Origin of the sequence: Streptococcus sp. HMSC062D07 (assembly GCF_001814215.1) — a bacterium.
In the GTDB taxonomy this organism is placed as follows: domain Bacteria; phylum Bacillota; class Bacilli; order Lactobacillales; family Streptococcaceae; genus Streptococcus; species Streptococcus infantis_I.
Window position 1 is genome coordinate 14684 of the sequence record NZ_KV815333.1, and the last position, 42201, is coordinate 56884.

Genomic DNA, 42201 nt, shown 5'->3' on the forward strand with positions numbered 1-42201 from the left:
CTGGAACGAATGTTACTGTTCCATCTGCTGCAACTGTAAATTTACCAACACCTTCAACAGTCTTAGTTGTTGAACCATCGTCAAATGTTGCTGGAACATCTTCGTTGATTGGAACAGTCTTTTCAACACCGTTAACTTCAACTGTACCACCCTTGAATTCAGGCTTACCTGTTTGAGTTGCACCTTGGATGTCTTTTGTTTCTGCTGGTGTTGCGGTTGGTGTTACTCCTACTACAGTTGGTGTGTACTTAGCTGTAGCAGTCTTAATGTACTCTTTTTGAATCTGACCGTCTTTATTTCGTCCAACTGGCGCTGACAATGTAACTTCCACACCTTTGGCTGTACCAGTAAAGCTTGGTTCTGGAGTGAAGGTTACTTCACCAGTTGTAGGATTAATAGTGTAAGTCCCTTCTCCTGCTACTGTTACAGATGTCGCATCAGTAGTAAGACCTGTTGCTGGATCTACCAACTTAGCAGGATAGTCCGTGCTTGGAGCAATAACAATCTTATCACCAGCTGAGTTAGAAGCTGTTGTATTAAAGGTAGGTGTTTCTTTTTGAGTTGCACCTTGAATATCTTTAGATGTTTTGTCAACCCCTTCGATTTCAATCGGAGTAACTGTTGGGATGTAAAGACCATCCATGGTATTCAACTGACCATTAACGTTTGCTTCTTGGTCTGGGAATTTTGTTGACCAACCAGTATCATAACCATTATTATCTGAACGACGGATAGAGATACCATCAGCTGTTCCTAGGAAGTTGTCCTCAGGAATAAACTCAACATCTACATCTTTACCTTTAGCAGTAATCTTGTACTTACCTTGTCCTTGAACGACATAGTAACCGTCTGCGTCAAGGGTTGCTCGGTTGCCATCTTTGTCAACAATGTATGGTTCTACAGTTTCATCAATAATAGCAGTAGAATCACGTTCAAACTTATGTTCTCCACGTGCTGTAAAGGTTACAGTTGCTGATTGTTTCGTACCTTGAGGGCCACTTGTTTCCTTAAATTCTCCTTTTGGTGGGTGGGTGATTTGAGTCTTGAAGTCTTCTACTTCACCTGAGAAGGCCATGCCAGTTGGGCTTTCGATCTCGTTCGCTTTCTTAGCGATACGAACACGAGCACCTAACTCTTTAACGCTTGGGTCGACGTAAGTCTTGCTGTTTGCAAAGGTCAACTCAACAGTGCCATCTTGTGTGATTGTAGCGAGATTTGAGCGTTCATCCTCATCGAATTTACCATTTTGGTTAAAGTCTACCCAACCATAGATATGTGCTTCTGAAGCTCCATCCGTATGAGCTTGAATTGACATCTTATAGTTGCCTGGTTTGGTACGATCCATCTTAATCATCTCATTGGTTGTACCTTTGAGTTCATCTGGAAGCAATTGGTTAATTCCTTCATCGGCCGTAGTTGCCTTATCATCACCGAACCAGTCTTGAGTAGTGTTTTCATCCATATCTGGGCTCACATTACCAAGATACGGTTGATTTACTTTAGCTCCAGTAACACCGTCAACAGTTGCAATGGTATGAACTGCCTTACCGTATGACTCAGGAGCATCCCCTTCATCAAGTGGGAAGAACCCTAGCATAGCAGACTGTTTACCACCCGAAGCGATGTAAAGTCCCACTTCAGATGCTCCACGCGTCATAACAAGGGGAACAGAGGAATCGCCTGCAGAAATATTTGGCCCAAAGACACCAGTCCCAAGACCACCAGTTACTTGGTCAGGGTTCCCAAAATACTTCCAAGCGACTGGTTTCTTATCTGGGCCAACTTGATTAGACCCGCGAAGTTGGTTAAGGTTAATTCCGTAGAATGATTTACCATTAATAGTAGTCGTAGGGTTAGGGCCAAAAAGATTATCCGTATCTTGTATCATGTACGGTACACTATATCTTCTATAATCTTTTTTCCATTCTCCAAGATGTTGCCAACCTTGTCCGTTGGTAGTGAACATAACAAATTCACCAGGGTTGGCAGACTCACCATCAGCCATTACAATAGCCGGTTTAACAACTTTACCACGGAAGGTGGCAGAAATTTCAAATTGCACACCAATATTTCCACCATTTATCGCTGAAGCAATGGTTGTCTTCTTGGCTTTGGTATCAATTCCTTCATGTTTAACTTCGGTATAACCATTTTGAGGCTCTGCGGTAATCATGGCCTCATCACCGTTATTGAAATGTAACTTAGAAGTAGGTGAACTTGAATTATTGACAAAACCGTTTCGAGCATTTGGATCATAGGTTGCTTTTTCTGCGTCAGTAGCTCCTTGGCTTTCTAGTCGCTTCTTATAGATTTCAGTTGCTTGGAAGGGTTTCAAAGACTTAACTTTGATGGTCACCACATATCCAGGCATGATTTCCTTAGTATAGGTAGCTCCAACTTGAAGAGCCATTTTCTCTTGTAAGTTTTCAGTTGGTTTAGTTTCGGCGGCAGGTACTAATGTCGTAGTGGTTCCTGTCCAGTTGGCTACATCTCCAAAGTCCAACCATGTAATCTGGCTAGTCAAAGATTTTGCGTCAAGGTCTGTTGTATATCCTGGTTTTTCAACCTTTGGAGTTGAAGTTGCATCGACAACGTCTGCTCCTACACCAGTAGCTGTCGCTGTATCTGCACGGAAGGCTGTGTTTTTGTCAATCTCTTTACCATTACGAGGGTCGTTTTTCCCTGTATTTGCGATTGCGTTAGTACCTTCAGCTGGCTTAGTGTTTTCTGCAGGCTTACCTGTAGTGGCTTCTGTCTTTTCAGTAGCTGCTACTTTTTCTTCGGCTACAGCTTTTTCTTTGTTTTTAAGCTTAGAATTGACAATAGTTACAAGTGATTGGTAAGCTGCGTCAAGTTCAGCTTGGCTTGTAGCAGAAGTAAGTGCATTTTTAGCATTAGCAAGACCTACCTTAAGAATTTCAACGCTCTCGTCTGTCTTGTTGCTGTATTTACCATTTGCCACGTTTGCTTCAATTTCAGCAACGTAAGCTGCCAATTTGTCGCTATTTAGCTCCGGTTTTACTTCAGTAGAAACTGCAGGTGCTGCTTCTGCTTTATAAGTTACTTCTTTAGCAGGTGCTGCTTCTGTAGTTACAGGAGCTTCAGTTTTCTCTACTTCTGTTGTAGCTGCAACTCCGTCAGCTTGTTTTTCTTCAGTTACTTCATCAGCTCCGACACCTGTAGCAGTTCCGAGCATTACCAACGTTCCGAGTAAGACCGAGCAAACTCCTACATGAAGCTTACGGATCGAGAATCGACTAATTCGGTCGTTAAACAGATCATTTTTCATGATTTACCTCCATTACCCTTTCGGGAGTGTATATATTGTTATAATTTATGCATTGTTTTTTACAAAATCCCAAACATGCAACGCTCCTATTTTAGCACTATTGTACTTAAAAACCAAGCATTATGCTCATTGTTTTGAAAGTTGAAATCAATATACATTTATTCCATTTTTTTACTATTATTTCAAGAAAATATACATTACGATTTCATTTCCTATACACACCAAAAGAGGGAATTGCCCCTCTTTTGGATAAATAGGTTTATTCACTTGTTTCAACAGTCTCGACTTGGGCATCTACTTGCTCTTCTTGTGAATCTGCAAGGAGGGATTCTTCGTTGACTGCTTGTGGTTCAAGGTTACGGTAGCGAGCCATACCAGTACCAGCTGGGATGATCTTACCGATGATAACATTTTCCTTGAGACCAAGGAGATGGTCTTTCTTACCACGGATAGCTGCGTCTGTAAGGACACGAGTTGTTTCCTGGAAGGAAGCTGCTGACAAGAAACTATTTGTTTCAAGTGAGGCTTTGGTAATTCCCATAAGGACTGGGCGACCAGTTGCTGGAACACCACCTGCGATAAGAACATCTTTGTTGGCATCTGTAAAGTCGTTGATATCCATGAGAGTACCCATAAGAAGGTCTGTATCCCCTGGATCCATGACACGAACTTTGCGGATCATTTGACGAACCATTACCTCGATGTGTTTGTCACCGATTTCTACCCCTTGGCTACGGTAAACTTTTTGTACTTCACCGAGGAGGTAAGTTTCAACTGACAAGACATCACGTACAGCAAGGAGACGTTTTGGTTGGATAGAACCTTCTGTCAATGCTGCACCACGAGAGATTTGATCGCCAACCTCTACACGCATACGTGCTGTGAATGGTACCACGTATTCGCCTTCGCCAGTTTCACCTTTAACGAAGACTTTCTTAGTACGAGTTGAAGCATCTTCTTCGATTGCTGTAACTTCCCCTTTGACTTCTGTGATGACCGCTTCCCCTTTAGGATTGCGGGCTTCAAAGATTTCTTGGACACGAGGAAGACCCTGAGTGATATCGGTATTTGAGGCAACACCACCCGTGTGGAAGGTACGCATTGTAAGCTGTGTACCAGGTTCCCCGATAGATTGGGCAGCGATTGTACCAACTGCTTCACCAACTTCAACCGCATCACCAGTCGCTAAGTTGATACCGTAACAGTGACGGCAAACACCATGACGAGTGTTACATGTAAATACTGAGCGGATAGTCACTTCTTCAACACCAGCATTGACGATTTCACGCGCCTTGTCTTCTGTAATCAATTCATTTGGACCGATAATAACTGCACCAGTTTCTGGATGTTTAACAGTTTTCTTAGTGTAACGACCATTGAGACGTTCTTCTAGAGACTCAATCATCTCTTTACCTTCAGTAATAGAACGGATCAAGAGACCACGGTCAGTTCCACAGTCATCCTCACGAATGATAACGTCTTGGGCAACGTCAACCAAACGACGAGTCAAGTAACCTGAGTCGGCTGTCTTAAGGGCCGTATCGGTCATACCTTTACGGGCACCGTGAGTTGAGAAGAACATCTCAAGTACTGACAAACCTTCGCGGAAGTTTGAAAGGATTGGCAATTCCATGATACGTCCGTTCGGAGCAGCCATCAGACCACGCATACCGGCAAGCTGTGAGAAGTTTGAGATGTTACCACGGGCTCCAGAGTCCATCATCATAACGATAGGGTTCTTAGGATCTTGGTTGGCAACCAAACGTTTCTCGAGTTTTTCACGGGCAGCACGCCATTCAGCTGTAACAGCATTGTAGCGCTCATCGTCTGTGATCATACCACGACGGAATTGTTTTGTGATTTGTTCTACACGTTTGTGTGATTCTTCGATGATTTCAGCCTTGTCTTCAACGACTGGAATATCAGCAATACCCACTGTCAAACCTGCAAGAGTTGAATGGTGGTAACCGAGGTTCTTCATACGGTCAAGTAGGGCAGATGTTTCTGTCGTACGGAAACGTTTGAAGATTTCAGCGATGATATTTCCAAGGTTTTTCTTCTTGAATGGTGGGTTGAGTTCAAGCCCTTCAATAGCTTCCTTGATATTTCCACCTAATGGCAAGAAGTACTTAGCCGGGACACCTTCTGTCAAGTTAGCGTTTGTTGGCTCTTGCAAGTAAGGTAGTCCTTCTGGCATGATATCGTTGAAGAGGATTTTACCTACAGTTGTAAGCAAGATTTTGTGTTTTTGCTCTTCTGTCCATGGTTTGTTAAGGCTATCTGTTGCGATACCAACACGTGAGTGGAGGTGAACATAACCATTACGGTAAGCCATGACAGCTTCGTCACGATCCTTGAAGACCATACCTTCGCCTTCACGACCAGCTTCTTCCATAGTCAAGTAGTAGTTACCCAAAACCATGTCCTGAGATGGAGTAACAACTGGTTTACCATCTTTAGGGTTCAAGATATGCTCAGCAGCAAGCATCAAGATACGAGCTTCTGCTTGGGCTTCTTCTGAAAGAGGTACGTGGATGGCCATTTGGTCCCCGTCAAAGTCGGCATTGTAGGCTTCACAGACAAGTGGGTGCAAACGAAGGGCTTTACCGTCAATCAAGACTGGCTCAAAGGCTTGGATACCCAAACGGTGAAGGGTAGGTGCGCGGTTCAAAAGCACTGGGTGTTCTTTGATAACTTCTTCGAGGATATCCCAGATACGTTCATCTCCACGTTCTACCAAGCGTTTAGCCGCTTTAACGTTTTGAACGATATCGCGCGCAACGATTTCACGCATGACAAATGGTTTAAAGAGCTCGATTGCCATTTCACGTGGCACACCACATTGGTACATCTTAAGAGTTGGACCAACGGCAATAACGGAACGTCCTGAGAAGTCAACACGTTTACCGAGCAAGTTTTGACGGAAGCGTCCTTGTTTCCCCTTGAGCATATGGCTCAATGATTTAAGCGGACGGCTACCTGGCCCTGTGATCGGACGACCACGACGGCCATTGTCAATCAAAGCGTCAACCGCTTCTTGAAGCATACGCTTCTCATTTTGAACGATGATACCTGGCGCGTTCAACTCAAGCAAACGAGCCAAACGATTGTTACGGTTAATAACACGACGGTAAAGGTCGTTCAAGTCAGATGAGGCAAAACGGCCACCATCCAACTGCAACATTGGACGAAGATCTGGTGGAATAACTGGAAGGATGTTAAGAACCATCCATTCAGGCTTGTTTCCAGACTTGTGGAAAGCATCCAAAACATCCAAACGACGGATAGCTTTCACACGTTTTTGTCCAGTAGCTGTTTTCAACTCTTCTTTGAGTTCAGCAATTTCTTTTTCAAGATCTACTTGTTTCAAGAGGTCTTGGATCGCTTCGGCACCCATTTTGGCAACGAATGAACCATGACCAAATTCACGCAAGCGTTCACGGTATTCACGCTCTGTCATAATAGATTTGTGCTCAAGTGGTGTATCTTTTGGATCAATCACCACGTAAGCAGCAAAGTAGATAACTTCCTCGAGGGCACGAGGACTCATGTCAAGGGTCAAGCCCATACGGCTTGGAATCCCCTTGAAATACCAGATATGAGATACAGGAGCTTTTAACTCGATGTGCCCCATACGTTCACGACGAACTTTTGTACGCGTTACTTCAACACCACAACGGTCACAAACAATCCCTCTGTAACGAATGCGTTTGTATTTACCACAAGCACATTCCCAGTCTTTTGTAGGACCAAAGATCACTTCGTCAAAGAGTCCTTCACGTTCTGGTTTCAACGTACGGTAATTGATTGTTTCAGGTTTTTTGACTTCTCCATAAGACCATGAACGGACTTTACTTGGAGAAGCTAGTGTGATTTGCATACTTTTAAAACGATTTACATCAACCACTATTTCTTCCCTTTCTATTATAAGTGAACTGCTTATTCTTATTCAGCAGCTTCTTCTGTTGCTTCCGCTTTTGCATTTTCTTCTGCTTCAAAGGCTGCTTTAGCCTCTTGAGCTGCTCTTTCGCGGGCTTTTTCAAGGTCATCTACGTGGATGACATCTTCGTCCATTCCTTCATCAAGGTCACGAAGTTCCACTTCTTGATTGTCTTCGTCAAGGACACGCATGTCAAGACCAAGAGATTGCAATTCTTTTACAAGAACTCGGAACGATTCTGGAACACCTGGTTTTGGAATTGGTTTTCCTTTTGTAATAGCTTCATAAGCTTTCAAACGTCCGTTGATATCGTCAGACTTGTAAGTCAAGATTTCTTGAAGAACATTTGATGCACCATAGGCTTCAAGCGCCCAAACCTCCATCTCACCGAAACGTTGTCCACCAAACTGAGCTTTACCTCCGAGTGGTTGTTGTGTAACGGTTGAGTATGGTCCGACTGAACGAGCGTGCAATTTATCATCAACCATGTGGTGAAGTTTGATCATGTACATGACACCAACTGACACACGGTTATCAAATGGTTCACCAGTACGACCATCGTATAGGATAGTCTTAGCGTCGCTATCCATACCTGCTTCTTTGACAGTGTCCCAAAGATCTTCAGAACTTGCTCCGTCAAAGACTGGCGTTGCGATGTGGATACCAAGAGTACGAGCCGCCATACCAAGGTGAAGTTCCATAACCTGACCGATATTCATACGTGATGGCACCCCAAGTGGGTTCAACATGATATCGACTGGAGTTCCGTCTGGAAGGTAAGGCATGTCTTCTACAGGAACGATACGAGAGACAACCCCTTTGTTTCCGTGACGTCCGGCCATCTTATCTCCGACCTTAATCTTACGTTTTTGTGCGATGTATACGCGAACTAGCATGTTAACACCAGATTGCAATTCATCACCGTTTGCACGTGTAAAGATTTTAACATCACGAACGACACCATCGGCACCGTGTGGTACACGAAGGGAAGTATCACGAACTTCGCGAGATTTGTCACCGAAGATAGCGTGCAAGAGACGCTCTTCAGCAGAAAGGTCTTTTTCACCCTTAGGTGTGACTTTACCTACAAGGATATCCCCTTCTTTAACCTCAGCACCGATACGGATGATACCCATTTCGTCGAGGTCTTTAAGGGCATCTTCACCAACGTTTGGAATTTCACGAGTGATTTCTTCAGGCCCAAGCTTTGTATCGCGTGTTTCTGATTCATATTCTTCGAGGTGAACTGATGTGTAAACATCGTCTTTCACCAAGCGTTCGCTCATGATAACGGCATCCTCGAAGTTGTACCCTTCCCATGTCATGTAGGCAACGATTGGGTTTTGTCCAAGCGCCATTTCACCTTTTTCCATAGAAGGTCCATCAGCGATAAAGTCACCTTTTTCGATGACATCGCCAACTCGAACAAGGGTACGTTGGTTATAAGCAGTACCTGAGTTTGAACGACGGAATTTTTGGATGTGGTAAACATCAAGGGAACCATCTTCACGGCGAACTTCTACTTTGTCCGCATCCGCATAGGTAACCTTACCACCATGTTGTGCAATAACTGCAGCTCCTGAGTCATGGGCTGCTTGGTATTCCATACCAGTACCAACGAAAGGCGCTTTAGGATCGATCAACGGAACAGCCTGACGTTGCATGTTGGCACCCATGAGGGCACGGTTGGAGTCATCGTTTTCCAAGAAAGGAATACATGCTGTCGCAACGGCAACTACCTGTTTAGGAGAAACGTCCATGTAGTCAACGCTTGATGCTGGATATTCTTGGTTAACCCCTTGGTGACGTCCCATGACAACTTTTTCAGCAAAAGTTCCATCTGCGTTCAATTTAGAGTTAGCCTGAGCTACTGTGTATTCATCTTCTTCATCGGCAGTCAACCAAACAATTTCGTTGGTAACTTTACCAGTTGCACGGTCAACCTTACGGTATGGTGTTTGAATGAAACCATACTTGTTGAGGTGTCCATATGAAGACAAGTTGTTGATCAAACCGATGTTTGGTCCTTCAGGTGTTTCGATTGGACACATACGACCATAGTGAGTGTAGTGCACGTCACGCACTTCATATCCAGCGCGGTCACGTGTCAAACCACCAGGCCCTAAGGCAGACAAACGACGTTTGTGAGACAGCTCAGAAAGTGGGTTGTGTTGGTCCATGAACTGTGACAATTGTGAAGAACCAAAGAATTCTTTGATCGCCGCAGTCACTGGACGGATGTTAATGATTTGTTGAGGTGTCAATACTTCGTTATCTTGAACAGACATACGTTCACGAACATTACGTTCCATACGTGAAAGTCCAAGACGTACTTGGTTAGCAAGCAATTCACCAACGGCACGAATACGACGGTTTCCGAGGTGGTCGATATCATCGATACGACCGATACCTTCAGCCAAGTTAAGGAAGTAGCTCATCTCAGCAAGGATATCTGCCGGAGTGATAGTGCGAACCTTATCATCTGGATTTGCATTTCCGATGATTGTTACAACACGGTCTGGATCAGTTGGTGCCACAACCTTGAATTTTTGAAGAACAACTGGTTCTGTCAAAACAGCTGAGTCATTTGGAGTGTAGACAATCTTGTTCAAATCGCCATCTAAATGGCTTTCGATGCTCTCGATGACATCGCGAGTCATAACAGTACCCTTTTCAACTAAGATTTCACCAGTTTCAGGGTCCACCAATGGTTCAGCGATTGTTTGGTTGAGCAAACGAGTTTTAATATTTAATTTCTTGTTAATCTTGTAGCGTCCAACAGCTGCCAAGTCATAACGACGTGGGTCGAAGAAACGAGCCACAAGCAAGGTACGTGAACTCTCAGCAGTTTTTGGTTCACCTGGACGAAGACGCTCATAAATTTCTTTCAAAGCTTCGTCTGTACGAGAGTCCATTGGGTTTTTATGGATATCTTTTTCAACAGTGTTGCGAACCAACTCGCTGTCCCCAAAGATATCAAAGATTTCGTCATCGCCTGAGAAACCAAGAGCACGAACCAAAGTCGTAAATGGAATTTTACGTGTACGGTCGATACGAGTGTAGGCGATGTCTTTTGAGTCACTTTCCAGTTCCAACCAAGCTCCACGGTTAGGGATTACAGTTGAACCGTAGCCCACTTTACCGTTTTTGTCTACTTTATCATTAAAGTAAACACCTGGAGAACGCACCAACTGTGATACGATAATACGTTCACCACCGTTAATGATGAAAGTACCCATCTCAGTCATGATTGGGAAATCACCAAAGAAGACTTCTTGAGTTTTGATTTCGCCAGTTTCTTTGTTAATCAAGCGGAAAGTTACAAAGATTGGTGCTGAATAGCTAGCATCATGGATGCGAGCTTCTTCAAGCGTATATTTAGGTTCTTTGATTTCGTAGCCAACAAATTCCAACTCCATTGTTTCTGTGAAGTTTGAAATTGGCAATACATCTTCAAACACTTCCTTCAGACCATAGTCTAGGAAATCTTTAAATGAATCAGTTTGAATTTCAATCAAATTTGGTAAGTCAAGAACTTCTTTGATTCTTGAAAAACTACGACGGGTACGATGTTTCCCGTATTGAACGTCATGTCCTGCCAAGATGATTCTCCTTTGTAAATAAAGTTCCAAGCTTAGTCACCTAAGCTAATAATTATCGTTTAATGGTTCTAAAACCCCTATCAACTTATCCCCCTTGACTAATTTTTCAGAATCTTTAAATCTCTGTTACAGATGCAAAAAATACCGAAAAAAAGCACAAAAAGAGCAGTTAAATCCGACTTTTTTGAGGAGATTTAACTGCTGTGAGCCTTGTCCGGACAATATTTCAGACAAAACCTACGACAAATGATTACTCATATTATACCCGATTTTCTCTAATTTTTCAAGTCCTTTGAAGGATTTTTCTTGCTTTAGTATAGCTGTGGATTGTTTTCAGAAAAGGTAATTTTCATAATTTTGTAATTTTTCTTATAGTTTCTTCATCTCATAGTTACATAAATCCCTTAATTGCTAGCTATGAAAAATTAGGATATACGGACAGTAAGTACATAACAAAAGAGCTTTTCATCCTCGAAAAACCTGAATAAAAAAGAGAGCAGTTCAAACTACTTCTAAAGTAGACTGAACCGCTCTTTTTTAATTTCCCACTCTAACTCGCGTCACAATGCCATCGCTATCAGTTATACTAAATTCTGCAGAAGAAAGCCACTGAATTATCACCTCATTACCTTGAGATTGAGCAAAAACCTTCAACAACTCCTCTTTGTTCTCAACTTCAACCACATAGTAGGCTAGCCCCACCATTCCATGCTTACGTCGAACTAAGTTTTTGCCACCCCATTCATTTACAGCTAAATGATGGTGATAAGCCCCTGATGCGATCCAACTGGCATGTGGAATCGTGAATTTATCCTCCAGACCTAGAGACTCTTGATAGAATGTACTCGCTTCTCGGCTATTCTTAACAGATAGGTGAACATGGCCCATACGAGTGCCTTCTGCAATCACAAAAGGCTCGATTTCTTTTCCTAGTTGGTAGATATCTTGAGCAGAGAGTTCTTCTGTCACACCAATAATACGGCCATCCTCACGAATATCCCATACTGTTACAGGTTTATCTCTGTAGAGTTCAATGCCATTGCCCTCTATATCTTCCAAATAGATAGCCTCGCTATAACCATGGTCCGCTCCACCCACTAGAGGTATCTTTAAACCGAGCAAGTGTTTAAAAACATTAGCCAAGTCTTCTCGGCTCGGTAAGAGCAAGGCCATATGATAAAGTCCGTAGCTCTGCTTAGGATTGCTAGTATCATCTGTCTTAATTAGCCGAACTAGTGGTTTCCCACCGGCACCTAAAAGAACTTTATTTTCCGATTGATTCAAAATCTCCAACCCAAGCAACTGATGATAAAATGCTGTCTGACTTTCTAAGTCCTTGACATTTAAAGCTACTTCAGCCAAATAAATCTGACTATTATATTCGTAAACCATAGAAAACCTCTCTTTGTTGTAACTGTTTTAATTACATCTATTGTACTCCCTTCTCAGCCAATGTCAATCCAGATGCTCAACGCTGATAACACAAGAAAAACCCTCCCCGTGTAGGAAGGATTGTTTGGATTTAATGAGCCAACATTTCTTGAGCAATCTCTTGACCTGATAAGCCATCTGGATAGTAGGTTGGCCAGTTGTCCATCTCTTCAAAGAGGGCTTCTTGGCTAGTGCCTCCAAAGAAGATATGGAAATGTTCTGCCTTGACCGGAGCAATATTGTGGTCGCTAAACTGAACATACTTGAATTGTCCGGCGTCTGCATCAGTCGCTTCAAAGAGGAAGCGTACTCCACGATTCCCTTTCTTATAAGTCAAGATTTTCTTGCCGACATACTTATAAGTATATTGCTTACTTTGGCCTCCTTGGATAAATTCCATAGTATTATCTGCAATATTAATCTTGTTTACATCTGTTTGGTAACCTTTTTGATAGTAGGCTTTGTATTCATCCTTGGTCATCTTACCAGTCAATTTAGCCTTGTAGTCAAATACTTGATCAAGAGTCCCATCCTCAAGGAAAGGATAGACTGACTGCCAGTTGCCAGCATAATCACTCAGGGTACGGTCCTTAACATCTGCATCCTCAAAGTAGCCATTTTGAACGGTTTTAGTTTCCTCTGCCTTTTCTGGTTCAATCTCTGCTCCTGCCTGATCAGTTGTTTGCTTGAGTGCCTTGAGGTTTTTCTCCATGATAGAGATATAGGTTTCTCCAACCTTCATGTCCTCTTCGGTCAAGCTTTCAAGAGGATTCAGAACATCTAACTTCACTCCTGTTTCTTTTGAGAGGGTATTCGCTAGGGCTTGAGAAGCATTTTCTTCAAAGTAGATATAAGAGATTTTGTTTTTCTTGATGTACTCGGTCAATTCTGCCAAGCGGCTTGCTGAGGGTTCCGCATCTGGCGAAAGCCCAGAGATAGAGACTTGAGTGAGTCCGTAGTCCAAGGCAAGATAACGAAAGGCAGCGTGCTGAGTCACAAAACTCTTTTGTTTTGCACTAGAAAGTCCTTCAGTATAGGCCTTGTCCAGAGCTTGCAATTTCTCGATATAGGCAGCTGCATTTTGCTCAAAGGTTGCTTTTTTATCAGGATAGTCAGCTGATAAACTGTCACGGATGTGCTCTACAAGCTTAATGGCACGCGCAGGAGACAACCATACATGAGGGTCATACTCGTGATGATGACCTTCTTCACCATGGTCATGGTCTTCCTCTTCTTCACTTCCTGGAAGAAGCAACATATCTCCAGTAGCTTTAATGGTTTTTACTTTTTTTGCATCTAGAGATTCTAAAAGTTTAGGAACCCAAGTTTCCATATTTTCATTCTCATAAACAAAGGCATCAGCATCTTGGATTTTAGCGACTGCCTTAGGTGATGGTTCATATTCATGTGGCTCTGTTCCAGCCCCGATTAAAAGTTCGACATTGGCTGTATCCCCTGCTACTTGCTTGGTAAATTCGTAGACAGGGTAGAAAGTTGTCACGATATTTAATTTCCCGTCTGCTTGTTTTTGATTAGAGCAAGCGACTAAGAATAAGGTCACAAGACTTGCCAAAAGTAGGCTTAGTTTTTTCATTTTCTTCTCCTATTTGATAAAACGTTTGAGTAAGCTGACTACTAAAAAGACAACTACAAAGATAATGGTGATACTTGCACTTGGTGGTGTCTCTGCATAATAGGAAATATAAAGCCCCGCAACCATGCCTAGAAAACCAATGACGCTAGCAAGTATCATCACAGAACTAAAGTTTTTACCTAGACGCAAAGCAATACTTGCTGGTAAGACCATGATAGTCGATACCAAAAGCGCTCCCGCTGCTGGGATCATGAGTGCAATAGCCACACCCGTTACCATGTTAAAGAGAATAGACATGGTACGCACTGGAAGACCATCGACAAAAGCTGTATCCTCATCAAAAGTTAGAATATACATAGGTCTTAAAAAGAGGAAGGTCAGGATTAAAACAACCGCTGCAATAACAAAGAGACCAATGACCTGCTCTTGACTAATAGTCACAATAGAACCAAAAAGGTATTGGTCCAGACTCATAGAGCTAGAGCTCTTACCCTTACTCATAACAATAAGTGAAACTGCAAGGCCTGTAGACATGAGAATGGCTGTCCCAATCTCCATAAAGCTTTTATAAACCGTACGTAGGTATTCAAGGAAGACCGCTGCAATCAAGACAATCACAATGGTTGAAATGGTCGGAGAAATTCCTAAAACCAAGCCAAAGGCAACCCCTGAAAGCGAGACGTGACTCAAAGTATCACTCATAAGACTTTGACGACGCAAGATTAGGAAGGTCCCAAGAACTGGTGAAAAGAGACTCATGGCAATAACAGCCAAAAAGGCTCGCTGCATAAAATCATAAGACAATAGATTAAACATGCTCCACCTCCTGGTCACTTTCATGGACATTGAAGCAACGCCATGGGGAATCTTGGTCTCGGACCAGGTGAATATTACGATCTGCGTAGTCCTTAACTTCTTCAGGATCGTGAGTAATCATCAAAACAGCCTTGCCATGATGGTGGGCACTGTGGTGCATGAGTTCATAAAACTCATCCTTGGTTCCCGCATCCATCCCTGTCGTCGGCTCATCCAAGATAAAGATATCAGGATCTGAAGCAAACATACGTGCGATAACAGCCCTTTGCTTTTGCCCGCCAGAAAGGGAGCCAATGCGTTTATCCCGATGTTCCCACATACCAACAGAGTTTAAACTAGCCTTGATATGTTCCTCATCGTGAGCATTTAGACGACGGAACCAACCTTTTCTTGGATAGCGACCTGATTTGACAAATTCATAAACGGTACTTGGAAAGCCTGCATTAAAACTGGCAATCTGTTGAGGAAGGTAGGCGATTCTTAGTTTTGTCCCACGAGTATTGGTCTTTGAAATGGTAACTTTTCCAAATCTTGGTTGTAGAATACCAAGACTAGCCTTGATAAGAGTCGTCTTGGCGGCTCCATTTTCTCCAGTGAGGGTGACAAATTCCCCACTATCAACACTGTAATTGATATGCTCAAGCACAGGTTCCTTGTCATAATAGAAGGACAAATCCTCTACTGTGATGTATCTCATTACTTGATTTCTCCTACTAAAGCAGTTAAAAACCGCTGGATAATTTTTTGCTCCTCAGCCGAGAATTGACTAGCAACTTGTTCATAAGTCGAGAGGGTGTGCTCATGATGATGATGGTGCTCTTCAGCGATTGGTCGTGCCAAGTCTGTCAATTGATAGAAGATCACTCTTGCATCCTTAGGATCCTTGGATGTCTCCAACATCCCCTCTTTAATCAAGGACTTAATGGCCTTGGTGACAGCTGCTTGACTGACATTGAGACGGCGAGCCAACTCCGAATTCGTTAATGACTCCTCTGATAAGAGCATAAGAATATGCTCCTGGGTATTCGTCAAGGCCACTTCACTCGTGCAATGACCAATCAAAATTTCATGCTGATTTTCAGCTTTCAGGATTACTTCATTTAAAAAATGATCAATTTCTGTTGCTAATTGTCTCATGATTTGCCCCTTTCTTCAAACAATTTTTCTATTATTACAGTACTTTCAGTCTGTTTGTTTACTAGTTAAGTATATCACATCCAAGTATAGAGTCAAGAAAAAAGATGAAAACAATTTTTTATGTTTTCATTTTCTTGATCTCTTTTTACTTACCCTTATTCAAATGAAGAGGCCGCTACAACACTGTCCATTACCAAAAATCTTTCATTACAAAGAGCCCAAAACAAGGTTCGGGCTCTTTTGCTATTTATTGAAAATCTTTAATATTCCCATCGTAATTTGCCCAATCCTGGCTAAAGAATCGATCATTCATTTGGTAACTAGGTGCTGTTGTTGGATTGCTCAAAAAAGGATTTACAACCTTGTCAAACGCCAACCAACCTAACCAACCGATATGAATCGTATCCTTGACAAAGTATGGATCTCCTCCGTTTTTTGAAAAGTCAGCAATATTGGTAAAACCTTGACTTTCCAACTGGTAACGGATCTTTTCAACAGAGTGTTGATACATTTCCTCACTTAATCCGGTATAATTCATCCATTTTTTATTGACAGGTTGAAAGACAAAGAGTACATTCACCTTAGATTTGGCAAATTGATTGAGCACTAACTGCAAATCATTGTATTCCCTTGACTGGAGGAAGTTGTAATTTTTTTGATACCCTTCCCACTTTTTTAAATCTTTCTTAAGTTGAGTATTGTAAAAGTGGTTATCCATCCCCAAATCATTATTGGTCGTATTTTCCTCTGCATCCTTACGTGCAATATTTTCCAATTCTTCATACGAAAACTGATCTGGGAGACTGCTCAAATATTTTTCAATATGATCTTTATACTTTAATTGGCCTCGAATAGAGAATTGACCAAAAAGGGCAGCTTGTCTCTCATTGAACTCGGCAGAGATATTAACCATCGTTTGATCAAAGTCTGACAACTGTTCATTCTTAGCTATCTTCTCAACAATTCCTTTCATCGGAACTCTTGGATTTTGCTTTAAGAGTCTATTAGCCGCATATTGAGAAGCTACGTCTCCAGATTGATTCTCCAAGAAGGCAGTCAACTGATCATTGTTAAAATAAGTTTGAAAAATAGTCGGGTCATGATCCTCTTTTGTAAACCACTGTGGAGAGATTACAAATACCGCTTGTTTGTTTTCAAGTTCAGATGTGATTTGTTGCATCCCAAAATATTGACTAAGAGAAGCGGCTCCTGCCTGCCCCATAAAATACGGACGGTAGGAGCGATTATACTTTTCAGCCAACACTCCTGGATGCATGCTATCAAAACGAATCCATTCACTCGAACCCAAAAAGGGTATAAAACGCATATTAGGATCCGTGAGAGCTCTCACTTTTTGACTTCTCTCTTTGAAACTTTCTGCACTTACTGAGGCTGCAGAGTATTTTTCCTCCATTAGATTATGACTCTTACTACTAGGATAGAAAAAAATGAGTAGAAGAACCAATAAACCTGCAATAAGAATCGGCCCGAAGATTAACCACAGGCGTTTAAGCATTCTTTAACTCCGTAATCCCTGCCACGATTTTATTGGCTGTATTCCAATCATCACGGCCAAATTCTGTAACCGGGACACGTATATCAAAGCGATTTTCGATTTCTACAATCAATTCAACCGTTCCCATACTATCCAAGACACCTGCATCGAAAAGATCTTCATCCATCATGTCAGAAACATCTTCCATAAATAATTCATCGATAATTTCAATAACTTCTGATTTGATATCCATTTTTTAATTTCCTTCTATTTTTTAAACCATAAATCATTCAAAAATCCAGAAAAGATTAAGAATGAAACCATTACGACATGGAAGGTTATCACCATGCCAAGCAACTGAGCCCAACGATTTTCAAGCAAGGGAGGTCGTCCTGCTTTCTTACGTTCTTTATTGAGCGTTTTTTTCTTTCGAACCCAGACATCATTAATGACTAAGCCCACTCCATGAAAGAGCCCGTAAACGATATAAAACCATGTTATCCCATGCCAGAACCCCATAATCAGCATATTTACAATATAAGCGACACTTGAGGTCACATTTCGATTCTTAAAAAGCTTCTTTCTCGTCATCACCATGACCATGCGCATAAAGACAAAGTCACGAAACCAGAAGGATAAACTCATGTGCCAACGATTCCAAAACTCTTTCAAATCTCTTGACAAAAAGGGTTTGTTGAAGTTGATCGGACTACGAATCCCCATCAGATTTGAAATAGCTATAGCAAACATAGAGTAACCTGCAAAATCAAAGAAGAGTTCCAAACCAAATGTGTACATGATGGCCACTACATAATAGTTAAAGACGCCACCTGTTTGTAAAGCTAAATTCTTTAGCGGTGGTAATAAAATCTCGCCTAAAATATGGGCTAGGATAAATTTATACAGAAATCCCCACATGATATACCGAACGGACTCGGCTAGCATATCTAGCAACTCATCGCGCTCTGGTATCGTCTTATAATTTTCATTAAAACGTTTGAAACGATCAATAGGACCACTTGAAAATGTCGGCATAAAGAGAAGAAAACGCAAATACTCCCACATTTTCAAATCCTTAATGACTCCATCTCTAAGTTCGATGATGATTCCCACTGAACGAAAGGTCAAATAAGAGATTCCTACGAATCCCAGCAGAGACTGTGTACCGTTAATAGCTGGTTGCACCTTGACAAAGATGATGGGAAGGAGGGACAGAAAACTAACGAGGTAGAATACCCACTTGCCATCCTTGCTTTTTCGATAGTGCTTGTAGAAAAGCAGGAGCAATATTTCCCAGCACAGATAAATACCCAAGGCAGCCAATTGATTGGTCTTGCCTCCCGTCAACATAGTGACTATAAAGAAGAGACTAACCAATATTTCATACCAGCCAAAACGTTTTTTGAAAAAAAGACCGATAAAGATTGGCAAAATAGCAGTAATCACATACAAAAAGTACTGCGGATTCCCATAAGGCTCAATATGAGGAAGCTGTTTAAGAAGCTCCATCATCTATTGTTAACCTCACTAATCAACCCTTTGATGTCGATTTTCCCATTTGGAGTTAACGGCAAGCTGTCACGGTAGAGGAATTTCGAAGGCATCATATAAGACATCATAATATCTTCCAAGTCTTCCTTGATCGCTTTGGTAATATCAATCTCGCGCTCAAATTGTTCTTTGACCCCATCTTTTAAGATAACATAGGCCAAGAGATTTTGAACCTTGTGATCTTTATTATAGCGCGGTACCGCAACAGCCGAGTCAATGTACTGAGATTTGTTCAAGTTTTGAGAAACATCTTCTAGCTCAATACGGTAGCCGTTAAACTTGATTTGGAAATCCATCCGTCCACCGTAGAGAAGAAGGCCTTCATCCGTCATGGTTCCAACATCTCCTGTATGGTAGGCTGGCAGACCTTCAAATTCGAAGAAAGCTTCTGCTGTTTTCTCAGGATTATTCATATAACCTTTTGAAACAGCCGGTCCAGACACGATGATTTCTCCTTGCTCTCCATTTGGCAATTTGTTTCCTTCCTCATCAATGATGAAGGTTGGAGAATCTTCTTTGGTATAACCAATTGGCAAGCGTTTAAGTGTCGCTAACATCTCATCTGTGATAGCAACCGCCGACAAAGCAACGGTTGCTTCTGTTGGTCCATAGGCATTGATGATGCGCGCATTCGGGAAACGTTCACGCAGTTTTTGAGCCGTTTTAACAGTTAACTCTTCCCCATCAAAGTAGAAATGGGTAATGCCTGGCATCTTTTCAGCATTGAAATCTTCAGACAGCATGGCCATATCTGCAAAAGATGGTGTCGAAGTCCAGATAGCAATCGGAAGAGAAAAGATAGTTGCAAAGAGTTGTTTGAAGTCTTGAGTAATGGCTGATGGGAGGGCAAAAAGCGTTCCTCCAAGAGCCAAGGTTGGTGCCCAATACATGACAGACAAGTCAAAGGAATAGGGCGGTTGCGCCAACATTTGCGGACGTTCTGGCGTTGCAAACTCCTTGTCTGTAATCATCCAGTTGGTGAAGCTGAGCAAGTTATCATGTGAAATCTGCACCCCTTTTGGCTTCCCGGTCGTCCCCGAAGTAAAGATGATGTAGTAGTTATCATCCCCTTTGACCGGATGTTGCAAATCATAGGCATGCTGAACCGCACAAGCTTCACGCACTTGCTCCAAGGGCATGATTGGAGCAGCTGGGTTTCCCAATGGAAATTCATTGATAGCGATGATTAAGCTTGGTTCTGCTACTTCAAGAATGGCAGACACGCGCTCCAAAGCAGAATGGCTATCAATTGGGATATAGGCATGGCCAGATTTGGTCAAGGCCACAAAGGTTGCTAACATTTCATATTCTTGGCCACCAAAGACCACAACAGGTGACTTTTCAGGAAGTCCCATTTGGTCAATATGGGCTGCTAAGCTATCTGAATCAGCCTTCAATTGGCCATAGGTATGCTCTTCTCCAAGGACATTGTAGACCGGAAAATTAGGCTGCTTTTGAGCATAATGCTCAATGGTTTCAATCATATCTACTATTGGTTTATTTGACACAATAGGGTTTCTCCTTTAAGTTAAAATTCATTATAGATAAAGCTACCTTGAACCTGACCGAGATAACTAAAAAAGTAAAGCAGGCCCAAGAAAATGATAAAATACAAGGCTGTTCGACCAAGAAAGAGATAGAGTTCATTTCTCTGTTTCATCAAGAAAAACCTTTCATTCCTGTAATTTTCAACTAAAATAAAATCAATTTCTTACTAACTTATTTTCTGCTATTATACCACTTTATAAACTATTTTTTCAATTGTTTTCCGTCCATTTCCACTACATTTCAACATCATTAAATCGTTCCATATGATACCTTCTACTGATAGCTTTAATGTTTCCCAGTATAGATTATATTGGGAGCTACAACAAAGTAGGCTCTATACTACCTATAGAGGACTTCCCCACTATAAATATTATAGAGCCTTATCTTATGTCTCACTTTATCGGTAGAATTCCCTTTATCTAGAGATTTTTATAATATGTAATCTTAAAATTCACTATAGATGAAATCTTGAATGTTCGAAAAATCAGTCACAAAACAGTAGATTACGATGCTTAAAATAACTGTGTAGAAAAACAAGGTCCACAATAGTAAACGATGTGTGTCAGTTAGTTTCATTTGCAAATTTGTAAAGTTCTTTTTCAACTTCCATCCATCCTTTCACCCCAACGTGCATCACGTCGAATAAAAAGTAATCTTCATACTCTTTATTTCCATAGTTTAACACCGTAGCACCGTGGTTTTTGGCAATATTTTCTATTTTTTTGTAAGTTTCTTCACGCATTTCTCGTGAAACACCTGTGTAATCATTCCATTTACCATTTACAGGAAAGATAATGACTTCAACTTCAATTCCCAATTCCTTAGCAACTGTCAAGAAGAGTTCCATATCTGAATACTCTGGTGACTCTATGTAACTCAAGTCTTTGTTAGAATCTTTCAACGAAGCATAGCGGTCTCTCAAGTAGGTATTGTAGTAGTTATTATCCACAGCATAATCATTGTTATCTGTTTTCTTTTTAACTTCTTCTACAAACTGATCTGTCATCTGCTCCCAATTATAATCCGGAGTTTCATCCCCTAGTGCAGGATAGTCTGATTTGGCATGATTTTCATAGAATTTTCGTTTAAGCTTAAAGGAATAAACGGCATTGTCAAACTCCAACAGTTTTTTATCAATGATTGTTCCTTTTCCTTCTATGAAATAGCTTTTATACTTTTTATAGATATCATTTTGTTGTTTGTTTCCTTTGGTAATCTCAATAATGCGATTAATCAGTTTTTCTTTCGTTTCCTTACTGATTTTCTCGTTATCTAGCATGTGAAAAATATGTTCCTGAGAGGCCTTGTTTAAGAAGGCGTCTTGATGAGTCCCATCCTTTTCGAACCATTGAACAGACTCTACGATGGCTACTTTTCGCTTGCTCATAGCCCCCTCAATCGAGCTCAAGGTCGTAGCTTGAATGATATTTTGAGAGTAACTGGTTCCTATCTGCATAATGTTAAAATCATTGTAGTTAAAAATTTTATTGGGATGGTAATCTTCATTTATCGTCGCAACTAACTCTGAGGAACCCATTAGAACTAGTGTATTGGGAGTGATATTATTTGTTAGAATATCTCTACTTTTATACTTTTCATAAGAAGTGCTGTAGCGAATACTATTGTCCTTGACTTTATAATAGTCGTCAATCTTCTTGACATATGTCACATTTAAAAGAGCAAGAGTCGCAATTACGAGCACAAGCGATAGTAAAAATGCTTTTAACTTAATCATCTTGTTTTTCCAATCTCCTTGTTTTAGCAAATCTCTTTATCTACTTAGAATTGCCATAATTATCTTATAAGGTTCACCTGAAAAGATAAAGAAGCCAACCATAACTAAATTCATGGTCACAAACCAACTTATTAGCTTGTACCAAGTTTTATTTTTATGTTTCTTATAAAAATTGCTTTTCTTTTGATAAATTTCAAATCCAGACATCAAGATTCCATGGTAAAATCCATAAGCGATGTAGCTGACACTAATTCCATGCCAAAATCCCATAACCAACATGTTGACCATATAGGCATAGGCTGCATTGTGTAATCTATTCTTAAACCACTTCTTTCTGATAACCTGCATCAAAACTCTTGAAAATACGAAATCTCTCAACCATGTTGACAAGGTGATGTGCCATCTAGTCCAGAAATCCTTGATATCAATACTCAAGAAAGGTTTATTGAAATTCATCGGTGTCTGAATACCCAAAACATTGCTGCTTCCAACAGCCATCAAACTATACCCCGCAAAGTCAAAGAACAGATAGAGAGTATACAGGTACATATATTTGATTGAGTAGACAACTGTACCAGTATTGCTTAGAGCAAGTAGTATCTGGTAAACATAGGTTGATAAAACAACCTTGTAGAGAAGACCTAAAACGATGCGATAAATACCATCACCTGCTAACTCTAGGTAGTCTTTTCTAGGCATGACTTCATTGATCTCTTTTAGAAATCTTCTGCTACGATCGATTGGCCCAGAACTAACTGTAGGGAAAAAGAGTAGAAACTGCAGATAATCTTTTACAGTGATTTTTTCTTTGATTAAACCATCCGATATTTCTAGCATGATCTGAATGGTCTTAAAGGACATGTAGGAAATCCCAATAAAAGCCAACAAATGTAGCTGGGTTATGGCAAAGACTTTATTGACCACTAAAGGTAAAATGGATAACATAACTAGAGGTTTTAACTGTTTTGAATCCATTCTTTGTGCTATGAAAACTAGGACATATTGGTAGATGATGAAAGCCAATAGATAAACAACCATGGATTTACTCTTACCATAGATGGCTCCTGCAAATAAAATTGACAGACTTAAAATATAATAATCCTTACGCTTGCCAAAATAGTTTAAAACAAAGCCAATCAGTAAAACCACAAGTAATAGAAGGAAAAACTCATTCCCCTCAAAATAATTCATACCAAATGGACTCCTTTTCTCTTTTTCTCATCTCCTGATTTGTCATTTTAGGATTAGTCCCTATCATATTATCAAGGATAATTAACTTTATTCATTATATCATAATTTAAAAACTATATACTTCTATTATCCAATTTCCTAAAATAAAAAAACAAATGACTCTTACCACTAAAATCCCAATAACGAGACAAAATTATTTACAAAATAAATAAAATCTAATAGTAAATAATTAACTTGACTCAGCTTTTCCCATCAAGTCTCCTAAATATATTCGTTACCCCTTTCATTTTCTCCTTCAATCGGAACATAATATAAAAAATACCAGAATAATCCTCAGAACTAGCAAACACACCACTCCCCCTTTAAGCATTTTTATGCTAAAATAGTAGCTATGGATAAAATTATTAAAACAATATCAGAAAGTGGTTCTTTTCGTGCTTTTGTTCTAGATAGCACGGAAACGGTCCGTACTGCTCAAGAAAAACATCAAACCCAAGCTAGTTCAACTGTAGCGCTTGGTCGTACTTTAATCGCCAGTCAGATTCTCGCTGCCAATGAAAAAGGGAATACCAAGCTAACCGTCAAGGTTCTTGGGACTAGCTCCCTCGGTGCCATTATCACAGTTGCAGATACCAAGGGCAACGTCAAAGGTTATGTGCAAAATCCAGGTGTTGACATCAAAAAGACTGCAACTGGCGAAGTCCTTGTCGGACCTTTTGTCGGCAATGGTCAATTTCTAGTCATTACAGACTATGGCACTGGAAATCCCTACAACTCCATGACTCCTCTCATCTCTGGAGAAATCGGTGAAGACCTAGCTTTCTATCTTACAGAAAGTCAACAAACGCCTTCAGCAGTTGGCCTCAATGTTCTTTTAGACAAAGACGACAAGGTCGAAGTTGCAGGTGGCTTTTTGCTCCAAGTATTGCCAAATGCCAAAGAGGAAGAAATCGCTCGTTTTGAAAAACGAATCCAAGAGATGCCAGCCATTTCAACTCTTCTAGAAAGTGACGACCATATCGAAGCCCTTCTCAAGGCTATCTATGGTGACGAGCCCTACAAACGTCTGTCCGAAGAAGAAATTCGTTTCCAATGTGACTGTAGCAAAGAACGCTTTATGGATGCTCTTGCCAGCCTTCCAAGTTCAGACCTTGAGGAAATGAAAGAGGAAGACCATGGGGCAGAAATCACTTGTCAATTCTGCCAAACAACTTATAACTTTGATGAAAACGACTTGGAGGAACTCATTCGTGACAAATCTTAATACACCATTTATGATTGGGAACGTCGAGATCCCAAACCGGACGGTCCTCGCACCTATGGCTGGCGTAACCAACTCAGCCTTTCGTACTATCGCAAAAGAACTTGGCGCAGGGCTCGTTGTTATGGAAATGGTCTCTGATAAGGGTATCCAATACAACAACGAAAAAACCTTACACATGCTTCATATCGACGAGGGCGAAAACCCTGTTTCCATCCAACTTTTTGGTAGCGATGAAGATAGCCTAGCTCGCGCAGCTGAATTTATCCAAGAAAATACAAAGACAGATATCGTGGATATCAACATGGGCTGTCCAGTTAACAAAATTGTGAAAAACGAAGCTGGGGCTATGTGGCTCAAGGACCCAGATAAGATTTACTCTATCATCAACAAGGTCCAATCTGTCCTTGATATCCCTCTCACTGTCAAAATGCGGACAGGTTGGTCGGACCCTTCTCTAGCAGTGGAGAATGCCCTCGCAGCTGAAGCAGCAGGTGTCTCTGCCCTCGCCATGCATGGACGGACTCGGGAACAAATGTATACGGGGCACGCTGACCTCGAGACCCTTCACAAGGTTGCGCAAGCTCTGACCAAGATTCCATTTATTGCAAATGGAGACATCCGTACGGTTCAAGAAGCGAAACAACGTATCGAAGAAGTCGGTGCCGACGCGGTCATGATTGGCCGTGCCGCTATGGGCAACCCTTACCTCTTCAATCAAATCAATCATTACTTTGAAACAGGAGAAATCCTGCCTGATTTAACCTTCGAAGACAAGATGAAGATTGCTTATGAGCATCTGAAACGCTTGATTGATCTCAAGGGCGAGCACATTGCCGTTCGCGAATTCCGCGGCTTAGCCCCTCACTACCTCCGTGGGACATCTGGTGCTGCTAAACTCCGTGGAGCCATTTCACAAGCCAGCACTCTTGCAGAGATTGAAGCACTCTTGCAACTAAACAACGCATAACCTTCTATCTACTTCACAAAAAGGCAAAGCTCAAAAACGAGCCTTGCCTTTTTATATATTTTCATCTTGTAAATCTAATTGCTTCACCCTAGCTATATAGTAGGACATAATCAAAAACAAATTGAAGCTGACAATCCAAATAGACCATTCATGGAAAAAATGCATAGATATAGCCAAACTAATTGCCCCTACTACGAAACTCCCTACAACAATCCCATAGTTTAAGGCTTGACGGCGATATTCTTGAACGTCTCCTTCTCCTCTAACGACGCGATACAAAGCAGTCAGCATTTTTCGGTAATTTCCAGAAGTCATAAAAATGACATAGGGATGATCTTCAATCAAACTGCCCGTATATGTCAGCATCATCATTCCAGTTCCAAAAGCAATAAAAGGGACTTCTAATAGAGGAAAGCGGGAAAAGAAGGGAAGAACAAGGGTTCCGATAAATAAGGGAAGTAGCATCTTAACCCGCCAATAGGCTGTTTTACGATATTCCTTCACGTGTAAGGCAAAAACAAATCCTAGGGAAAAGAAAATAATGGAGCAGAATCGCAGCATTGTATTGATAACATGTGAATCGTGCCAATCTGATATCAGTAGAAGAATGTTCCCTGTCTGTGTTGCCACCAAACTATGGTACTGGATGTGACAGAACACATCCAAAGAACCACCTATAAAGCCAAGAAATATTCCCATTAGTCGTGTATTTTGAGGTAAAATTAATTTATCTGGCATTGATTCATCACTCGTTTCCCTTTGATTTTTTCATTATACCACTTTCTCTGAAAGAAACTAAGTGAAAAACGGTCAGTTCAAGTAGACATGATTACATATACTCCTAAGTTAGTCTCATCTCTGGAGTTCATGTATGACGTCTTATCAACTGGGAATGCTGTAAGTATTCATCAACTGAGCTATTTTTAAACAAATTATTTCAGTACTAAATTCTATGGTTGAATCAAGACAACACTAGATACCGTACCATCCGCTCCTGTTGTAATTTGAATGACTTTTCCACCACCTACTTCCGCATTGTATTTTCCATCATCAAGGGTATAAGAATAACTTTGGATAGAGTAGTTTTCTTTCTTACCATCAGCAGATTCCACTGTAAACTGGCCACCTGATGAGACCGTGATAGTTTCACCATTAGCCCCCTTCCAATTCCCAGCTGCAGCCGAAAAGTCTTTGTCCACCATAGTCAAGACGCCTTTATAACGTTTGTTGTGTTCTGCCTGCTTGTCTTGAAGTTTGCGATCAGTTGCTGGATCATAAGCTGACTGATTCGGGTTTGCTTGTGTTCCTTGTTGATTGGATGGGGCTTGAGAAGGGGTTTGCTTAGCAGAAGGTTCTTGATTTTGTTTTGTTTCTGGTGCTGGTGTTGCTTGCGATTGATTAGCAGTAGTCGTTGACTGATCAGAAGATGATGACTTAGCTTTTTCTGATGAAGTTGAATTTGATGATTTCTGAGTTTTGTTCTCTTTACTTGAAGAACTCGCCTTAGAACTAGAAGATGCTTGTGTTGTCTTACTAGAATTATCACTTGCAGTGTTCTCTTTCTTATTTCCGCATGCTCCTAAAAGCAAAGTTGAAGCCAATACTGCTACTGCTAGTAAACGAATTGAATGTTTTGTTTTCATGATGCGCCTCCCATGTAATCTTTTTGAAATGTTATGAAATACTTCTGTAATGTTATTGTAATATTTGTTTTAGGGTTTGTCAACTATTTATATATGGTTTTGGTTTTTATTTATATTTGTTTTTTTTAATCCTCCTATCTCTATTATTCGTTAAAAATTTAAAAAACAGGAAATTTTTCCTACTAAAAATACTATATTTTATAAGTGTAATCGCTTGCATTTTTTTCTTGAAGGGCTATAATAAAATTGAAATAAGATATTGGAGGTGTAGGCTTATGTTAAGAAACTATTACAAGTATCTTCCTTGGTTGATTTTAGCTGCTTTCGTTTCTTATGGGGGTGCTACTCATTACGCTCAAACAACATTTGATTTGTTCTACCTAACTGCCATTTTCATGATTGTCTACGTGGCTTTATTGTATTTACACGAACATTATTTAAAATATAAATACAAAGATTTATTCATTCGAATCATGAGCAATTCTAATAAAGATAAACATCCTTAAACAAAAAGAGGTCGAGAAAATCCCGACCTCACTTTTTTATTTTAATCGATAAATAGTGATAACTTCCTTCTGAGGAATCCGTTTAAATCCAACTTCCTCTATGCTATGACCATATTTCGATAAGAAACTATCACTCGTACATGATTTGCCTGGGCATAGAGTCTCAATGAGGGCTAACCCATCATCCACTGTGAACTCATCCTCTAGTAAATAAAGGAAACGAGCGTCATAGTCGATAGCTTCTTGAATCTTCTTGATGGATGTTTGAATAATGGATAAGTGGTCAAATGCAAAGTCCTTCTCGTCAAGTTCTTTGCCATCCAAGTAACACTTGCCTGTGTGAAAATCAACATCTACAAGAACGACTTCTTTTGCATCATCTCCTGCCTGGACTAAGTCAAGAGCTCGACTAGGTAGGTAAACCAAGTGGGCAATGGTAACTGTCCAACCTCTGGGATCACGACCAGGAGTAGATACTGTCACTAACTGTTCAATCTTTTCTAGTGGAAGTTCAAGATTAATTTCTTCTTTTACCTCACGTTGACAAGCATGGGCAGCATCTTCCCCTTTATCCATAAAACCACCAACTAGCGCTAAACAATTTTGAAAAGGGTGTGCCTTCCGACGAATCAGAAAGAGTTTCATTTTCCCTTCTGCAAAGCAATAGGCTACCATATCCACAGTCACACTTGGTTTTTCATACTGAGGGAGTGCTTGCTTGTGGTACCAGTCTAAAAATTCAGCTTGACTAGCGTGAACTTCAAAGTACTCTTTTTCTGTCATCCCGGTTGGAATTATCTGATTCATAATCTTCTACTTCCTTTCTGCTTTTGATGGCAATAAAGAGGGTGGATCTACAAATTATAGATTAATAGTTCTTGTTTTATACAATGTCGAATTTCAATTGACCAGCTTTGACACCAATTTTAAGTGTCTTACCTTCTTTCAATTCACCTGTAAGAAGGAGTTCTGCTAGTTTGTCTTCTACTTCTGTTTGCAGAGTTCTGCGCAGTGGGCGAGCTCCCATTTCTGGATCATATCCCTTCTGAGCTAGAAGCTTAAGGGCAGATGCTTGGAGTTTCAAGTCAATGCCTTTTTCTGCGAGACTTGCAATCAATGGTTTGACCATAATCTTAACCACTTCCTGCATATCTTGACTTGACAAGCTGTGGAAGACCACCTTTTCGTCAATACGGTTGATAAACTCTGGACGATAAGCTTTTTTCAACTCTTCGAACATCCGTTTTTCCATATTTTCTTGGTCAAAACGAATATCCTTAGCTCCAAAACCGACTGTCTTGTCATCACGAAGAGCTGTCGCACCAAGGTTTGACGTCATGATAATAATGGTATTTGAGAAATCAACCTTGCGACCCTTACTGTCTGTTAAGACACCATCATCCAAGACCTGCAAGAGCACATTAAAGATATCTGGGTGGGCCTTTTCTACCTCGTCAAAGAGCAAGACTGAGTACGGTTTGTTACGAACCTTCTCGGTCAACTCTCCGCCCTCTTCGTAGCCTACATAACCTGGAGGAGCTCCATTGAGACGACTAGCTGCGAATTTCTCCATATATTCACTCATGTCAAAACGAATGAGGGCTGACTCGTCATCAAAGAGAACTTCTGCCAAGGCTTTGGCCAATTCTGTCTTACCAACACCTGTTGGTCCTAGGAACATAAAGGAACCAATTGGACGTTTGTTATTACGAATACCTGATTGATTTCTGCGAATGGCACGACTGATACTTGATACCGCTTGTTCCTGCCCGATAACACGTTTATGCAGTTCAGCTTCTAGATTGAGATATTTCTTGGCGTCCGTTTGTGTCAATTTTTGAACTGGAATACCTGACAAGCGACTCAAGGTTGTCAAAATATCAGACTCTTTTACTAGATCTTTATAGACTGGAACTTCCTGTTCTTTTGCAATGAGCTGAGCTGCTTGTTTCCATTTGCCATCCATCAAGGCCTTGTCCGCTGCTGTTAAACCTGACTCATCTTTTTTAGCGTGCTTTGATTTATTTTGGACAGTTGCTGCCGCTTCATCCAAAAGATCAATCGCTGAGTCTGGCAAGTGACGACTAGTCAAATAGCGATGTGCCATTTTGACAGCTGTTTCGACAGCATCATCTGTAATTTGGACATGGTGGTGTTTCTCATAAGTTGCTTTCAAGCCACGCAAGATAGCCATACTATCAGCCACACTTGGTTCCTCAATCATCACTTTTGCAAAGCGACGAGAAAGGGCTGCGTCTTTTTCGATGTGTTTTTGGTATTCTTCCTGAGTGGTTGCCCCAACAGTTCTCAGAGTTCCACGCGCTAGGGCAGGTTTCAGGATATTGGCCGCATCCAAGGTCGAATCAATACCACTTCCTGATCCCATAATGGTATGAAGCTCATCTATAAAGAGGATAACCTTACCGTCTTCCTCGATATCTTTGATGATATTGTTCATACGTTCTTCAAAGTCTCCACGGAAACGGGTTCCCGCAACCACATTCATCAAATCAAGTTCTAAGACACGCATCTTAGCCATTTCATCAGGCACATTTCCGTTGGCAATTCGCTGTGCAAGGCCAAGTGCCAGAGCTGTTTTACCAACACCTGCATCTCCAACTAGAACTGGATTGTTTTTTGTTTTTCGACTCAAGATTTGGATTATACGAGAGATTTCTTGGTCACGTCCAATAACTGGTTCCAATTTGCCTGAACGAGCTTGCTCTGTGAGGTCATGAGTGTAATCTTCCAAACCACCACTTGGAGTTTGAGGCATACCCATCATATTGGCCATAGAATTTTGCTTATCTGCTACTGATCTGTGACGCTGACGCAGAGCCTTCAAATCTTCCTTTGTCCAACCAGCACGCGCTTCAAGACTACGACGAAGCCCAGCAATCTTGACTTGATCTTTCTGGTCTTCATAAGAAAATCCTGCTTTTTCCAAAATGCGAGTAGCTAGGGCATTGCCATCATGTAAGATAGCGTAGAGAAGATGCTCTGTTCCCAATGCTTTGGCATGTACAACCGAAGCAACATGTTCCGCCTCCAACATCAAGACGTTCAAACGATAGGAAAATGGGAGCTCCTTATAATCTTCCTTATGGTTAAAGTTTGCTTCTGTTAATTCTACAGCTACTTCCTCTAAACGATCAATCTCATACGGGAATTCATTTAAAGTTGCTCCAGCAACACTGTAGCTATGATTGGCCATGGCAATCAGCAAATGCCAAGACTCTAGGTAATCTGCATCAAAGCGACTCGCTACCAGAAAGGCACTATCGATGCATTCTCTCAATGCTTTTGAATATTTCATGTCGTCTTATTTTCCTTTTCTATCTACTTCATGCAACAACTGACGAAGCATATTGGCACGAATATAATTAGCTTCCTCACCTAGAATTCGGTCTGTCCCCATAGCTAATAATAGATTCATTTCTTGGCGGGTCATGAGTTCTTGTTCGACTAAGAGTCTTAAGACATCTTCAAAGATGACTTGGTTCACCTCATCACTCACTGAATACAACAAATCGCGGAGCATATCATGATGGTTAGAGAATTCGATTCGACCAATACGAATATAGCCTCCACCACCACGCTTACTCTCAACTAGATATCCTCTACTCTCTGTAAAACGAGTCTTAATCACATAGTTGATCTGGCTAGGTACGACTTGAAAGGTATCCGCTAGCTGACTTCGTTGCAATTCTACGATACCAGATTGTTCTAAAATCGCCTTGATATAGGCTTCGATATGGTCTGATGTATTTTTAAATTTCATAGCTTGCTACCTCCTTCTTAAACTTTGACTATCTTTGACTATACTATCATTTACAACTCTATAAGTCAAACTTTTAGGGCTCAATCCTTGAAAATACTGAGTTTTAAAAATAGCTACCGTTAGCAAACTATACTTTATTTTCTATTCTACATTTCAACATTTATGTTATAATAAAAAAATTACAACTAGCTTTCAAATCCTTTGAAAGTATGTTATTTATCATCAAATCTAAGAAATATTTCGTAAAATCTATAAAAATAAAACTTCGGTATCATTAATGATGTACCGAAGTTTTTTTGTAGTGTGAGTTTTTCACAGTTTTTTAGCTATAGTTCCAAGCCCAATTCTTCTAATATCTGGCGTTTATAGGCAATTTTTTGAACGTCCTTGTCTTCAGTTTCAGACCAATTAAGTTTGACTTCAGAAACAATCTGACCAGGGCGATTTTTCAAGATATAGATGCGATCACTGAGATTGAGGGCTTCCTCTATACTATGGGTGATGATTAAGGTCGTTAACCCTAGCTGTTTATGAATATCAAGATACCAGGCATGAAGTTCCATCTTAGTCATCTCATCCAAAGCGCTAAAGGCCTCGTCTAGAAGAAAGAGCTTGTGCCCGAAAAGGTAGGTACGGAGTAAAGCAACACGCTGGCGCATCCCACCACTGAGTTCATGAGGGTACTTATCCCTTACAGCCGTCAACTGAAAGGTAGCAAGAATTTCATCTGCTTTGGCAATGGCTTCTGCCTTGTCCACCTTTTGGATCAAGAGGGGCAAAATGATATTGCCAAGGACAGTCTTGTGTTCCAAGAGCAAATCCTTTTGGAGCATATAACTCACACGCCCCTTGGGATTTTCCTCCCCGTCAAGCACAATTCTACCTGACTGGACTTCTAAAATCCCTGCAATCAGGTTAAAGAGGGTGGTCTTTCCAACACCACTGGGTCCCAAGATGGAGACCACTTCACCTGAAACCACTTGTAGGTTAATGTCCTCTAAAATCTTTTCATTGTCGTAGGCATAGCTTACGTGTTCAAGTCTAATTTCTGTCATTATTTTACAAATTCGTTAGTGAATCCTTTATCAGTCAAGTCTTCCTTGAGGATACCATTTTCTTTATCCCATTTGTAGAAGGCATTCCAGCGGTCCGCATCAAATTGCCCCCATTTTTCCTTGTCGCTTGCATATTCTTTTGACAAGTATTTCTGAGATTCGATGACAAAGTCACGTTTATCCTTTAACTCAGGGGCATTCTTGATCAAGATATCAGCCGCTTCTTCTGGGTGATCCATCGCGTATTGGTAACCTTTTTTGATAGCTTGGATGACTTTACGAGCTTCTTCTTTGTTGTCTTTTAGATAGTCGTTGTTTGCAATGATGACTGGTGAGTAGTAGTCAAACTCTTTTACATAGTCTTTCAAATACATGAAGTTGGCATCCACACCTTGCGATTTAGCAAGGATTCCATCCCAACCATAATAAATCCAAGCAGAGTCAAAAACTCCATTGGCAATCGGTGTGATCGAGTTCGAGTCGTTGTTTGGTACTTTTTCAACCTTCTCAAAGTCTCCACCTTGAGATTCTACCAAGGTTTTCAACATCGCAAGTTCAGTTGGGTCATTCCAGGTTCCGTATTTCTTCCCTACCAAGTCTTTAGGACTAGTTACATTATCAGATTTACGAGAGATGATCCCTGATGTATTGTGCTCAACGATCGCTGCAACGGCAGTAATGCCTGCTCCTTTTTCCAATTTCTTAGCCATGTAATCTTGGAAATAGATAGCAAATGGCGCCTTGCCATTGATAACCAAGTCAGATGAACTTTCTTCTGGTGGCAATTTCAAATCAACATCCACTCCAGCTTCTTTGAAATAACCTTTTTCCTTGGCAACATAAAGCCCTGTATGATTGGTATTTGGTGTCCAGTCTAGGATAAAGTCAATTTTTTTGAGTTCTGCTTCTTTGTTATCCTTAGAAGCTGTTCCTTGGCCACAAGCCACAAGCACGACAGCTAGAAGAGCTGTTACAACCGTTAAAAACACTTTCCATGTTTTCTTCATTTTTAATTCCTCTTTTCTTTTTCTAAAACGCTTCTTTTAAGCACGTTTCCATTTAATCACATATTTTTCACTGATATCGACTAGCTTCATACCCAGAAGACTGATCAGCGATACCAGAATAATAATCGCAAACATAGTATCATACTGAAACAGTTTTTTGGACTGAATCATGTAGACACCTAGTCCTTCAAAGCCTCCCAACCACTCAGATACCACTGTTGTGATAAAGGCGTAGGAGACACTGACCCTAAGTCCTGCATAAAAGTAAGGCAGGCTGACAGGGATTTTAAAATGCCACAGGATTTGCCAAGGATTGGCTCGCATCAGACTAAACAAGGTCAGCATATCCTTGTCACAATGCCTAAAACCATCTAAAATACTGACGATAATAGGAAAAGTTGTCGTCAAGATAATCAAGACAATCTTGGGCAAGATTCCATAACCCAACCATAACACTAGGATAGGGGCCATGGCAATGGTCGGTATGGTCTGGACAACTACCATCATGGGGTAAATCAAGTCATTGAGCCAACTCAGACTATCCATAAGGACGGCCATGATACAGGCTATCAAGACACCCAAGGCCAAACCTAATAAGGCTACTCTCAAGGTTGCCCAACTATGGTACCAGAGAAATTCTCTGTCACGAACAAAAGACTGGAGAATCTCAAGTGGTGTCGGCAGGATAAACTTTGGTAAGAGTTTTAAGAGTCCCGCCACCTGCCAAGCGGAAATGACGCCCAAAAATCCTAGCAGACTAATATGCCGTCTCATTATACTTTTCAAGTTTCTCATCGATGCTTAAAATCTCTCCTATATTTATTTTCACATTGGCAAAAACATTGTCTGCTCCCTGACCTGCCACTTCTAGCGCTTCTTTGAGAATGCGCATAAGCTCATCAAACTCCCCCTCCAAAACCGTTTCAAAGGGTGTCACCACCATGGCCACTCCTTGAGTTTGCAGATAAGCAATGACCTGATCAATTACAGCTATGCGGTCAATCCCTTGTGACAGGGGCAGGACTTGTAAAGCAATGCTTGCTTTCATTAAAACCTCCTTCTAAGTTACAGTTTTTCTTTGTAAAAAAAGAAAAACCTCTTCCATATATGAAAAAGGTGCAAAATTAGGCCAAGTATCGTTCCCTACGCTGGCATTACCCAGATCAGGTGCGGTCGAAGTTTAACACTTCCTCTCAGACTGTACACAGACTCCCATATATTATATGGACATATGATAACGAAAAATAAATAAGATGTCAAGGAAACTGCTTACAGAAAAAGAGAGTGGGACAGAAATCGGTAATTCGTTAGAATTCGATTTCGTCGTCCCACCTCCGCACAGTTGAGTAGGGCTGTAAAAGCTGATGAAATCAGCGTAGTAGAGCCCACTCAACCACTGCGTCTTGCTCGACAATCCAAAGAAAATTGAGAGGCTAGGACTTTTGTCCCAACCTCTCCTCTAATCATCTATTCTCAGTTAATTCTTTCAATTAAAGCATAGGTGCAAATAACTGTGTTACTTCTTTAATCATCATTTGATACCATGTAGGATTTATGGTATCCGAGAAGATTTCTTGAGATTGTTCAAAAATTCCTTCAAAATCTTTGCGAATATCCGCTATTGACTCTGTTTTGTAGAGTAGTACTGCATTTTCATAGTGATGAACCAAGCTACGATAATCCAAGTTAATAGTGCCGACAGCCGCAAATCGATCATCAACAATCATTTGCTTACTATGGATAAAGCCAGGTGTGTATTCAAAAATGCGAACACCCGCAGATAAAAGATCTGGATAAGCTCCCCGTGTTATCAGTTGAATGAGCTTCTTGTCTGGTACAAAGGGAGTAACTATTCTCACATCTACGCCTCGCATAGCCGCATTTTTTATATCCTCTGTCAAATCATAATCGATAATGAGATAAGGCGTTGTGATATAAACAAAATCTTCTGCTTGGTTAATCAGATTTTGATAAACAATCTTCCCTACCTTAGTTTTATAGATTGGCTTAGGTCCACTGCCGTATGGGATACAAAGACCGCTACCAAATCGTGTCTGATTTTCCAAATGATACTGATCAAAGTCACTAATCTCCCCACGGTTGATGTACCAGTTCATGAGAAATAGTCTGGTAAATGCTTGAGTCGCCGGACCATCAATCCGAATCCCACTATCTTTCCAGTGTCCAAAACGTTCAATATGATTGATATATTCGTCTGCAAGATTGATTCCTCCAGTATAGGAAATTTGTCCATCAATCACTAATATTTTCCGGTGGTCACGGTTATTATAGGCCACTGTCATACGAGGAATCACCTTATTAAATTTATGAGCATCAATCCCTTTAGAACGCAAATGAACAGTATAATCCCCAGGCAAAGTCACCATACAACCGATGTCGTCATAGAGCATCTTGATTTCGACTCCCTGAGCTGCTTTTTCTTCCAGAATTTCAAGTATGCTATCCCACATCAAACCTTCGTCGACAATGTAGTATTCTAGAAAAATAAATTTTTCTGCTCTTTTAAGATCCTCCAGCATCTGCTTCCACATTTCTTCTCCATCTGCGAAAAATTGTGAATCTGTCTGGTCATAGACTTCTGCATTACTATCCATATGTAGCAAGGCATTGATAATTCCGTAAGCTGGTTTGTCTGTCTCCTGTAGTTGTAAATGGAGTTGCCGCCCATTATTCTCATGAAATGCAATAGAATTCAATTCCTGGAGTTGTTTCAGTTCTTTTTTTGATAGTCTTCTCTCACCGAACATGAGATAAAGCAGTGGACCAAACACCGGTACAAAGGTCACAATCAACCAAGTCACTTTGCTTTCAGGTGACATCGAACGATTGACAATCGCTATAACGGTTGCTACGCTAATCAAAAATACAAGAGTCACCCAAATAATCGGAGCAATCTGGCTCATGTAAAGAATAATTCCGAAAACAAGAAATAATTCTATCAGGATAATCGCAATACTAAAGCCATACTTGGACATTAATAAGCGAAATTTTCTTATTCCCATATCTCCCTCTCAATTTCTAAGTATACTCCCTAATATACTGTCTGAAAACGCTTGTTACCTTCTAGTATACTTAGTTTCGTAAAAGTTATCAAGCTTTTTCTGTATAGGCCGATAGTTCTATGTTTAAAATTAATTTAAAAAGCAGGCAACTTACATGTGCCTGCTCTCGTTTTACAATTTCAACGTCAACATATTAACCGTCATACCAGCCGCAGTTCCCATCAAAAAGATAGTATCTCCTTCCTTCACATAGCCATGATCGAGTGCATAGGCCAAGCCAAAAGGTACCGCAACGGAAACCATATTCCCATACTCACTGACAATATTGAGATACTTGTCTTTGCTAACTCCTAGTTTATCCATAACAAGTGGTAATGCTCGGCTAGCTTGATGTGGAATAATATAGTCTACAGCATCTTTAGAAATACCTGATTTCTCTTGGAATTCTTGAAACATTTCTGGAATGACACGAGCAGAAAGCAAGAGGATTTTCTTCCCTTTCATATCAAACATGAAATTGGTCTTAGTTTCTTCAGAGTACTCTTTTGGTTGATAAGAAGTCAAACCTCCACGAATTTCAGTATCGTGAGCCCCCTCCGACCAAGTACGTTGAAGGCTTGCTATCACACCTTTATCCTTGTTACTTGCTTGGAAAATAAAGGCTGCAGCCCCATCACCAAAGAGTTCATAACTTTCTTTTTGCTTTGGATTGAGACCCAAGCTACCGACTTCACTAGATACAATCAAAACACGACGGTATTCTCCTGCTTCAATCAAATGTGACATCGTTGATAGAGCAGAGATAAAACTTGTACAAGTCGTATTGATATCCATAGCTGGTATAGAGAGCCCTTTTGCCACGCGCTCATGAATCAAAGCAGCTGTACATGGAATAGGTTGAACACCAACCGCGCTAGCTGATACAAGGCAATCAATGTCTTTCATACTCAAATTTGCATTTTCAAGTGCAGCTTGGATAGCTGCTTCTGCCAAATCTAGTTGCGTTTCTTCATTTTCAACCACACGATGACGGGTCTGGTCTTTAAATTGCACCGTATTTTTTGGGAGGCAGACTCCATATCCTACAATTTCTACATGTCTTTTTACTTCTGTCATAATTTTTTGTCCTTTCATAAACGTTGGATACGTTTGAGCTTACGACTTGTATCCCAGTGATAATCTGAAAATTGTATTTCAGGTTCTTTAAACTCTTTTTGTTGCGCCAAAAGTCGAAACTGCTCTGTGATTGCTGTTTCTACTTGCTCGTCCCTTCGACTCAGACAAACTTCCACTAACTTCTCAGAATGTTGTTTGACTTGATAGTCTCCGACATTCTCCACAAAGAGAATGCAACGTCTGATAAAGTCAGGATAAATCGTGACCTGACCTCCATCCAGTCCTTCAAAGTAGAAGATGTCGTCAGAACGCCCTTCAACCTTGTCAATCCTTGTATAATGAGATCCACAAGGACATGGTTCAGGATTTTCAACCAAGATATCGTTGAGCTGATAGCGATAAACAGGCTGACTGCTCCGCTTAAAATCAGTAATGACTGGATAAAAACGACGGTCATCCAAGTAGTGTTTTTCCACAAAAATGATGTCTTCGTTGAGATGAAGATTCCCAGCCGAGCACGTACAAGCCAAGAAACCTTCCGTTGCTTGATAAACCTGATCAATAATCGGTAATGCAAAAGCGCTCGAAATTCGCTCTTTATCACTATCTTCCAAGATTTCAGCCACCGAAACGATTTTTTGTGGGTGAATGACTAACTCCCCAGCTTTTAGACGCTTGCTCAATTCAATCAACATAGAAGCAGGCGCCACCACAATGGTTGGTTGATAATTGTTGAGACGCTCGATATGCTCATCTGTATTCTTGAAAATATCAAAGTACTCTAAACGAATAAGCGCCGTATTGATGGTCTGATACAATTCATTATCCGCTCTGAGGAAAAAGGCTATGCGGTGCCCAAAAAGGTGACCTTTGGGCAACATCTTTGCCAAGATAGCCGCTGCCCACATACTGCGCTCTTTTTCGGTTGTGATAAAGAGTCCCCGGTGTCCAGATGTCCCAGAAGACAACCCAACAGCTATTTCTCCTTTGAGTTCTGTAAAATTCCTGGTCTTTTCACTTTCGATAGCCAAAGCCAAGGCCTCGTCTCGATCCACACCTTGAGTATTGAGCTCATTGAAATGCGTCATCATAAAAGCCTTGTCCATATGATCAAAGTCGTTAGGTACACCATTTTTAAAATAAGGTGACTCACGCTTGAGAAAGTCCATATAGCTAACCAGTTGCTTTTTCTGATAGTTTTCTAATGCTTCTCGAGACTTAAAATTATGAAGCCAACGAGTTTGGATAAAAGTTTTAAGAAAGGTTATTTTTTTCATACAAGATCCGCTCAATCCTTTCTACAGGGTCATGGCTAACCAGCACTTCTATCCCATCCTTTAAAACCTCTTCCAAGAGCTCTGTTCCCTTGATATAGTCATCCTTACTATCTTGCACCAAGGAAGGAATCAGATGCATCTGTTTGGTGTAGGGTAAAAGGTCAATTCCCCAACAAAGATCTGCTGCGATAAAGAGATGATAATCTGGAATAAAGAGACAAGCTTGCCCCTTAGCATGCCCATCAATAGAAGCAACTAAGATACTACCATCTCCAAACAAATCATAGGTAGGGCGATACTTAAAGTTAGCATTTTGCTGATTTGCCTTGATGACTGTCAATCTTTCCTCGAAGTCACTCGGTAAAAATTCTTTAAAAATTAAATCTTTTAATTTTGGTTTCTTGTATACATCATAGACTTCCTGGGTCAGGATAAAGTTTGCATTCGGAAAGAAGCTAGCCCCTCCTAAATGATCTGGATGTAGATGAGACAGCAAGACATAGTTGATTTCTTCTAGTTTGATCTCTTTAGCTTTCAGCAAGTGCGAAATCTGATCTTTCTCCGTCATTTGAACAGGCGTTCCTAGACGATACAAGCCATAACGAAGTTGCCTCTTAATATCATAGTGATAGCCAGTATCATAGAGCAGATAGCCCTTATCCCTGTGCTTGATAAGGAACACTCCTGCGGGGAAAGTCATCTTTCTATTCTTGACACCCTTAAAAAGCAAACCGGCATAACTCGTACAATATCCGGCTGGGAAATACTCAATGCTTTCGATAATCTTGGACATATTGTTCAATCCCTTCTGAAATCCTAATTTTCGGATGATAACCTAAGTCCTTCTCAGCCTTACTAATATCAAGAGTCTGACTATAGCGAAGCAGATAATAGGTATATCGAGTTAGAGGTGGCTCCCCTTTAAGGTTCAAGGTCTTGTATATAAATTCTAAACTACTTGCAATTCCTGATAAGAGAGATGCTGGAATTTTTCTATATTTGATTGGATAACCCAGACCTGTCAAACTTTCCTCTAGTAAATCTCTAAAAGCCCTCGGTTCACCATTAGTAATGTTATAAACCTCACCTTTAGCTTCTGGAGCTTCTATGGCCAAACGGATAGCCAGAGCAACATTTTCCACACAAGTCATGTCCATGAGCTGACGCCCATCCCCAATCAAAGGAATTCCAAGTTTTTGACTCAGATTGATAACCCGTGGCAAGATGCTAGTGTCCCCAATCCCAAACAGGCCCCGAGGTCTTAAGATGATGCTAGGAACATCTGGATAATCTTTAAAGAGTTTCTCCGAAGCTAATTTGCTACGGATATAGTTATTGAGATTATTTTCCTCTGGAGCATCACTTTCTTTAATCCCTAGTTGATCTCTAGGAGCAGCATAGATGCTTGGTGAGGATACATAGACTAAACGTTGAATACCAGCTTGTCGACAAGCTTCGAGAACATACTTTGTCCCTAATACATTAGCCAGATAAAAATCTTCCCACGGACCCCAAACGGTTGATAGAGCTCCCGCATGAACGACCAGATCCATCCCCTTGCAAGCCTCTAGCACATCATCAGCTTTGGTCAAATCACCCTGAAAAAAACTAATCGAAGAATTCTCTAAAGAGCGACCAACCTTACTGTTTCTACCAAAAGCTCGAACCTGATAGCCATGCTGGACTAATTCATCTACAACATATTTACCCAGGAAACCTGTCGCTCCAGTTACTAAAACTGTTTTCATTTTTCCTTCTCCTTATCTTCTAGCAGACGATGGATTTCGCTCTCTAAGATTTCCGTCGGATGATAATACTGTGTTGCTTGGCGTAAAGTCTCTAATTCTGGCCAATTTTCTTTAGCTAACAGCTCCTCAAAGGCTTGTCCAATGGCCTTGCTATTATCTCTTTTAGCTGAGAAAGCAACACCGGCTTCAACCCCACGAACGGCATAATCAAATTGATCATAATCATGAGGTAATATCAAAGCTGGTTTACCATAAATAATGCATTGATAAAAAATCCCAGCTCCCCCATGATGAATCACATAATCCATCTGGGGAATGTACTCCTTATAAGGTAGATAAGAAACTACGGAAAGGTTCTCCATGAGATTTTCACATTGGAAGGCTTCTCCACCCACACCACGTGTCACAAAAAAATGACAGTCTGGATGAGCTTTTGCAAGTTGCTTAGCTTGATAGATAAGGTTTTCTTTAGCCCAAGCAAGTTGTGTACCACAAGTCACTAAGACTTTCTTTTGATTAGAAAATGTTGATAAATCTAAAGGATAATCCTCTCCTGTCTCAACTGAAGCACCAGAAGGACCAATCCACTTGTAGTGTTTTGGAAATCCCTTTTTTAATTCTACTTCTTTCATACCAATACCAAGAATTGAATATGGAGAATAAATGGTCTCATGACCGAGTTGATTATACAATTTAAAATGATATCTTTTTAAGCGATCACGAAGCAGAAAAGATACAATTCGTTTCACTAAACGAGTTGCTTTTCTACCTAAAAATTGTACTGAAACTTGCCAACCATTCTTAGGACTCCCCATACCACCAATTAGACAAGGCGGGCCGTCAGTAGTCTCTAAAACAAATTGTGTAGCCATGGTAGTGATCCAAGGAATTCCAAGTTGATTAGCTACTAAACCTCCAGACAAGGTTATAAAATCAGCAATGACGATATCAGGGCGATTCTTTTGCCACTCTTCCAATAATTGATCTGAAACTACATTAATTAAATCAATACTAGAAGAAAGTTGTTGATAAGCTGATAATATCCCTAATTGCTTATCATTATTAGCTGCACGTTCAAAATCCTCAATGTGATTTTCTAATATTGGAACTACATGAAAACCTGCAGATTCAGCAACGGCCTTTTTTTGAGGACCAGTGAATAAGCGAATATCATATCGAGGGTTATTAAGTAAGGGGATGAGTAAATTCATTGTTGGGTACAAATGTCCACTTAAAGGAACAACTACAACATCAATTTTGATTCTTTTCATATGTCTAGGATATCAAATTTTAAAAAAAAGAACTATCGATAAGATAATTCTTTACACATTTATTAGTTTGGACATGAAAATGTAACGAAACATTTAAGAAAACTAAATGTAAATTTACAGATAATAACAATCAAAATCAAATATAAAAAAAAAGGCAATTGCCTCAATTTAAGTATTGACCAATCGGGAAGACAGGATTCGAACCTGCGACACC

The 42201-nt window shown here is 40.6% G+C and carries 33 protein-coding genes and 1 riboswitch; of the genes, 3 read left to right on the plus strand and 30 right to left on the minus strand.

The window, feature by feature from the left end; all coding sequences use genetic code 11:
- The 15 genes from HMPREF2957_RS06540 to dltB (HMPREF2957_RS06610) form a co-directional block, all read right to left on the minus strand.
- Positions 1–3289, minus strand: a 3289-nt coding sequence (locus HMPREF2957_RS06540; protein WP_148131993.1) for a CshA/CshB family fibrillar adhesin-related protein, incomplete at its 3' end; no start/stop codon positions are given.
- 259 nt (positions 3290–3548) lie between these two features.
- A complete protein-coding gene (gene rpoC / locus HMPREF2957_RS06545; RefSeq protein ID WP_004254004.1) occupies positions 3549–7196 on the minus strand; it encodes a DNA-directed RNA polymerase subunit beta' in 3648 nt (1215 codons plus the stop codon).
- A 38-nt stretch (positions 7197–7234) separates the two neighbouring features.
- Entirely contained in the window at positions 7235–10831 is a 3597-nt protein-coding gene (locus HMPREF2957_RS06550; protein ID WP_070678265.1) for a DNA-directed RNA polymerase subunit beta, read from the minus strand.
- A 537-nt stretch (positions 10832–11368) separates the two neighbouring features.
- Entirely contained in the window at positions 11369–12223 is an 855-nt protein-coding gene (locus HMPREF2957_RS06555; protein ID WP_070678268.1) for a VOC family protein, read from the minus strand.
- Positions 12224–12353: 130 nt separating this feature from the next.
- Positions 12354–13856 (minus strand): zinc ABC transporter substrate-binding protein AdcA, encoded by a 1503-nt coding sequence (locus HMPREF2957_RS06560; protein WP_004254008.1) that lies wholly within the window; start codon positions 13854–13856, stop codon positions 12354–12356.
- A 9-nt stretch (positions 13857–13865) separates the two neighbouring features.
- Complete coding sequence (locus tag HMPREF2957_RS06565; RefSeq protein ID WP_004254009.1) at positions 13866–14672, minus strand: metal ABC transporter permease; 807 nt, start codon at positions 14670–14672, stop codon at positions 13866–13868.
- Positions 14665–15369, minus strand: a complete 705-nt coding sequence (locus HMPREF2957_RS06570) for a metal ABC transporter ATP-binding protein (RefSeq protein ID WP_004254010.1) — start codon at positions 15367–15369, stop codon at positions 14665–14667. Before HMPREF2957_RS06570 ends, HMPREF2957_RS06565 begins: the two co-directional genes overlap by 8 nt.
- Complete coding sequence (adcR, locus tag HMPREF2957_RS06575; protein ID WP_004254011.1) at positions 15369–15809, minus strand: zinc-dependent transcriptional regulator AdcR; 441 nt, start codon at positions 15807–15809, stop codon at positions 15369–15371. The genes HMPREF2957_RS06570 and adcR overlap by 1 nt, the downstream gene beginning before the upstream one ends.
- A gap of 247 nt (positions 15810–16056) precedes the next feature.
- Entirely contained in the window at positions 16057–17325 is a 1269-nt protein-coding gene (dltD, locus tag HMPREF2957_RS06580; RefSeq protein ID WP_070678271.1) for a D-alanyl-lipoteichoic acid biosynthesis protein DltD, read from the minus strand.
- Complete coding sequence (dltC, locus tag HMPREF2957_RS06585) at positions 17318–17557, minus strand: D-alanine--poly(phosphoribitol) ligase subunit DltC (protein WP_000351968.1); 240 nt, start codon at positions 17555–17557, stop codon at positions 17318–17320. The genes dltD (HMPREF2957_RS06580) and dltC overlap by 8 nt, the downstream gene beginning before the upstream one ends.
- Before the next feature lie 14 nt (positions 17558–17571).
- Positions 17572–18816: a D-alanyl-lipoteichoic acid biosynthesis protein DltB gene (gene dltB / locus HMPREF2957_RS06590; protein ID WP_070678274.1), complete on the minus strand. Its 1245-nt coding sequence runs from the start codon at positions 18814–18816 to the stop codon at positions 17572–17574.
- Positions 18813–20363 (minus strand): D-alanine--poly(phosphoribitol) ligase subunit DltA, encoded by a 1551-nt coding sequence (gene dltA / locus HMPREF2957_RS06595; protein ID WP_004254019.1) that lies wholly within the window; start codon positions 20361–20363, stop codon positions 18813–18815. The genes dltB (HMPREF2957_RS06590) and dltA overlap by 4 nt, the downstream gene beginning before the upstream one ends.
- Before the next feature lie 20 nt (positions 20364–20383).
- The gene (locus tag HMPREF2957_RS06600) at positions 20384–20515 is read right to left on the minus strand and encodes a teichoic acid D-Ala incorporation-associated protein DltX (RefSeq protein WP_004254020.1); all 132 of its coding nucleotides are present in this window, start codon (positions 20513–20515) and stop codon (positions 20384–20386) included.
- A 450-nt stretch (positions 20516–20965) separates the two neighbouring features.
- Complete coding sequence (gene dltD / locus HMPREF2957_RS06605) at positions 20966–22138, minus strand: D-alanyl-lipoteichoic acid biosynthesis protein DltD (RefSeq protein ID WP_004254022.1); 1173 nt, start codon at positions 22136–22138, stop codon at positions 20966–20968.
- Between the two features lie 36 nt (positions 22139–22174).
- The gene (gene dltB, locus HMPREF2957_RS06610; RefSeq protein ID WP_004254024.1) at positions 22175–23329 is read right to left on the minus strand and encodes a D-alanyl-lipoteichoic acid biosynthesis protein DltB; all 1155 of its coding nucleotides are present in this window, start codon (positions 23327–23329) and stop codon (positions 22175–22177) included.
- Between the two features lie 391 nt (positions 23330–23720).
- On the opposite strand from dltB (HMPREF2957_RS06610), the gene hslO reads away from it, so the two are divergent.
- Both hslO and dusB read left to right on the plus strand, forming a co-directional pair.
- The gene (gene hslO / locus HMPREF2957_RS06615) at positions 23721–24593 is read left to right on the plus strand and encodes an Hsp33 family molecular chaperone HslO (RefSeq protein ID WP_004254034.1); all 873 of its coding nucleotides are present in this window, start codon (positions 23721–23723) and stop codon (positions 24591–24593) included.
- The gene (gene dusB, locus HMPREF2957_RS06620) at positions 24580–25560 is read left to right on the plus strand and encodes a tRNA dihydrouridine synthase DusB (protein ID WP_025170587.1); all 981 of its coding nucleotides are present in this window, start codon (positions 24580–24582) and stop codon (positions 25558–25560) included. The genes hslO and dusB overlap by 14 nt, the downstream gene beginning before the upstream one ends.
- A 51-nt stretch (positions 25561–25611) precedes the next feature.
- Here dusB and HMPREF2957_RS06625 read toward each other — a convergent pair whose 3' ends face one another.
- The gene (locus tag HMPREF2957_RS06625) at positions 25612–26298 is read right to left on the minus strand and encodes a DUF1275 family protein (RefSeq protein WP_004254040.1); all 687 of its coding nucleotides are present in this window, start codon (positions 26296–26298) and stop codon (positions 25612–25614) included.
- A 212-nt stretch (positions 26299–26510) separates the two neighbouring features.
- The gene (locus HMPREF2957_RS06630; RefSeq protein ID WP_004254042.1) at positions 26511–27203 is read right to left on the minus strand and encodes a hypothetical protein; all 693 of its coding nucleotides are present in this window, start codon (positions 27201–27203) and stop codon (positions 26511–26513) included.
- A gap of 275 nt (positions 27204–27478) precedes the next feature.
- Between HMPREF2957_RS06630 and HMPREF2957_RS06635 the strand changes: the two genes are divergently transcribed.
- Positions 27479–27709 (plus strand): hypothetical protein, encoded by a 231-nt coding sequence (locus HMPREF2957_RS06635; RefSeq protein WP_004254045.1) that lies wholly within the window; start codon positions 27479–27481, stop codon positions 27707–27709.
- Positions 27710–27745: 36 nt separating this feature from the next.
- Here the strand turns inward: HMPREF2957_RS06635 and HMPREF2957_RS06640 are convergent, their stop codons facing one another.
- The 13 genes from HMPREF2957_RS06640 to HMPREF2957_RS06700 all read right to left on the minus strand — a co-directional run bounded on the left by HMPREF2957_RS06640 (position 27746) and on the right by HMPREF2957_RS06700 (position 41987).
- Complete coding sequence (locus tag HMPREF2957_RS06640) at positions 27746–28519, minus strand: NUDIX domain-containing protein (protein WP_004254048.1); 774 nt, start codon at positions 28517–28519, stop codon at positions 27746–27748.
- 73 nt (positions 28520–28592) lie between these two features.
- Complete coding sequence (locus HMPREF2957_RS06645) at positions 28593–31025, minus strand: ATP-dependent Clp protease ATP-binding subunit (protein ID WP_070678276.1); 2433 nt, start codon at positions 31023–31025, stop codon at positions 28593–28595.
- 6 nt (positions 31026–31031) lie between these two features.
- The gene (locus tag HMPREF2957_RS06650) at positions 31032–31490 is read right to left on the minus strand and encodes a CtsR family transcriptional regulator (RefSeq protein ID WP_004254054.1); all 459 of its coding nucleotides are present in this window, start codon (positions 31488–31490) and stop codon (positions 31032–31034) included.
- 326 nt (positions 31491–31816) lie between these two features.
- On the minus strand, positions 31817–32545 hold the full coding sequence (locus HMPREF2957_RS06655) for an ABC transporter ATP-binding protein (RefSeq protein WP_004254058.1): 729 nt from the start codon (positions 32543–32545) through the stop codon (positions 31817–31819).
- Positions 32545–33552, minus strand: coding sequence for an ABC transporter substrate-binding protein (locus HMPREF2957_RS06660; protein WP_070678279.1), 1008 nt, complete (start codon positions 33550–33552; stop codon positions 32545–32547). Before HMPREF2957_RS06660 ends, HMPREF2957_RS06655 begins: the two co-directional genes overlap by 1 nt.
- Before the next feature lie 36 nt (positions 33553–33588).
- Entirely contained in the window at positions 33589–34347 is a 759-nt protein-coding gene (locus HMPREF2957_RS06665) for an ABC transporter permease (protein WP_070678282.1), read from the minus strand.
- On the minus strand, positions 34310–34600 hold the full coding sequence (locus HMPREF2957_RS06670) for a thiamine-binding protein (protein ID WP_004254065.1): 291 nt from the start codon (positions 34598–34600) through the stop codon (positions 34310–34312). The genes HMPREF2957_RS06665 and HMPREF2957_RS06670 overlap by 38 nt, the downstream gene beginning before the upstream one ends.
- Positions 34601–34675: 75 nt before the next feature.
- A riboswitch (TPP riboswitch) is annotated at positions 34676–34778 on the minus strand.
- A gap of 264 nt (positions 34779–35042) precedes the next feature.
- Positions 35043–36575 carry a cardiolipin synthase gene (gene cls, locus HMPREF2957_RS06675; protein WP_070678285.1) on the minus strand — a complete coding sequence of 511 codons (1533 nt, stop codon included), beginning with the start codon at positions 36573–36575 and terminating at the stop codon, positions 35043–35045.
- A 171-nt stretch (positions 36576–36746) separates the two neighbouring features.
- On the minus strand, positions 36747–37691 hold the full coding sequence (locus HMPREF2957_RS06680) for a 3-oxoacyl-[acyl-carrier-protein] synthase III C-terminal domain-containing protein (RefSeq protein ID WP_070678288.1): 945 nt from the start codon (positions 37689–37691) through the stop codon (positions 36747–36749).
- A 14-nt stretch (positions 37692–37705) separates the two neighbouring features.
- Entirely contained in the window at positions 37706–38968 is a 1263-nt protein-coding gene (locus HMPREF2957_RS06685) for a F390 synthetase-related protein (RefSeq protein ID WP_070678291.1), read from the minus strand.
- A complete protein-coding gene (locus tag HMPREF2957_RS06690; protein WP_004254076.1) occupies positions 38946–39761 on the minus strand; it encodes an MBL fold metallo-hydrolase in 816 nt (271 codons plus the stop codon). The genes HMPREF2957_RS06685 and HMPREF2957_RS06690 overlap by 23 nt, the downstream gene beginning before the upstream one ends.
- Complete coding sequence (locus HMPREF2957_RS06695) at positions 39736–40716, minus strand: NAD-dependent epimerase/dehydratase family protein (RefSeq protein WP_004254079.1); 981 nt, start codon at positions 40714–40716, stop codon at positions 39736–39738. Before HMPREF2957_RS06695 ends, HMPREF2957_RS06690 begins: the two co-directional genes overlap by 26 nt.
- Positions 40713–41987, minus strand: a complete 1275-nt coding sequence (locus HMPREF2957_RS06700) for a glycosyltransferase (RefSeq protein WP_025170590.1) — start codon at positions 41985–41987, stop codon at positions 40713–40715. Before HMPREF2957_RS06700 ends, HMPREF2957_RS06695 begins: the two co-directional genes overlap by 4 nt.
- Positions 41988–42201 lie beyond the last annotated feature (214 nt).

Bases quoted from the DNA above. Each gene is read 5' to 3' on its own strand.
- HMPREF2957_RS06555 (WP_070678268.1), bottom strand. From the start codon at position 12,223: ATGGTTTACGAATATAATAGTCAGATTTATTTGGCTGAAGTAGCTTTA.
- HMPREF2957_RS06560 (WP_004254008.1), bottom strand. From the start codon at position 13,856: ATGAAAAAACTAAGCCTACTTTTGGCAAGTCTTGTGACCTTATTCTTA.
- HMPREF2957_RS06565 (WP_004254009.1), bottom strand. From the start codon at position 14,672: ATGTTTAATCTATTGTCTTATGATTTTATGCAGCGAGCCTTTTTGGCT.
- HMPREF2957_RS06570 (WP_004254010.1), bottom strand. From the start codon at position 15,369: ATGAGATACATCACAGTAGAGGATTTGTCCTTCTATTATGACAAGGAA.
- adcR (WP_004254011.1), bottom strand. From the start codon at position 15,809: ATGAGACAATTAGCAACAGAAATTGATCATTTTTTAAATGAAGTAATC.
- dltD (WP_070678271.1), bottom strand. From the start codon at position 17,325: ATGCTTAAACGCCTGTGGTTAATCTTCGGGCCGATTCTTATTGCAGGT.
- dltC (WP_000351968.1), bottom strand. From the start codon at position 17,557: ATGGATATCAAATCAGAAGTTATTGAAATTATCGATGAATTATTTATG.
- dltB (WP_070678274.1), bottom strand. From the start codon at position 18,816: ATGATGGAGCTTCTTAAACAGCTTCCTCATATTGAGCCTTATGGGAAT.
- HMPREF2957_RS06600 (WP_004254020.1), bottom strand. From the start codon at position 20,515: ATGAAACAGAGAAATGAACTCTATCTCTTTCTTGGTCGAACAGCCTTG.
- dltD (WP_004254022.1), bottom strand. From the start codon at position 22,138: ATGATTAAGTTAAAAGCATTTTTACTATCGCTTGTGCTCGTAATTGCG.
- dltB (WP_004254024.1), bottom strand. From the start codon at position 23,329: ATGAATTATTTTGAGGGGAATGAGTTTTTCCTTCTATTACTTGTGGTT.
- hslO (WP_004254034.1), top strand. From the start codon at position 23,721: ATGGATAAAATTATTAAAACAATATCAGAAAGTGGTTCTTTTCGTGCT.
- HMPREF2957_RS06625 (WP_004254040.1), bottom strand. From the start codon at position 26,298: ATGCCAGATAAATTAATTTTACCTCAAAATACACGACTAATGGGAATA.
- HMPREF2957_RS06630 (WP_004254042.1), bottom strand. From the start codon at position 27,203: ATGAAAACAAAACATTCAATTCGTTTACTAGCAGTAGCAGTATTGGCT.
- HMPREF2957_RS06635 (WP_004254045.1), top strand. From the start codon at position 27,479: ATGTTAAGAAACTATTACAAGTATCTTCCTTGGTTGATTTTAGCTGCT.
- HMPREF2957_RS06645 (WP_070678276.1), bottom strand. From the start codon at position 31,025: ATGAAATATTCAAAAGCATTGAGAGAATGCATCGATAGTGCCTTTCTG.
- HMPREF2957_RS06650 (WP_004254054.1), bottom strand. From the start codon at position 31,490: ATGAAATTTAAAAATACATCAGACCATATCGAAGCCTATATCAAGGCG.
- HMPREF2957_RS06655 (WP_004254058.1), bottom strand. From the start codon at position 32,545: ATGACAGAAATTAGACTTGAACACGTAAGCTATGCCTACGACAATGAA.
- HMPREF2957_RS06660 (WP_070678279.1), bottom strand. From the start codon at position 33,552: ATGAAGAAAACATGGAAAGTGTTTTTAACGGTTGTAACAGCTCTTCTA.
- HMPREF2957_RS06665 (WP_070678282.1), bottom strand. From the start codon at position 34,347: ATGAGAAACTTGAAAAGTATAATGAGACGGCATATTAGTCTGCTAGGA.
- HMPREF2957_RS06670 (WP_004254065.1), bottom strand. From the start codon at position 34,600: ATGAAAGCAAGCATTGCTTTACAAGTCCTGCCCCTGTCACAAGGGATT.
- cls (WP_070678285.1), bottom strand. From the start codon at position 36,575: ATGGGAATAAGAAAATTTCGCTTATTAATGTCCAAGTATGGCTTTAGT.
- HMPREF2957_RS06680 (WP_070678288.1), bottom strand. From the start codon at position 37,691: ATGACAGAAGTAAAAAGACATGTAGAAATTGTAGGATATGGAGTCTGC.
- HMPREF2957_RS06685 (WP_070678291.1), bottom strand. From the start codon at position 38,968: ATGAAAAAAATAACCTTTCTTAAAACTTTTATCCAAACTCGTTGGCTT.
- HMPREF2957_RS06690 (WP_004254076.1), bottom strand. From the start codon at position 39,761: ATGTCCAAGATTATCGAAAGCATTGAGTATTTCCCAGCCGGATATTGT.
- HMPREF2957_RS06695 (WP_004254079.1), bottom strand. From the start codon at position 40,716: ATGAAAACAGTTTTAGTAACTGGAGCGACAGGTTTCCTGGGTAAATAT.
- HMPREF2957_RS06700 (WP_025170590.1), bottom strand. From the start codon at position 41,987: ATGAAAAGAATCAAAATTGATGTTGTAGTTGTTCCTTTAAGTGGACAT.